Annotated in this window: 45 protein-coding genes and 1 pseudogene (1 of these 46 running past the window's edge); 23 read left to right on the top strand and 23 right to left on the bottom strand. The window is 60.6% G+C overall.

The window, feature by feature from the left end; all coding sequences use genetic code 11:
• Positions 1 to 221: 221 nt before the first annotated feature.
• The 3 genes from eutC to eat are packed head-to-tail and all read right to left on the bottom strand — an operon-like array spanning position 222 to position 3,810.
• Complete coding sequence (gene eutC, locus AFK24_RS17340; RefSeq protein WP_065834365.1) at positions 222 to 1,040, bottom strand: ethanolamine ammonia-lyase subunit EutC; 819 nt, start codon at positions 1,038 to 1,040, stop codon at positions 222 to 224.
• Between the two features lie 9 nt (positions 1,041 to 1,049).
• On the bottom strand, positions 1,050 to 2,441 hold the full coding sequence (locus tag AFK24_RS17335; protein ID WP_065834364.1) for an ethanolamine ammonia-lyase subunit EutB: 1,392 nt from the start codon (positions 2,439 to 2,441) through the stop codon (positions 1,050 to 1,052).
• A 13-nt stretch (positions 2,442 to 2,454) separates the two neighbouring features.
• Complete coding sequence (eat, locus tag AFK24_RS17330) at positions 2,455 to 3,810, bottom strand: ethanolamine permease (protein ID WP_065834363.1); 1,356 nt, start codon at positions 3,808 to 3,810, stop codon at positions 2,455 to 2,457.
• 470 nt (positions 3,811 to 4,280) lie between these two features.
• Here eat and qhpR point away from each other — a divergent pair, with 470 nt between their 5' ends.
• Positions 4,281 to 5,336, top strand: a complete 1,056-nt coding sequence (gene qhpR, locus AFK24_RS17325; protein ID WP_065834362.1) for an AraC-like transcriptional regulator QhpR — start codon at positions 4,281 to 4,283, stop codon at positions 5,334 to 5,336.
• 31 nt (positions 5,337 to 5,367) lie between these two features.
• Here qhpR and AFK24_RS17320 read toward each other — a convergent pair.
• Together AFK24_RS17320 and AFK24_RS17315 are read right to left on the bottom strand one after the other, a co-directional pair.
• Positions 5,368 to 6,639 (bottom strand): annotated as a pseudogene (locus AFK24_RS17320) (methyl-accepting chemotaxis protein); the annotation flags it as partial.
• 580 nt (positions 6,640 to 7,219) lie between these two features.
• The gene (locus AFK24_RS17315; protein ID WP_065834360.1) at positions 7,220 to 8,056 is read right to left on the bottom strand and encodes an IclR family transcriptional regulator; all 837 of its coding nucleotides are present in this window, start codon (positions 8,054 to 8,056) and stop codon (positions 7,220 to 7,222) included.
• A 249-nt stretch (positions 8,057 to 8,305) separates the two neighbouring features.
• Here AFK24_RS17315 and AFK24_RS17305 point away from each other — a divergent pair, with 249 nt between their 5' ends.
• The 11 genes from AFK24_RS17305 to moaA all read left to right on the top strand — a co-directional run bounded on the left by AFK24_RS17305 (position 8,306) and on the right by moaA (position 19,271).
• Positions 8,306 to 9,334, top strand: a complete 1,029-nt coding sequence (locus AFK24_RS17305; RefSeq protein ID WP_065834358.1) for an ABC transporter ATP-binding protein — start codon at positions 8,306 to 8,308, stop codon at positions 9,332 to 9,334.
• Complete coding sequence (locus AFK24_RS17300; RefSeq protein ID WP_065834357.1) at positions 9,331 to 10,203, top strand: ABC transporter permease; 873 nt, start codon at positions 9,331 to 9,333, stop codon at positions 10,201 to 10,203. The genes AFK24_RS17305 and AFK24_RS17300 overlap by 4 nt, the downstream gene beginning before the upstream one ends.
• 3 nt (positions 10,204 to 10,206) lie before the next feature.
• The gene (locus AFK24_RS17295) at positions 10,207 to 11,001 is read left to right on the top strand and encodes an ABC transporter permease (RefSeq protein WP_065834356.1); all 795 of its coding nucleotides are present in this window, start codon (positions 10,207 to 10,209) and stop codon (positions 10,999 to 11,001) included.
• A gap of 24 nt (positions 11,002 to 11,025) precedes the next feature.
• Positions 11,026 to 11,316, top strand: coding sequence for a (2Fe-2S)-binding protein (locus AFK24_RS17290; protein WP_065834355.1), 291 nt, complete (start codon positions 11,026 to 11,028; stop codon positions 11,314 to 11,316).
• A complete protein-coding gene (locus AFK24_RS17285) occupies positions 11,313 to 12,677 on the top strand; it encodes an NAD(P)/FAD-dependent oxidoreductase (RefSeq protein ID WP_065834354.1) in 1,365 nt (454 codons plus the stop codon). Before AFK24_RS17290 ends, AFK24_RS17285 begins: the two co-directional genes overlap by 4 nt.
• Positions 12,674 to 13,855, top strand: a complete 1,182-nt coding sequence (locus tag AFK24_RS17280; RefSeq protein WP_065834353.1) for an NAD(P)/FAD-dependent oxidoreductase — start codon at positions 12,674 to 12,676, stop codon at positions 13,853 to 13,855. Before AFK24_RS17285 ends, AFK24_RS17280 begins: the two co-directional genes overlap by 4 nt.
• Positions 13,852 to 14,904, top strand: coding sequence for an ABC transporter substrate-binding protein (locus AFK24_RS17275; RefSeq protein ID WP_065834352.1), 1,053 nt, complete (start codon positions 13,852 to 13,854; stop codon positions 14,902 to 14,904). Before AFK24_RS17280 ends, AFK24_RS17275 begins: the two co-directional genes overlap by 4 nt.
• A gap of 168 nt (positions 14,905 to 15,072) precedes the next feature.
• On the top strand, positions 15,073 to 16,422 hold the full coding sequence (locus AFK24_RS17270) for a cation:proton antiporter (RefSeq protein ID WP_065834351.1): 1,350 nt from the start codon (positions 15,073 to 15,075) through the stop codon (positions 16,420 to 16,422).
• 191 nt (positions 16,423 to 16,613) lie between these two features.
• Entirely contained in the window at positions 16,614 to 17,045 is a 432-nt protein-coding gene (locus AFK24_RS17265) for a response regulator (RefSeq protein WP_065834350.1), read from the top strand.
• Positions 17,042 to 18,073 carry a sensor histidine kinase gene (locus AFK24_RS17260; protein ID WP_065834349.1) on the top strand — a complete coding sequence of 344 codons (1,032 nt, stop codon included), beginning with the start codon at positions 17,042 to 17,044 and terminating at the stop codon, positions 18,071 to 18,073. Before AFK24_RS17265 ends, AFK24_RS17260 begins: the two co-directional genes overlap by 4 nt.
• 199 nt (positions 18,074 to 18,272) lie before the next feature.
• Positions 18,273 to 19,271, top strand: coding sequence for a GTP 3',8-cyclase MoaA (gene moaA / locus AFK24_RS17255; RefSeq protein WP_065834348.1), 999 nt, complete (start codon positions 18,273 to 18,275; stop codon positions 19,269 to 19,271).
• Between the two features lie 12 nt (positions 19,272 to 19,283).
• Here the strand turns inward: moaA and AFK24_RS17250 are convergent, their stop codons facing one another.
• The 8 genes from AFK24_RS17250 to pedF form a co-directional block, all read right to left on the bottom strand.
• Positions 19,284 to 20,951 carry a PAS domain-containing hybrid sensor histidine kinase/response regulator gene (locus AFK24_RS17250; protein WP_065834347.1) on the bottom strand — a complete coding sequence of 556 codons (1,668 nt, stop codon included), beginning with the start codon at positions 20,949 to 20,951 and terminating at the stop codon, positions 19,284 to 19,286.
• Entirely contained in the window at positions 20,935 to 22,098 is a 1,164-nt protein-coding gene (gene ercA, locus AFK24_RS17245) for an alcohol dehydrogenase-like regulatory protein ErcA (RefSeq protein ID WP_065834346.1), read from the bottom strand. Before ercA ends, AFK24_RS17250 begins: the two co-directional genes overlap by 17 nt.
• A 146-nt stretch (positions 22,099 to 22,244) precedes the next feature.
• Positions 22,245 to 22,316 carry a pyrroloquinoline quinone precursor peptide PqqA gene (pqqA, locus tag AFK24_RS30030; RefSeq protein ID WP_020289857.1) on the bottom strand — a complete coding sequence of 24 codons (72 nt, stop codon included), beginning with the start codon at positions 22,314 to 22,316 and terminating at the stop codon, positions 22,245 to 22,247.
• Between the two features lie 274 nt (positions 22,317 to 22,590).
• Complete coding sequence (locus tag AFK24_RS17240) at positions 22,591 to 24,366, bottom strand: PQQ-dependent methanol/ethanol family dehydrogenase (protein ID WP_065834345.1); 1,776 nt, start codon at positions 24,364 to 24,366, stop codon at positions 22,591 to 22,593.
• A gap of 154 nt (positions 24,367 to 24,520) precedes the next feature.
• Positions 24,521 to 25,474, bottom strand: a complete 954-nt coding sequence (locus AFK24_RS17235; protein WP_065834344.1) for a quinoprotein relay system zinc metallohydrolase 1 — start codon at positions 25,472 to 25,474, stop codon at positions 24,521 to 24,523.
• A gap of 1 nt (position 25,475) precedes the next feature.
• Positions 25,476 to 26,237 carry a quinoprotein dehydrogenase-associated SoxYZ-like carrier gene (locus tag AFK24_RS17230; protein ID WP_065834343.1) on the bottom strand — a complete coding sequence of 254 codons (762 nt, stop codon included), beginning with the start codon at positions 26,235 to 26,237 and terminating at the stop codon, positions 25,476 to 25,478.
• Between the two features lie 69 nt (positions 26,238 to 26,306).
• Positions 26,307 to 27,197, bottom strand: coding sequence for a substrate-binding periplasmic protein (locus AFK24_RS17225; protein ID WP_065834342.1), 891 nt, complete (start codon positions 27,195 to 27,197; stop codon positions 26,307 to 26,309).
• Positions 27,198 to 27,201: 4 nt separating this feature from the next.
• Positions 27,202 to 27,639 carry a cytochrome c-550 PedF gene (pedF, locus tag AFK24_RS17220; RefSeq protein ID WP_139110520.1) on the bottom strand — a complete coding sequence of 146 codons (438 nt, stop codon included), beginning with the start codon at positions 27,637 to 27,639 and terminating at the stop codon, positions 27,202 to 27,204.
• Positions 27,640 to 27,878: 239 nt separating this feature from the next.
• Between pedF and exaA the strand changes: the two genes are divergently transcribed.
• Together exaA and AFK24_RS17210 are read left to right on the top strand one after the other, a co-directional pair.
• On the top strand, positions 27,879 to 29,750 hold the full coding sequence (exaA, locus tag AFK24_RS17215) for a quinoprotein ethanol dehydrogenase (RefSeq protein WP_065834341.1): 1,872 nt from the start codon (positions 27,879 to 27,881) through the stop codon (positions 29,748 to 29,750).
• Between the two features lie 109 nt (positions 29,751 to 29,859).
• Positions 29,860 to 30,504, top strand: a complete 645-nt coding sequence (locus AFK24_RS17210; RefSeq protein WP_065834340.1) for a pentapeptide repeat-containing protein — start codon at positions 29,860 to 29,862, stop codon at positions 30,502 to 30,504.
• Between the two features lie 152 nt (positions 30,505 to 30,656).
• Here the strand turns inward: AFK24_RS17210 and AFK24_RS17205 are convergent, their stop codons facing one another.
• On the bottom strand, positions 30,657 to 31,298 hold the full coding sequence (locus AFK24_RS17205; protein ID WP_065834339.1) for a response regulator transcription factor: 642 nt from the start codon (positions 31,296 to 31,298) through the stop codon (positions 30,657 to 30,659).
• The gene (locus AFK24_RS17200) at positions 31,299 to 32,558 is read right to left on the bottom strand and encodes a HAMP domain-containing sensor histidine kinase (RefSeq protein ID WP_065834338.1); all 1,260 of its coding nucleotides are present in this window, start codon (positions 32,556 to 32,558) and stop codon (positions 31,299 to 31,301) included.
• Between the two features lie 150 nt (positions 32,559 to 32,708).
• On the opposite strand from AFK24_RS17200, the gene AFK24_RS17195 reads away from it, so the two are divergent.
• From AFK24_RS17195 to AFK24_RS17170, 6 genes are all read left to right on the top strand, one after another.
• On the top strand, positions 32,709 to 33,893 hold the full coding sequence (locus tag AFK24_RS17195; protein WP_065834337.1) for an ABC transporter substrate-binding protein: 1,185 nt from the start codon (positions 32,709 to 32,711) through the stop codon (positions 33,891 to 33,893).
• 36 nt (positions 33,894 to 33,929) lie between these two features.
• A complete protein-coding gene (locus AFK24_RS17190; RefSeq protein ID WP_065834336.1) occupies positions 33,930 to 34,904 on the top strand; it encodes a YVTN family beta-propeller repeat protein in 975 nt (324 codons plus the stop codon).
• Positions 34,901 to 35,644: an ABC transporter ATP-binding protein gene (locus tag AFK24_RS17185; protein WP_065834335.1), complete on the top strand. Its 744-nt coding sequence runs from the start codon at positions 34,901 to 34,903 to the stop codon at positions 35,642 to 35,644. The genes AFK24_RS17190 and AFK24_RS17185 overlap by 4 nt, the downstream gene beginning before the upstream one ends.
• Positions 35,641 to 36,432: an ABC transporter permease gene (locus AFK24_RS17180; RefSeq protein ID WP_065834334.1), complete on the top strand. Its 792-nt coding sequence runs from the start codon at positions 35,641 to 35,643 to the stop codon at positions 36,430 to 36,432. Before AFK24_RS17185 ends, AFK24_RS17180 begins: the two co-directional genes overlap by 4 nt.
• A gap of 125 nt (positions 36,433 to 36,557) precedes the next feature.
• A complete protein-coding gene (locus tag AFK24_RS17175; protein ID WP_065834333.1) occupies positions 36,558 to 37,106 on the top strand; it encodes a PQQ-dependent catabolism-associated CXXCW motif protein in 549 nt (182 codons plus the stop codon).
• Positions 37,107 to 37,174: 68 nt separating this feature from the next.
• Positions 37,175 to 37,840 carry a response regulator transcription factor gene (locus tag AFK24_RS17170; protein ID WP_065834332.1) on the top strand — a complete coding sequence of 222 codons (666 nt, stop codon included), beginning with the start codon at positions 37,175 to 37,177 and terminating at the stop codon, positions 37,838 to 37,840.
• Positions 37,841 to 38,002: 162 nt separating this feature from the next.
• Here AFK24_RS17170 and AFK24_RS17165 read toward each other — a convergent pair whose 3' ends face one another.
• Positions 38,003 to 38,332, bottom strand: a complete 330-nt coding sequence (locus AFK24_RS17165; RefSeq protein WP_065834331.1) for a thioredoxin family protein — start codon at positions 38,330 to 38,332, stop codon at positions 38,003 to 38,005.
• 230 nt (positions 38,333 to 38,562) lie between these two features.
• On the opposite strand from AFK24_RS17165, the gene AFK24_RS17160 reads away from it, so the two are divergent.
• Genes AFK24_RS17160 through AFK24_RS17150 form a run of 3 tightly spaced genes read left to right on the top strand, consistent with a single transcriptional unit; the run spans position 38,563 to position 42,809 of the window.
• Entirely contained in the window at positions 38,563 to 39,714 is a 1,152-nt protein-coding gene (locus tag AFK24_RS17160; protein ID WP_065834330.1) for an HlyD family secretion protein, read from the top strand.
• Positions 39,711 to 41,306 (top strand): DHA2 family efflux MFS transporter permease subunit, encoded by a 1,596-nt coding sequence (locus AFK24_RS17155; protein WP_065834329.1) that lies wholly within the window; start codon positions 39,711 to 39,713, stop codon positions 41,304 to 41,306. The genes AFK24_RS17160 and AFK24_RS17155 overlap by 4 nt, the downstream gene beginning before the upstream one ends.
• A gap of 12 nt (positions 41,307 to 41,318) precedes the next feature.
• The gene (locus AFK24_RS17150; RefSeq protein WP_065834328.1) at positions 41,319 to 42,809 is read left to right on the top strand and encodes an efflux transporter outer membrane subunit; all 1,491 of its coding nucleotides are present in this window, start codon (positions 41,319 to 41,321) and stop codon (positions 42,807 to 42,809) included.
• A gap of 210 nt (positions 42,810 to 43,019) precedes the next feature.
• Here the strand turns inward: AFK24_RS17150 and AFK24_RS17145 are convergent, their stop codons facing one another.
• From AFK24_RS17145 to AFK24_RS17115, 7 genes are all read right to left on the bottom strand, one after another.
• Positions 43,020 to 43,841 carry an alpha/beta fold hydrolase gene (locus AFK24_RS17145; RefSeq protein WP_065834327.1) on the bottom strand — a complete coding sequence of 274 codons (822 nt, stop codon included), beginning with the start codon at positions 43,839 to 43,841 and terminating at the stop codon, positions 43,020 to 43,022.
• A 385-nt stretch (positions 43,842 to 44,226) separates the two neighbouring features.
• A complete protein-coding gene (phnP, locus tag AFK24_RS17140; protein WP_065834326.1) occupies positions 44,227 to 44,976 on the bottom strand; it encodes a phosphonate metabolism protein PhnP in 750 nt (249 codons plus the stop codon).
• Entirely contained in the window at positions 44,967 to 45,533 is a 567-nt protein-coding gene (phnN, locus tag AFK24_RS17135) for a phosphonate metabolism protein/1,5-bisphosphokinase (PRPP-forming) PhnN (protein ID WP_065834325.1), read from the bottom strand. The genes phnP and phnN overlap by 10 nt, the downstream gene beginning before the upstream one ends.
• The gene (locus AFK24_RS17130; RefSeq protein WP_065834324.1) at positions 45,533 to 46,678 is read right to left on the bottom strand and encodes an alpha-D-ribose 1-methylphosphonate 5-triphosphate diphosphatase; all 1,146 of its coding nucleotides are present in this window, start codon (positions 46,676 to 46,678) and stop codon (positions 45,533 to 45,535) included. The genes phnN and AFK24_RS17130 overlap by 1 nt, the downstream gene beginning before the upstream one ends.
• Entirely contained in the window at positions 46,672 to 47,388 is a 717-nt protein-coding gene (phnL, locus tag AFK24_RS17125; protein ID WP_065834393.1) for a phosphonate C-P lyase system protein PhnL, read from the bottom strand. The genes AFK24_RS17130 and phnL overlap by 7 nt, the downstream gene beginning before the upstream one ends.
• A gap of 22 nt (positions 47,389 to 47,410) precedes the next feature.
• A complete protein-coding gene (gene phnK / locus AFK24_RS17120; RefSeq protein WP_065834323.1) occupies positions 47,411 to 48,229 on the bottom strand; it encodes a phosphonate C-P lyase system protein PhnK in 819 nt (272 codons plus the stop codon).
• A protein-coding gene (locus AFK24_RS17115; protein WP_065834322.1) for an alpha-D-ribose 1-methylphosphonate 5-phosphate C-P-lyase PhnJ crosses the window boundary here: on the bottom strand, positions 48,226 to 48,365 show its end. It continues 745 nt past the right edge of the window; 140 of the gene's 885 nt are visible here — the last part of the coding sequence; its start codon lies beyond the right edge, outside the window — the gene reads right to left on this strand; its stop codon occupies positions 48,226 to 48,228. Before AFK24_RS17115 ends, phnK begins: the two co-directional genes overlap by 4 nt.

Raw genomic sequence — 48,365 nt, 5'->3', positions numbered from 1 at the left:
CTTCCCGGACAAGTCCGGTCCTGCCGAGCCATACAACCGGTAGGAGGGGACTTGTCCCGAAGGCGCCAGTGCAAGCGCTGAAGACCTTCCTCGGTAGGCCTGCCGCCTTCCCGGACAAGTCCGGTCCTACAAATATCGCGAGTTGCCGGGGCTATGTAGGAGCGAGTGCAGTGTTTGCTGCGCGACAGAGCTGCCTCGGAACGATAGGAATTTCCCTCACCCTATTGCTTGAGAAGGAAATTACCCTTGCCCGCCGGAACATCGGCTTCCAGCGTGTGCACCTGCGCATCGTCCTTGAGGTTGACCCCGGACAACTGCCGCCGCCAGGCTTCACGCATCAGGTACAGCAATTTATGCGCCGCCATCGGGTAGCTCATGCCTTCCAGGCGCACATTGGAGATGCAGTTGCGCGCCGCATCGTTCAAACCCACGCGGGGCGCGAAGGTGAAGTACAGGCCAAGACTGTCCGGCGAACTGAGTCCAGGCCGTTCACCGATCAGAATCACCACCATCCGGGCATTGAGCAGTTCACCGACTTCATCAGCCACGGCAACTCTGCCCTGCTCCACCAGCACCACCGGCGCCAGGCTCCAGCCTTGCTCGGCGGCCAGTTCGTCGATGCGTTCGAGCATTGTCGGGCTGTGCCGATGCACCGCCAAAGCCGACAAGCCGTCAGCTACCACCAAGACAAGATCAAAGCCTTGCGGTTGATCCTGGGCATAGGCACGCAGCTGCCCGGCCGACTCAGCAGACAACCGGCGACCGAGATCAGGCCGTTGCAGGTACTGATTACGATCAGCCGCAGAGCTGTGCAGCGTCAGCACTTCCCGTCCGCGCGACTGCAACGTTTCAGTCAATGCCGCGTGATCGAATGGCAGGTGCACCGCATCCCGCGCCTGAGCATGCGCGAACTGGAAATCCAGCTGTGCCGCAGTGGGCAGGCTGGTGCCCGCGTGACCCAAGGCGATACGCGCTGAAGTCAGCGAACGCAACTGGCTCCAGGCATCGGCCTGGGCAGGTGTTTTCGGGTCAACGCTCATGGTCATCCCTCAATTGAGTTTTGCCAGTGCCTGGCTGAAGAGCGGCGGTATTCCCTGCCCAAGCCGCACGCCGCCGTCATCCTGGCGCAGGATGTTCATGCGGATCAGCCACTCCTCGAACTCCGGCGCAGGCCGCAGCCCGATGGTTTTGCGGGCATAGAGCGCGTCGTGAAACGACGTGGTCTGGTAGTTGAGCATGATGTCGTCGGAACCGGGAATGCCCATGATGAAGTTGATCCCGGCAACGCCCAGCAATGTCAGCAACACGTCCATGTCGTCCTGATCGGCTTCGGCATGGTTGGTGTAACAGATGTCGCAACCCATGGGGACGCCCAGCAGCTTGCCGCAAAAGTGATCTTCCAGCCCGGCACGGATAATCTGTTTGCCGTTGTACAGGTATTCAGGACCGATAAACCCGACCACGGTGTTGACCAGAAACGGATTAAAATGCCGGGCCACGGCGTACGCGCGAGTCTCGCAGGTCTGCTGGTCGACGCCGTGGTGGGCATTGGCCGACAGCGCGCTGCCCTGCCCGGTCTCGAAATACATCAGGTTATTGCCCCGCGTACCCCGGTTCAGACTCAAACCGGCTTCATGGCCTTCACGCAAAATCTCCAGGCTGATACCGAAGCTGCTGTTGGCCGCCTCCGTGCCGGCAATCGACTGGAACACCAGGTCCAGCGGCACGCCCTTTTCAATCGCCGCGATGGACGACGTGACATGAGTCAGCACGCAGGATTGAGTCGGAATCTCATAGTGACGAATCACGCCATCGAGCATCTTCAACAGCTCGCTGATCGCACTGACGCTGTCGGTTGCCGGATTGATGCCGATCATGGCATCGCCGTTGCCATACAGCAGGCCGTCGAGAACGCTGGCGGCAATGCCAGCGGGATCGTCGGTCGGGTGATTGGGCTGCAGACGGGTAGACATCCGTCCGCGCAGCCCCACGGTGTTGCGAAAGCGCGTGACCACGCGGATTTTCTGCGCCACCAGCACGAGATCCTGGACGCGCATGATCTTCGACACGGCGGCGACCATTTCCGGTGTCAGCCCCGGCGCCAAAGCCCGAAGGCTGGTCTCGGTGGCCTCGTCGCCCAGCAGCCAGTCGCGAAAGCTGCCGACGGTCAAATGACTGACCGGCAAGAAGGCTGATGAATCATGACTGTCCATGATCAGCCGGGTGACTTCGTCCTGCTCGTAGGGGATCAGCGCTTCACTGAGGAACCGCTTGAGCGGTACGTCCGCCAGCGCCATCTGCGCTGCCGCTCGCTCAGCATCGCTGGCGGCGGCAATTTCGGCAAGAAAGTCCCCGGAGCGCGCGGGACTGGCCTTGGCCAGCAACTCCCGCAGGCTGTCAAAGCGCCAGGTCATCGCGCCAATGCTGTGGGAGAAGCTCATGCACATCCTTCCTTTATTGACTGGCAAGAGCCGGGACAGCGCCACGGCCACGCACCATTTTGCAGAACACCGCACCGACCAGCATCAAACCGAGGAAGATGCAGCCAATCATCAGATTGAACCAGATCATCGCCACCAGGCACACCACTGCCAGAATCAGGGCAATGGCCGGGACCACGGGATAACCGGGGGCACGGAAGCTGCGCTCAAGATTTGGCTCGCTGCGACGCAGCTTGAACAGGCTCAGCATGCTGACAATGTACATCACGATGGCACCGAACACCGACATGGTGATCATCGCCGCAGTCAGGCTCATGCCTTGCAGATTGACCAGACCGTCGCTGAGAATCGCCGCGATACCCACCACGCCACCGGCGAGAATGGCCCGATGCGGAGTCTGGAAGCGTGACAGTTTAGCCAGCCCGGACGGCAGGAAACCCGCACGCGCCAGGGCAAAGAACTGACGTGAATAGCCCAGAATGATGCCGTGGAAACTTGCGACCAGACCGAACAGGCCGATCCACACCAGCATGTGCATCCAGTTCGAGTTATTGCCGACTACGGCTTTCATCGCCTGAGGCAGCGGATCGTTGATATTCGCCAGCGTGCGCCAGTCGCCGACACCACCGGCAAAGATCATCACGCCAATGGCCAGCGTCACCAAGGTCAGAATCCCTGCGACATAGGCGCGGGGAATGGTCTTTTTCGGATCTTTCGCTTCTTCGGCAGCCATGGCCGCACCTTCGATGGCGAGGAAGAACCAGATGGCAAACGGGATCGCGGCAAACATGCCGCTGATCGCAGGCATACTGAAAGTATCGGAGCCGGCCCAGCCGCCCAGGGCGAAATTACTGAAGCTGAACGCCGGTGCGACCACGCCCATGAACACCAGCAATTCGGCTACGGCCAGCACAGTGACGACCAGTTCGAAGGTCGCGGCAATGCTCACGCCCAGGATATTCAGGGTCATGAATATGAAATACGCGCCGATGGCCGCCCACTTCGGGTCCAGCGACGGGTACTGCACATTCAGGTACGCACCGATGGCCATGGCGATGGCTGGCGGCGCGAAGACGAATTCGATCAGCGTGGCTAATCCGGCAATCGTCCCGCCGGTAACGCCAAATGCGCGCAGGCTATAGGCGAAAGGGCCGCCTGCGTTGGGGATGGCGGTGGTCAGTTCGGTAAAGCTGAAAATGAAGCAGGTGTACATCACCGCCACCATCAGCGTGGTGACAAGAAAACCCAGGGTACCCGCGCTGCCCCAGCCGTAACTCCAGCCGAAGTATTCGCCGGAAATCACCAGGCCGACGGCCAGCCCCCACAGATGCAGGGTGCCCAATGTTGGTTTGAGTTGCGAAGCAGTCATGGTCGTAAACCCCGGAAGCCAGCGACGGTATTGTCTGTCGACGAGAATAGTCACTCTGACAAAGCCAAGGCTTGACCGGGGAGAACGAGATTTGTCCTCTGCGGTCAAGTTTTCCGGCGCATTGCAGGCAATGCCTCAAGCCAGCGCACGAAAACGCGGTTGCGCCTTAAATCGGGTCACGGATTCCGGGGTTTTCAGTGCCACTTCGGTTCCCAAGCTGGCGTTTGGCCTGCGTCGTGGGTGAGTGTTTGGGTAGCAGGCCAATCCGAACGCAATCCAACCGCGGGACCGGATTTTATCCGGGAAGAGGTCGTTGAATTTGACCCATCATTGGTGTCGGTTCCGACGCCTTCGCGAATAAATTCGCTCCCACAGTGGAAATGTGGACGAGCTGACAGCCCTTAACCGGTAACAAGGTATGACAATTGCTTGAATTATTTTCATACACACCATGACGGCCGCTCATCACCATGCTCCAGAACCTGCTTTCACCCGCACCGATAAATGCGCAAAGTGCCAGCAATTGTGGTGTCCTGTCGGCGGCCGCCAATGGTCTGGACGGTTTCATCGTTCAGCATGGCGGTGATCTTGATCGCGTCTTCGGCCATGCGGGAATCAATCCCGAACAACTGCTGCATCCGACCTTGAGCCTGCCGCTGCCCAACTACTGCAAAGTGCTGGAGGAAGCCGCCCGGCAAACCGCTTGTGACAATTTCGGCCTGCGCTATGGCCAGCAGTTCCAACCCCAGGCGCTCGGCCTGCTGGGTTATATCGGCTTGTGCTCGTCCACTCTCGAAGACGCCTTGATCAACTTCGCCAAGGCTTTTCCGTTCCATCAACACAGCACGCTGATCCAGCTGGTGGATCAGGGCGAGTGTTATCGCTTTGACTATCAGATACGCCACGGCGCCATTCATGAACGCCGCCAGGATGCCGAGCTGACCATGGGCATGGCCACCAACCTGGTGCGCCATGTGCTCGGCCCCGATTGGGCACCCAGGGAAGTCGCGTTTGAACATGCGCAGCCCGAGAACTGGCACGAGCACCGTGAAGCGTTCCAGACCCAGGTCCGCTTCGGTCAGGCCTGCAACTCAGTGCTGATTCCCAAGCACGACCTCATTGCCAGGGCGATGCCCGGTGCCGACCCGATCCTGTTGATGCTCATCAAGGATGCCATTCGTCAATTGGGTGAAAGTGGAAATGAGCCCGGCTTGCTCGATCAAGCGCGACAGGCCATCACCGCGGTACTGCATCTGGGCGAACCCGCGCTGGAAGACATCGCGCAGACCCTCGGCCTGTCCGACTGGACGCTGCAACGCCGGTTGCGTGAGCACGGTGTCAATTTCACGCAACTGGTGGATCAGATCCGGCAGCAATCCGCCATGGCCCATTTGAAGCAGCAAAACCTGAGCGTCACCCAACTTGCGACGCTGTTGGGCTACTCCGAAACCAGCGCCTTCTCCCGCGCGTTCAAACGCTGGTTCGGGTTAAGCCCGAGACAGTGGCGCAGCGCGGCGAATGTCTGAGACGGTGGTCCCGGACATCGGCCTCAAGCACTCAAGCACTCAAGCGTGAAATCACATCATTCAGGCCGACCGACAGCCCATGCAAATCATGGCTGGCGGCTTGCGTGCGTTTGACGTTGTCCTGATTGGTACTGGCGATGGCGGTGATTTCCGTCAGATTGCGGGAAATGTCCTCGGCCACTGACGTCTGCTCTTCGGCGGCGGTGGCGATCTGCCGGTTCATGTCACGAATGGCTTCGACGGCCAGGGTAATACGATCCAGAGTCGCACCGGCACTGGTCACCTGCTCGACGCTTTCTTCACTGCGCGCCTGCCCCCCCTGAATCGCCTGCACGGCGTCGATGGCTCCGGTCTGCACGGAATTGATGATCTGATTGATCTCGGCGGTCGATGCAGCGGTGCGCTGCGCCAGGGTTCTGACCTCGTCGGCAACCACTGCAAAACCACGCCCGGCTTCACCGGCACGTGCCGCTTCAATGGCCGCGTTGAGGGCCAGCAGGTTGGTCTGCTCGGCAATACCGCGAATCACTTCGAGGACCTTGCCAATCCGCCCGCTGTCGGTTTCCAGACGATGAATCACGCTGGCCGTGTTGCCGATTTCGTTGCGCATGGACGTAATGGTCGCCATGGTTGCCTTCATCACCTTGCCGCCTTCCTGCGCATGGTGATCGGCTTCGTCTGCGGCCTGGGCCGCTTGCGCCGCATGACGAGCGACTTCCTGTGCAGTGGCCGACATTTCGGTCATGGCGGTTGCCACCTGATCGGTGCGCTCGAACTGCTCGTGAGTGCCTTGGGCCATTAGCGCGGCAATCGAATTCAATTCGCTGCCGGCCGTATCCAGATCCGAAGTGCTGCGCTTGAGTCGAGTAAAGGTATCCGCTAAAAAGTCGCGCAGGATATTGGCCGCGATGGCCAGACGACCCAACTCATCCTGCCGAGTGATCTCAACCCGCTCGGCAAACTTGCCCTCGCTCAACTGCGAGACGTAGTCGATGAGCATACGAATCGGCGTAATCAGGTTGCGATTGACCATCCACAACGTCAGCAATCCCACCAGAATCGCCGATGCCAACATGACCAGCGCACCCAGCAAAATCGTGCGGTCCGCCGTGCTGCTGATCAGCAGTGACTGTTCGCCGCTTTGCTTGCGCAGTTGATCGACCAACTGGCTCATCTGCTCACTGGCCGCACGGTCCACGCCCTTGACCGCAATGTCGCCCGCCACCGGATCGCCACCCGCCGCTACAAAAGCATCACGCCCTTTGCGATAAGCAGCGCCGAGCACCTGATGTTCTTCGCGCAGCTTCTGAACCTGGGCTTTCACCGATTGTTCAGTGCCTTGCAAGGCTGCGAGCTTATTCAAGGCGTCCTGCACCAGACGCTCCTGCTCTTCGAACTGCGCCCAGTACTTATCGCGATCCGCTGGCGCTTTGCCACGCAGCAGCACGTTCTTCCATTCCTGAACCTGGATCTTGAATTGCAGATTGGCTTCATCGACCAGCTGCGAAGCGCGCAGCGGCCCTTCAAGCAAGCCGCGATAGGACTGCACGTTGCTGGAAAGGAAATGAAAACAGGCCAGCGCGATCAGCAGCACTAGAATCAGACTGCCGCCAAGCAGGCCGAGAATCTGCAGCCTCAGGGATTTGGACATAACGAGCACCTCGGGTGGGAGACGGACCCATGCCTGGCATGGACCCAATGATGTCGACTTCCCTGTTCTGCCGTTCCGAGCACACGCCTCGTCACGTAACCTACTCCCGGAGCATCGGCTGGGCTGCGCGGTTCTTGAGGGTCGTTGGTCGGTCAACAGTGCTGTGAAATGCTTGCTGGCGCTGCATTCACGCAAACAACTAAACAGTGGCAGGCTACTCGTTGGGGCGTGTTCAATCCCCCTGCCCAAACACCTGACTCGGCCTGCGCAACGATGGATCAAACGGGTTGATCCGCGCGCTGATCACGGCGGCTTCGCGTTTGAGCAATTCCACGACGGTCATCAAGCGATCCGGGCCGAGGCGGTCGCTGATGGTGGCGACGCTGAGGGCGGCGACCGAGCGGCCTTCGCGGTCGAAGATCGGTACTGCGAGGCCGGCCATGCCTGGCAGCGCACCGGTGTTGCGGGCGGCGTAGCCCAGGCGGCGGACGTTTTCGACTTCCGAACGCAGGAAGACTTCGTCGTACAGGTGGAAATCCTTGAGGCGTGGCAGGTTGTAGCGGATCACTGTGTCGCGTTCTTCTTCCGGCAAATAGGCGAGGATTGCCAGACTGCCCTGCCCCACGCCCAGTGCCACGCGGCCGCCGATATCACCAGTGAAGGTGCGAATCGGATACGGGCCTTCGCTGCGGTCCAGGCAGATGGCATCAAAACCGCTGCGCGCCAGCAGAAACAGCGAATCCCCCAGCGAAGCCGACAACCGCAACAGGCTGGGCCGTACCACATCGCGCAAATTGCCGGTGTTGCCCGCCTTGGCGGCCAACGCAAAAAATTCGATGCTCAGCCGATAGCGCTTGCTGCGCTGATCCTGCTCGACCATGCCTTCATCCATCAGGCTGCGTAGCAGGCGATGGGTAGTGGGCTGTGATAAGCCGACCTGCTGGGCCAATTGGGTAACCCGTTCGCCACCCTCAGCGCAGTCGCCCAGGCAACGCAGCACGGCAAACAGCCGTGAGACAGCGCCTACACCAACATCTTTCGGATTTTCATTCCGCTCAGTGGAACCCATTGAAGTTAATTCCGTAATTTAATTCGCCAAACGAATGAACATGAAAAAAGATGTCATTCAGTGAAATTGCCTCTTTCACGCATCCTAGTCTTCGTCCTACTCTCAGTCCACAGGGCGATTTGAACAAAACCTGGTAGCCGACCCAGATCGAGCACCAACGTCCACTGCAATCGAATGACTTCATTTCGCTTCTGCCCTTTTACCAACCGCGTGCCCCGGTGCGCCTGATAAACAAGGTGGAACGCAGCCATGGCTTTTCTGCAACTCGAAGGTCTTTCCAAGCGCTATGGCGCTATCGACGCCGTCGTCGCTACCCATCTCGCGGTGGAAAAAGGCGAATTCGTTTCCCTGCTCGGCCCTTCCGGCTGCGGCAAGACCACCACCCTGCAAATGATCGCCGGTTTCGTTGAAGTCAGTGACGGACGCATTGTTCTCGACGGCCGTGACATCACCCATGCCAAACCCAGCAGCCGTGGCTTGGGCGTGGTGTTCCAGAGTTATGCGCTGTTTCCGCACATGAGCGTTGCCGATAACGTCGCCTTTGGCCTGCGCATGCGCAAAGTATCCGCCGCAGACATTCAGCGCCGCGTTGCAACGGTGCTGGAGCTGGTGCGCCTGACCCAGCATGCCGCGCGTTACCCTCGGGAATTGTCCGGCGGACAGCGCCAACGGGTCGCGCTGGCCAGAGCGTTGGTCATCGAGCCGCCGGTATTGCTGCTGGACGAGCCACTGTCCAACCTGGACGCCAATCTTCGCGAAGAAATGCAATTCGAGATCCGCCGCATCCAGCGCGAAGTGGGCATCACTACGCTGATGGTGACCCACGATCAGGCCGAAGCCCTGTCGATCAGTGATCGCGTGGTGGTGATGCAGGCCGGGCGCATCACGCAGATCGATGAACCTTACAAACTCTACGAACACCCGCGCACGCGCTTCATTTCCGGGTTTGTCGGCAAGGCCAACATGCTGCCCGGCGATCTCGATGCCGATGGCTGCGCGCAAGTGCGTCACGTAGCCGGTGACGGCGCGCTGACCCTGAGCCTGCGCCCGGAAAAAATCGATCTGGTGCCCGCTGGCAGCGGACGCCTGCAAGGCCGGGTCATCACCCGTTACTTCCTGGGCAGCCAGTGGCTGTATCGCATCGACACCGCCATCGGCGAACTGACCGTGGTACGTCGCAATGACGGCGAAGCCCCTATGGAAGAAGGCACGGCGGTCGGCATGGATTGGCAGGCGGGCTTGTTGCGCGTGCTGGACGCTGACGAGGTGCACCCATGAGCCTGCTCACCGCCATGCGCCAGGGCGGGCGCGGTTATCTGTTATCGGCCCCCGCGCTGGCGCTGTTCATCGGCCTGCTGCTGTTGCCGCTGGCCTTGACCCTGATCCTCTCGTTCAACGTTTTTGACTACGAAGTGGGCGTCAAGAGCGGCACCTACACGCTGGCCAACTACATCAGCGTCCTCACTGACTCGTACTTCTACGAAATTTTCCTGCGCACCTTCTGGATCAGCGCGCTGGTGACGCTGCTCTGCGTGATCATCGGCGTTCCAGAAGCCTACATCCTGAGCCGCATGGGCACGCCGTGGCGCTCGATTTTCCTGATTCTGATTCTTACGCCGCTGTTGATTTCGGTGGTGGTGCGCGCTTTCGGCTGGAGTCTGCTGCTGGGTGCCGACGGCTTGATCAACCAAGGCATTCAAGCCTTGGGCGGGCGGCCGATCAAGATGCTCTACACGCCCTTCGCCGTAATCATTGCGCTGGTCCACGTGATGCTGCCGTTCATGATCATTCCGATCTGGACGTCGTTGCAGAAGCTGGACCCGGCAGCGGAACAGGCGGCGCTGTCGCTGGGCGCATCGCAGGCCAAGGTGATGCGTCTGGTGGTGCTGCCACAGGTGATGCCCGGCGTGTTGTCGGGCACGTTGATTGTGTTCGGGCTGTCCGCCAGCTCCTTCGCGATTCCCGGTCTGCTGGGCGGCAGACGCCTGAAGATGGTCGCGACCGTGGTCTACGATCAATACCTCTCGGAATTGAACTGGCCCATGGGCGCGACCATCGCCGTGGCGCTGTTGTTGGTGAACCTGTTGGTCATGCTGTCCTGGAACCGCATGGTCGAAGGCCGCTATAAAAAAACCCTGGGGGAATGACCCATGTCCAAAAACGGTCCTTTGGCCCTGTCGTTTCACGCCCTGGTGGTGCTGTTCATGCTGGCCCCGCTGGTGGTGGTCTGCCTGGTGGCGTTCACCCCGGAAAACACCTTGAGTCTGCCGACTTCGGGCTTCTCCCTGCGCTGGTTTCGCGCGGTGTTCGAGCGCGCCGACTTTATTGATTCGTTCTACAACAGCCTGATTCTGGCCTTCGTCGCCGCTTCCCTGGCGACGCTGATTGCGGTGCCGGCTGCGCTGGCGATCACCCGTTATCAGTTTCCGGGACGCAACTTTCTCAATGGCTTGTTCCTGTCGCCGATCATCATTCCGCACCTGGTGCTGGGTGTGGCGATGCTGCGCCTGTTTGCGCTGATGGGCGTCAACGGCAGCTTTGCCTGGCTGATGCTGGCGCACGTGGTGATCATCACGCCGTATGTGTTGCGTCTGGTGATCGCTGCTGCCATCGGCATTGATCGCAGCGCCGAGCAGGCGGCCGAGTCTTTGGGCGCGAGCCGTTTCACGCTGTTTCGGCAGATTACCTTACCGATGATTCTGCCGGGTGTCGCCGGGGGTTGGTTGCTGGCGTTCATCAACAGCTTCGATGAGGTCACGTTGTCGATCTTCGTCACTTCGCCGTCAACCCAGACTTTGCCGGTGCGCATGTACGTATACGCCACTGAATCCATCGACCCGATGATGGCCGCCGTCTCGGCGCTGGTCATCGCCCTGACCGCTGCGACCATGATCCTCCTCGACCGGGTATATGGCCTGGATCGGGTGCTGGTCGGCAAACACTAACTGGCGGTCAGGAGCGCAACTCTTATGGCATTGTTCAAACGACTGGCCGAGCAGGATCGCCCGGCCCTGGCCTTCACCCTCGACGGCCAACCGGCCAGCGGGTTGCTGGGCGACACCTTGCTCACCGCCGTGCTGACCAGCGCCGAGCATCTGCGCGGCAGTGATTTCAGCGCCGAGCCTCGCGCCGGGTTTTGCCTGATGGGTGCATGTCAGGATTGCTGGGTGCAACTGGGCGATGGTCGCCGGGTCCGCGCCTGCTCGACGCTGCTGGAAGCCGGGCTGAACGTGAGTCGCGAACCGGGGCGGCAGCTATGAGCCAGGTCCATTCGGCAGTCATCGTTGGCGCAGGCCCAGCCGGTATTCGCGCGGCGCAAACCTTGCTCGCCCATGGCGTGACCCCGTGTCTGGTAGACGAAGGGCTGCGCGGCGGCGGGCAGATTTATCGACGTCAGCCGGAGAATTTTCGTCGCGAGCCGAAAGCGCTGTATGGCTTTGAAGCCAGCAAGGCCGTTGCCGTGCATCAGACCATGGATCAGTTGGCGGCGGTGGTTGATTACCGTCCGCAAACCCTGGTCTGGAACGCTGAAGACAACCGCCTCGACACCCTGCAGAACCGGCACGCCGGGCAGATCGATTATCAAAACCTGATCGTGGCTACCGGCGCCACCGACAGGATTCTGCCGGTACCGGGCTGGACGCTGCCGGGCGTGTACAGCCTGGGCGCGGCGCAAATTGCCTTGAAGTATCAAGGCTGTGCAATTGGCGAGCGCGTGGTATTCGCGGGCAGCGGACCTTTGCTGTATCTGGTGGCTTATCAGTACGCCAAAGCCGGGGCCAAGGTGGTTGCGGTGCTCGACAGCGCGCCGTTTTCTGCCCAATGCCGGGCACTTCCGGCATTGCTCGGCCAACCGCTGACCCTCGCCAAAGGCCTGTATTACCGGGCCTGGCTCACCGCGCACGGTATTGCCGTGCATCAAGGCGCGACGCTGCATCGCATCACAGGAGAAAAACGCGTCAGTGCAGTGCAGTGGCAAGGCAACGCAGCGGTTAAACATCTTGAATGCGACGCCGTAGCCTTTGCTCATGCCCTGCGCAGCGAGACCCAGCTGGCCGATCTGCTGGGCTGCGAATTCCACTGGAGCCCGCTGAATCGCGCCTGGTTGCCAAGCCGGGACAACGCCGGGCGCAGCAGCGTCAAAGGTGTGTATCTGGCGGGCGATGGTGCCGGAATCATGGGTGCCGACGCTGCGGAAATGGCTGGCGAACTGGCCGCCCTGACATTGCTGGCCGACAACGGTTACAACGTTGACGCGATGCGCGCTGCTGCACTGCAAGCAAAACTGGCCGGCATCGAACGCTTCCGGCATGGCCTGGAAACTGCTTTCCCCTTCCCCGTCGACTGGGCCGCTAAAACCCCTGACGAAACCGTCGTCTGCCGTTGCGAAGAAGTCAGCGCCGGTGACATTCGCGCTGTCGTCGAAGAGGGTCATTGGGAGATGAATCGGGTCAAGGCCATGTGCCGGGTCGGCATGGGTCGCTGCCAGGGCCGTATGTGTGGACTGGCCGCAGCGGAAATCGTCGCGCACAGCAGTGGCCGGGAACTGGCCAGTATCGGCCGTCTGCGCGGGCAGGCACCGATAAAACCCCTGCCGTTCGGTGTGGAGACTTCGCAATGAGCAACGTCATCGAAACCGACGCGCTGATTATCGGCGGCGGCATTGTCGGCGCTTCGGCGGCGCTGGCCCTGGCGCTGAGAGGCAAAAACGTCGCCTTGCTGGAGCGGGACTTTTGCGGCTCGCATTCCAGCGGCGTGAATTACGGCGGCGTGCGGCGTCAGGGTCGACCCTTGTCGCAACTGCCGTTGTCGCAACGCGCCCACGCCATCTGGAGCGGGCTGCGCGAGCTGATCGGCATCGACGGCGAATATCAACGCTCCGGCCACCTCAAACTGGCGCGCAGCGACAAGGACATGGACGCTCTGCGCGCCTATGCCGAAGCAAGCCGGGGGTTTGGTCTGGAGCTGCAATTGCTTGATCGCCAACAGCTGCGCGCGCGTTTCCCGTGGGCTGGCGATGTAGCAGTCGGCGCGTCGTTGTGCGCTGACGACGGACACGCCAACCCGCGCTTGGTGTCGCCGGCATTCGCTCGGGCTGCCAAACGCGCCGGGGCGCAGATTCACGAACAGGCCAAAGTTATCGAGGTCAGCCATGACGGCCAGGCGTTTACCGTACAAACCGCGAATGGCCTGACCTTGCGTGCACCGTGGTTGCTCAACTGCGCCGGAGCCTGGGCGGGTACTTTGGCCGCACAGTTTGGCGAACCGGTGCCGATGGTTTCCGGTCACCCGGCGATGCTGGTCACCGAACCGCTGCCGATGTTCATGGATGTCAGCACCGGCGTGGAAGGCGGCGGTATCTACGCCCGTCAGGTCGCCCGAGGCAATTGCGTGCTGGGCGGCGGGCAAGGTTTTGCGCTGGATCCCGCCCGCGCCAAACCGGGCCAGGCTGCGCTGCTGGAAATCCTGCGTAACGCCGTAGAACTTTATCCACCGCTGGCCGGCGCGCAGGCCATCCGCACCTGGAGCGGCACCGAGGGTTACTTGCCGGATCGCGAACCGGTGCTGGGCCCAAGCATTGCCCAGCCGGGTTTGCTGCACGGTTTCGGCTTTGCCGGTTCCGGCTTTCAAATCGGTCCGGCAGCGGGCGAGGCGCTGGCCGAATGGGTCTGCACCGGCCAGTCGACAATCGCCCTGGACGCGTTTTCCATCCAACGATTTCAACAACCTGTTTCAGTTGCTAAACAGCCCATCCCGACTAACGTCATCCCATTGCACAGAGGAAGGTCGCTTCTATGAAGAACGTCAAACGTTTCGCAATCTCCGGCTTGTCGTGCCTGCCGCTCGCGGCCTTGCTGGCCTCGGTCCCGGCCCACGCCGAACCGACGCTGTATCTGGGCATGAACGGCGGCACCATGGAGCGCCTTTACGCAGATCAGGTGCTGCCTGCTTTCGAGAAAGCCAACAAGGTCAAAGTGGTGATCGTGCCCGGCACCTCGTCGGACATCCTCGCCAAGGTCCAGGCCAGCAAAGATAACCCGCAGATGCATGTGATCTTCCTCGACGACGGGATCATGTACCGCGCCATTTCCATGGGCCTGTGCGACAAGCTGCAACCGAGCCCGGGGTTGGCCGATTTGCCTGCCAAAGCGAAGATCAAGGACGAAGCGGCGGCGGTCAGCCTCGGCGTTACCGGCCTGGCTTACAACACCAAAATGTTCGCGGAAAACGGCTGGAGCGCGCCAACTTCGTGGATGGATCTGGCGGACAAGCGCTTCAAGGAAAAGGTCGTGTTCCAGTCGCTGGCGTCGTCCACGTTCGGCCTGCATGGTTTCCTGATGTTCAACCGGATTCAGGGCGGCAGTGAAACCGACGTCGAACCCGGCTTCAAGGCCTGGTCGAAAACCGTTGGCCCTAACGTGCTGGAATACATTGCCAGTTCGGCGAAGATTTCCGAGATGGTGCAAACCGGCGAAGCCGCGCTGTTCCCGCTGACGCCGACTCAAGTGACGGCGCTGAAGATCAAAGGCGTGCCAGTGGAATACGCACCGCCCAAGGAAGGCGGCGTGGTGCTGAACGTGGCTGAATGCGCCATCGCCAAAAATGACCAACCGGAGCTCGCGCAGAAACTCGCGGCTTACCTGCTGACCCCGGAAGCCCAGGCCCCGGCACTGGAATTCGGCGACCAGATCCCATCCAACCCGAAAACCCCGACCAGCGACAAGACCCACGGCCAGGTCGCGGCGATGAACAAGTATCTGGAAACCGCCGTGACCATCGATTGGGATCAGGTCAATCAACTGCGCCCCGAGTGGAACGCGCGCTGGAATCGCAGCGTGGAGCGGTAGTAACTGACCGATCCCTGTACAGAAGATCCGTAGGATCTGGCTTTAGCCGGGAGAACGCCCTCCCGGCTAAAGCCAGTCCTACGGAATTGTTTCAACTATCCGGTCACACGACAGTCACAACGATAACGCTCCCCGGTCGGGGGGCCATGTTGCGAGAGTCGGAGACGGATGAGTTTTATTGTTTGTATGGCCGTTTTGGGCACGCTGCTGATGCTGCTGGCGCTCACCTCCTCCTACCTGCGCTGGTTACCTGTCACGACGTCGGCGGTCTGTCTGGCGTTTGGTTTTGCCATCGGCCCAGTCGGCCTGGATATGCTCGATCTGGACTTTCGCCAGGCTGCCGGCTGGATGGAACGCCTGACGGAAGCTGCCGTGCTGTTTTCCTTGTTCAGTACCGGAATCAAATTGCGGCTGCCATTGAGCGGCAAAGCCTGGCATTCGGCCTATTGGCTGGCGGGGCCGGTGATGCTGGCGACGATAGCCGGCACCAGTCTGGTCGCCCACTATCTCTACGAACTTTCCTGGGGCGTGTCTTTGTTGCTGGGGGCGATGCTGTCACCTACCGATCCGGTGCTGGCCGGGCTGGTGCAAGTCAACAACGCACAGGATCAGGATCGCGTGCGCTTCGGCCTTTCCGGCGAGGCCGGTCTCAACGACGGTACGGCCTTTCCCTTCGTGATCTTTGCCCTGCTGTTTATCAGCCATGGCGGGGTCGACGCCGACTGGCTAGAGCACTGGGCCGTGAAGGATCTCGTCTGGGCAGTGCCGGCGGGCCTGCTGATCGGTTACGGGCTCGGCCGTGGCGTTGGGCATTTGATGATTTACCTGCGCATCAAGAATGCCGACAGCACTACCTCGCCCAACGACTTCCTGGCGCTGGCGTTGATTGCCATCTCTTATGTAGTCGCTGACACAGTGGGCGCGTTCGGCTTCCTTTCGGTATTCGCCGCCGGCTTGGGATTACGTCAGGCGGAAGCCCGCACCACCCAGTCGGAAGTACCTTCCGAACATCTGGCGCAACCGGTGATCGGCCACATGACCGGCGCCATGGAAAAATCCACCGTCGCCGAAGCAGAAGATCTGAGCGAAACACAGCTGGCTGCTGGCGTGATGATGGGCGACATGCTGGCATTTGGCAGTCTTGTCGAGCGCTCCATGGAGGTGCTGCTGATTACTTTGCTGGGTGCTTCCCTGGCCCTGTATTGGGATTGGCGTGCAGTCGGCCTTGGATTGGCACTGTTTTGTATCATCCGTCCCGCTGCCGTCTGGCTGCTGGTCAGCCGCCGCTTGCTCAATCGCCGGCAGAAAGCTTTGGTCGGCTGGTTTGGCATCCGGGGGATCGGCAGCCTGTACTACCTGTGTTTCGCGCTGACCCACGGTTTGCCGGAGGACATTGCCCAATTGAGCGTCAGCCTGACCCTATCCGTCGTGGCGCTGAGCATCCTCCTGCATGGCATCAGCATCCAGCCATTACTTGAACGCTATGAGCGCAGTTCGGCGGTTAACAGTCAGGACTGACTTTGTAACGACTATCATTTAATCCATCCAATCGGATGTATTTTCAAAGCCATATGAACCATTGGGATAGAAGACAGACCAAGTTATTGATAAGCCTGCTTCGAGAAGCGGCGACCCCCGTGTTTGGGGGCCCTGCACCTTGTTCATTCGCTAAAGCGTGCCTTGGCATAGTTAAAAAGTAGACGAGTAAAATGCGTATTCTTCTGGTAGACGACGATCCGGTACTGGCCTTGCTCGCGGCAGCAACGTTGGCGGATGAGCATGAAGTCATCGGACCCGCCTACGACGCGTCGCACGCCTTGCTGTTGGCGGCGCAATACAAGGCTGACGTTGCATTCGTTGATATCAACCTTAATGGGCACGACGAAGGCATTGCCTTGGCTCGCGGTCTTTGGGCCAGGCACGGGGTTGCCTCGCTGTTCGTCAGCGGCCAGGTCGGCGCAGCGCGGGCGCACTCCGATGCAGCAATAGGCCTGCTTCGTAAACCCTATGCCCCGGAAGACCTCAATCAGTGCGCGTTGATCGCCCAGGCCATTCTTGATGGCCACTCATTGGGTACCCTGCATCCACCCGGCTCACTGGAAATTTTCAGCACCGCCTTTCCACGCAGGGCCAGCGGATGAAACAGCTAAATGACGTCCCCATCGACCCGGTACAACTGGGCGAACTCGAATTTCGGGAACTGGCTGACCACGCGCCGGTAATGATCTGGCGCTCACGTCCGGACAAACGCTGTGACTGGTTCAACGAGCGCTGGAAGTCATTCAGCGGCAAGACCCAGGAACAACTGTTCGGCTACGGCTGGGCCGAAGATGTGCACCCCGAAGATATCGAACACTGCCTGTCCATTTATCAAAATGCCTTCGACGCCCGTGACGCCTACACCCTCTCGTACCGCCTGCGCCGTACCGATGGACAGTATCGCTGGCTGCTGGATAACGGAGCGCCGTACTACCGAAACGGTGAATTTGCCGGCTATTTTGGCAGTTGCATCGACATTACCGATCAGCGGGAGATGGAGGAACAGCAACGGGTACTGCTGTCCGAGCTCAATCATCGGGTCAAAAACAACCTGCAATTGATCATCAGCCTGCTGCAAATCTCGAAATTGCGCGCCAAGGGTGAGGAAGCCAAGACCTTGATGCAAACCGCCATTACCCGGATAACCGGCGTCGGTGCGGTTCAGGACGAATTGCATCGCAACAACACCGGGCGCATCGATCTGGCTGACTATCTACCCAAACTGGCGCGCAACATTATTAACGCCCAACGTCGCGGTCCATCGATCCTGCGCGCAGAGACTCAATCAGTACAGGTCTCGCTGCAAATGGCTTCAAACCTGGGGCTGATGCTTAACGAACTGATGGGCAACGCGGTCAAGCATTGCCAGGGCGGCCCCGACAGCCGGATTGGCCTGCATCTTTCACTGCTGGATGACCGTACTGCGCAGATCAGCGTGATCGACGACGGCCAAGGCTTCAGCGCAGAAACCCTCGCCGGGTTTTACGAGCCACCCAACCGGCGAACCGTCAGCCTGATCGATGCCCTTTCACAGCGCTGCAAAGCCAGGATCGTACGCGACAACCTGAGGCCCGAGGAAGGCAGCGGCGCTCGGGTGCAACTGGTGTTTGCGGTAGATAATCTGCCGTGAGCGTCGTCTGGACTGCCCCGCAAACCCTGCCTCATCGACTCAATCAATGACCCTATTGGAACAAGCGATTGGACTGCGACAATCGGACTCAGTTAGCGTGCTGGTCAATTCGACAGTGAACTCCAGGTAATACAACAGGGCGCGCGGTCTTTGTCCGTCTGGATTACTATGTGTCGAGACAGAGTATTGAGAAGGTGAAATGTCAGACCGAATCCTCGTGGACAGCTTTGCACGCAAGGTAGATTACCTGCGGATGTCCGTGACAGACCGTTGCGACTTCCGTTGCGTGTATTGCATGGCCGAAGAGATGACGTTTTTGCCCCGGCAACAGATCCTGTCCCTGGAAGAAATCCACCAGGTGGCGGAACGTTTTGTCGCTCTGGGTACGAAAAAAATTCGCCTGACCGGTGGCGAGCCGCTGGTACGCTCGGGCATCGTCGGCCTGTGCAAGAACATCGCCGCCCTGCCCGGTCTGCGCGAACTGTGCATGACCACCAACGGCTCGCAGCTGGAAAAACTCGCCCAGCCGCTGTTCGATGCCGGCTTGTCACGCCTGAACATCAGTCTCGACAGCCTGGACCCGGCACGTTTTCGCGAACTGACCCGTACCGGCGACTTGAGCAAGGTCATTGCGGGCATCGATGCCGCCAATGCGGTCGGTTTCGTCCATACCAAGCTCAATTGCGTGGTGATGCAGGGTCGTAACGATCACGAAATCAACGATCTGGTGGCGTTCGCCATCGAACGCAATCTGGACATCACGTTCATTGAAGAAATGCCGCTGGGCGTAATCAGCGAGCACAGTCGCGCCGAGTCGTTTTTCTCCAGCGACCAGGTCCGGGAAAAGATTGCCGAACGCTACACCTTGATACATTCCACCGAATCCACCCAAGGCCCGTCCCGTTATTGGCGCCTGGCCGAGGCTCCGGATATTCGGGTCGGTTTCATCTCCCCGCACAGCCACAATTTCTGCGCCACCTGCAACCGGGTGCGCCTGACTGTCGAGGGTCGACTGCTGCTGTGCCTGGGCAACGAGCATTCGGCTGACCTCAAGTCAGTGTTGCGCGCGCATCCAGGCAAGCCGGAGAAGCTGGAAAAAGCCATCATCGATGCCATGCAGCTCAAGCCCTGGAGCCACACGTTCACGCTTGATGACAATGTGCAGGTCGTGCGCTTCATGAACATGACCGGCGGCTGACAGCCCGCTCATTCAACCCAGCAGTTGACTCAATACCGCCCGCAACTTGCCGGGCTTGACCGGTTTGTTGAGCAGTGGCGCCCCCAGCTTCTGCAACGAACGCCGACACTGATCGCTTCTGTCGGCGGTAATCATTACGGCGGGTATCTCCTGCCCAAAATATTCCCGCAGGCCTTTGACTACCTCGCAGCCGATCACCCCGTGATCAAGGTTGAAATCCGCAAGAATCAGCTCCGGCGCCCGACCTTCGAGCACGCGGTAAGCGCTGGCCTCATCACTGGCCGTCAGCACTTCGCAGCCCCATTGGCCAAGCAAGGCGGCCATGCTCTCCAGAATGCTCAATTCGTTGTCCAGCACCAGCAAACGCCGGCCCGGTAGCGGGTTGCCCGTCCCCGATTGTTGCTGCACTACGACACTGACCGGCACCGGTATTTCCTCGGACAGCGGCACATCGATGCTGAAACGCGAGCCCACGCCCGGCCGGGATTTGACCTGCACGCGATAGCCGAGAATCTTCGCGATCCGCTCGACAATCGCCAACCCGAGGCCCACGCCTTTGCGGTCGGCGGCGCGGCCCACATCCAGCTGATTGAATTCGAGGAAGATCGATTCCAGCCGATCGTCGGCGATGCCGCGCCCGGTATCCCAGACTTCCAGACGCAGAGAGTCGCCGCGCCGCCGGGCGCCCAGCAGGATGCCGCCCGAGTTTGTGTAGCGACAGGCATTGCTGAGGAAATTGCGCAGGATTCGGGTCAGCAGGCGCAGATCGGTGTACACCGCGAAATCGCCGATGTGCGCGCGAAAACTCAAGCCTGAGGCTTGCGCCACCGATTGAAATTCCGAAGCCAGCGGCGCCAGCAATTCATCCAGCCGATACAACTCCACGTCCGGTTTGACTGCCGCCTGATCCAGCTTGGAGATGTCCAGCAGATCGGTGAGCAGGTCTTCGGCGCCTTCCAGTGCCTGATGGGTGCGTTCCACCAGAATATGTTCAGCCTCCGGCAAGTCCCGTTCGCGCAAGGTGGAGATCAACAACCGCGCAGCATTCAGGGGTTGCAGCAGGTCATGACTGGCGGCGGCCAGGTACTTGTCCTTGCTGCGATTGGCGGCCTGCGCTGCGTCCCGAGCCACCAACAACTCGTCGGTGCGGGCGGCAACCCGCTGCTCCAGTTCGTCGTTGAGTTGTTGCAGACGCTGCTGCGCCAGCTTGCGCTCGGTGATGTCGGCGACGAAGCCTTCGAAAATACCGTCTTCATCGGGCTTGAGCAGCAGGTTCATCAACACGTCGAGCCAGCTGCCATCCTTACGGCGCAGCCGGGTCTCGTAGCCCAGCAAGCTGCCTTCGCGTTGCAGGACGTGACCGATGGCGTCCGTTTCAGCCTGCCCACCGATAAACAGGCTGTCGGCCAGATCAGCCAGGGAAAACAGCACCTGCTGCGGATCGTCATAGCCGAGCATTCGCGCCAGTGCCGGGTTGGCGGCTAGCAAACCCTGTTGCAGGCTGGCCTGGAAAATCCCGTGAACGGCATGCTCAAACAACCATTTGTAGCGGTTACGTTCTTTTTCCAGCTCTTCGAGGCGAACGGTCAGCTCGGGATAGTGGCTTTTTCGCGTCGAATGGTTGCCCAGTCCGAGCAACGCGGTAAGCGCGCTCTGCCGCTCGTCAGAGGGCTTCGCCATACACCACCTCAACGTCGCGCTGACTGGACGCGCGCGGGTTGGTGAGAATGCACGGGTCATCCATGGCGTGCTGCGACAGGAATGGAATATCCGACATTCTGACCCCGTGCCGTCCCAGGGTTTCGTGGAAGCCGACCGCATGTTTAAGGGCGATCAAGTGTTCGACCAGGCGCTGGGAAATCATCTTGTGGGTCAGCCCACGGCAATCGATGCCCAGGGTCTCGGCAATCAATTTGAAACGGTCGGGCGCAGAGCTGTAGTTGAAGGCCACCACGTGCTCCACCAGCACTGCGTTGCACAAGCCATGAGGCAGATCGAGGAAACCGCCGAGGCTGTGGGACATGGCATGCACCGCGCCAAGGATCGCATTGGAAAACGCCAGCCCGGCCTGCATGCTGCCGAGCATGATTTTCTCGCGCAGGGCAATGTCGGTGGGATTGGCGATCATCTGCACCAGATTGCCGTCGATCAGGCGCATGGCCTCCAGCGCATGAGGATCGGTGAGCGGGCCGTGGCCCGTGGAAACGAAGGCTTCAATGGCATGCACCAGCGCGTCAATGCCGGTACAGGCAGCCAGGAACGGATCCATGCTCAGCGTGGTTTCCGGGTCGATCAATGACACGTCCGGCACCACGGCCTTGCTGACGATGGAAAATTTCATGCGCTCTTGCTGATTGGAGATGATCACGAATTGCGAGACATCGGCGGACGTCCCGGCCGTGGTCGGAATCAGGATCAACGGCGGGCTCGGCACACGAATGGTGTCCACGCCTTCGAATTCAAGGATATTGCGCCCATGTGCCACAACAATGCCTATGCCCTTGCCGCAATCCATCGGGCTGCCACCGCCCACTGCAACGATCACATCGCAGTGATGCTCGCGGTACAGCTCGGCGCCGCGCATGACTTCTTCGACCCGAGGATTGGGCGAGACGTCGCTGTACAGGAAGTGGTCGATATTCAGGGCTTGCAGGCTGGCCTGGACATCGGCCACCCAACCGGCGGCTATCACGCCAGGGTCGCTGACCAGCAGGACCTTGCGCGCACCGAAGGTTTTCGCATAGTTGCCGACGCTGTGACGACTGCCGGCACCAAAGATGATTTCAGGAGAAACGAATTTGCGCAGCTGGCTGAGGTTCTGGCTCATATAAAGCCTTTTTTTGTTGTTATTAGAAGATGAACGCCAGCCTAGTGTATTTGTTACTGAATGCAATACGACCTTTTAATGATCCGCCCGGACAGCAAAAGGCCCCGGCCATCGCGAAGGATGGACCGAGGCCGGGACAGCCTGGCTTAGCGGCTGGCGAAATACATGGTGACTTCAAAGCCGATACGCAGATCGGTAAACGCGGGTTTTTTCCACATGGGTCAATCCTCTTGTTGTGCCGGGAAACTCCGGTTGTTCAATTAGTGCATGGGTGCTGCGCGGTTGAAATAGTACTTTGGGCCTGAAAGTTCCATAGATGACGCGGATTCTGTTGGAGCGTGGCTTGCCCGCGAATCGGATTTTCAGTCGACTCAATCTAGCGCCTGGTACGAAGCTTTCGCGGGCAAGCCTCGCTCCAACGGGCGTGGGACTTTCAGTATCAGGTAAGCCGCTTCGCGAGCAAGCTCGCTCCCACCCCCGCAGCTTTAGCCATCAGCGCTTGGCAACCAGCGCCTTCGGCAGCTTGAAGGTCCAGAGCATGCCGCCCTGATTGAAATCCTTGACCCGCTTGGCCACTTCGCCGCCCCACAGCGGTACCGCGCCACCCCAGCCGGACAAGACCGAAACGTATTGCTCGCCGTCCATTTCCCAAGTCACAGGCGAGCCGAGTACGCCGGAGCCGGTCTGGAATTCCCAGACTTTCTCGCCCGTCTTGGCATTGAATGCCTGCAGGAAACCTTCGGGCGTCCCGGTGAAAACCAGATTGCCCTTGGTGGTCATCACCCCGCCCCAGAGCGGCGCGTAGTTCTTGTGCCGCCAGACTTCCTTGCCGGTTTTCGGGTCGATGGCACGCAGGACGCCGATGTAATCTTCGTTGAGCGGTTTGATGGTGAAGCCCGCACCCAGGAACGCCGCGCCTTTCTTGTAGGCGATGCCTTCGTTCCAGATGTCCATGCCCCATTCATTGCCCGGCACGTAGAACAAACCGGTGTCAGGGCTGTAAGCCATCGGCATCCAGTTCTTGGCGCCGAGGAATGCCGGAGCGACGAATGACGAGGTGCCTTTGGCTTCGCCATCTGGAGCACCAGGACGACTGGCGTCGATGTAGATCGGCCGACCGTCCTTGTCCAGGCCGCTGGCCCAGGTGATCTTGTCAGCAAACGGGAAGCCGCGAATGAACTTGCCGTCCTTGCGGTTCAGCACATAAAAGAAGCCGTTGCGGTCCGCAGTGGCGGCGGCCTGAACGGTTTTGCCGTCCTGCTCGTAATCGAAGGAGATCAGCTCGTTGACACCGTCATAATCCCAGCCGTCGTGGGGTGTGCTCTGGAAGTGCCATTTGATGGTGCCGTCATCGGGATTCAACGACAGACGCGAAGACGAATACAGGTTGTCGCCGGGCCGCATGTGGGAGTTCCACGGCGACGGGTTGCCGGTGCCGATCAGGATCTGATTGTTGCTGGGGTCGAAATAGCCGCCCAGCCAAGGCGCCGCGCCGCCAGTTTTCCAGAGATCGCCCGGCCAGGTCTTGTTGGCCTCGCCGCCGGAAATACCGTTCTCGATGGCCTTGCCATCCTTGTAGGTGTAACCCATGTTGCCTTCGACCGTCGGCCGCGACCACAGCAGCGTGCCGTTCTTCGGATCATAAGCCTCGACCTTACCGACCACCCCGAACTCACCACCCGCCACACCAGTAATCAGCTTGCCGTTGACGATCATTGGCGCGGCGCTGATGGAGTAGCCGGCCTTGTGATCGGCGACCTGTTTGCTCCACACCACCTTGCCGGTGTCTTTGTTGAGGGCCACCAGCTTGGCATCGAGCGTGCCGAAGTAGACCAGATCGCCATACAGCGCCACGCCGCGATTGATCACGTCGCAGCAAGGACGAATGTCATCAGGCAGACGCGCGTCGTATTGCCAGAGCTTCTTGCCGGTGCGCGCATCCACGGCGAAAACCCGGGAATACGAGCCGGTCAGGTACATCACGCCGTCCTTGATCAACGGTTGCGCCTGCTGACCACGCTGTTTTTCACCGCCGAAGGAAAACGCCCATACCGGCCGCAGGTCCTTGACGTTTTCGGTGTTGAGGATATCCAGCGGGCTGTAGCGCTGGCCAAGTACGCCCAGGCCATTGGTGACGATCTGCTCGGGATTCTTCGGATCCTGAAGGATTTCTTCGTCGGTCACCGCTGCCAGGGCTGTGCCTGACAGCAACATGGCACTCATGAGCAGGCTCAAGGCGAAAGATGGGCGACGTGCGGGTTGGGTCATGACGGCTGCCTCTGCGTTCTTGTTGTTCTGGATGTTTGTTCTGGGTGCTTCGGGAAAATTTCCCGACCTGTCACAGATTCTTCTAGGCCAGGCGCATCGGAACAATTAGCCGCAGTATCGAAATGTCTAGTTCCTTGGTAGTGCCCTGCTGGCTTCAGCGCGCATCGACACGAGTCATCTGTGCTTGCTCATAACGCGGATACAGATGACTGACGCTGCGAATCAGCTCGTAGCGGGTCAGGCTGATCGCCGCAAAACGCTCCGGGATCGGGCTGCGAATCACTTCAGCCATGTCGCTGCCATTGGCGGCAGCCGTGCGCAGCAGGTTGTCGAGCCAGCCAAGGTAATCGCGCATCTGCATGAACGGCGCATCGTCGCTGGCCACCGGACCATGCCCCGCCACCAGCTGTTTCCAGGGCAACGCCTGCAGTTGCTCAAGGTCCGCCAGCCAGACGTCCAGCCCTGGCGTGTTCGGTGTGGTCAAGGCCCGTTGGTAAAACACGATGTCGCCGGCGAACAGCACGCCGGTCAGCTCGTCGAAGATCGCCAGATCAGCCCCGGTGTGGCCCTTGAGGGCGATCAGACGCAGTGGATGTCCGCCCAGGTTCAAGGTGCCGGTATTCACCGCCTGATTGGGCAGCAGCACTTCAGTGCCACGCATCCAGTCACCGACCAGGCGGTACATGTTCTCCGCGAGCACATCGCCGTGCTGCCGCAGCAGCGCGGTGGTTGCGGCAAGCGCGCCGATGGGCACATCCGCAAAAGCCTGGTTGCCCAGCACATGGTCAGGATGGTGGTGAGTCAGCAGCACCTGAATCACCGGTTTGTCGGTGGTGGCCGCTATCGCCTTGCGCATCGCCTCGCCGTAGCGTCGGGACGGGCCGGTATCGATCACCACAACGCCGCTGTGGGTGACGATGAACGCGGTATTGACGATATTGCCGCCATTGGCCTTGGCGAAGTTATCGGTGCTGCCTTCGAGCACATAGGTATTTTCAGCGATCTGGCGGGGTTTCAGGCTGTAATCCAGCTCGGCCTGAGCGAGTGGGCTGAGCAATATCCAGATCAGCACTGCCGCGCACAGCGGCCACTTCCGGGCATCACTCATCTCAAGGCACCGCCGCGCTGAATTCATTGCCGCTGGTATCGCGCAGCACTAAACGGGTGGTGCCGGAACCTCGCACATCAAAGCCCAGCATCGGATTTTCGCTGACTGCCGGAAACAGTTCCAGGCTCGCCATGAGCTGGTCGCTGGCGTCGCGCAGTTCGGCGTGATTGAGGTAGAACTCGGGGATGCCGCTGACCATGCCGTTATCCATGGGATGGGAAATCTGCAAGCGCAGACGGCTGAAGTCCTGGCGCGGATAGCGTCCGCCCAGCACTTCGCCGATGTGTTCTTCCCAGCCCGCCTGGGTACGCACCACGCTGGGCGCAGTGCAGCCGCCGCCCGCCGCCTGAATCGTCGTCGAACCGATATGCCAGACCCCGTCGCGGGTCAACACGGCGGCGCGCAACGGGGTGGCCTGTTCGATGCGAATGCGGATCGCCAGCCAGGGCATGACCTGCTCGCCGGGCTGGAAGTCGACAATCTGCGGCAACGGATTGAGTTCGGCCCAGGCCAGAATTCGCAGCACCTGGCCTTGATAAGCCCGGGCATCAATTTCGATGGGCACCTGTCGCGCGTCTTCGGCGAACGGTGGCGCGCGCAGGATGACCTTCTCGTCGAAGACATAAGGCGCGTCCGTGAGCAGTTTTTGCTGGAAGAACGCCCACATGACCGAAACCACCGGGTCTTTGCCGGGATTGGGTGGGACGGCGAGGGCCAAGGTCGGAGCGAGCACTAGCAGCAGAGCAGCGACGCGGGTGAACATTTCATATCCCTCAACAGCAATAACGCCTTCGCGGGCAAGCCTCGCTCCAACGGGTTATCCCGCTGCAACCTACTGAAACATCTCCGGCACGTCATATCGCATGCCATAGGCGGCGTAGATCTTTTGCACCTCGCCGTTGCGGATCATGATTTCCAGCTGTTCTTCCAGGGCGTAGGACAACTGGCGATTGCTCTCGTGGACCGCCATGCCGATTTCCCAGACCTGACGGCCCATGTTCGGATAAGCGTTTTCCGCCAGGATCAGCTGCGGGTCACTGGCCTGATGCAGCTGCCAGTCGATTTCACCGCGCATGGCCATTACCGCGTCCACCTCGCCCCCTTTCATACCGACAAATGCCTGCTGCACGCTGGGGTAGTGATGGGTGCTGGCGGCGAACTGGCCGTTGAAGATCGACGTCAGGTAGAACGACGGCACGCTGTCGATTTCCACACCGATGGGATGCGCTTCGAACACCGCGACGCTGGGTACCGCGTCCAGGCGGCGATGGTCGTAGGCGACCTGCCAACGCTCGGTCTGATAGGGCCCGAACATCACCACATGATCATTGTCCAGCTCACCGAATTCATTGCGGCGCTGGGCGTAATCCCGGTCATAGGGAACGCGCATCATGACGTCGGCCAACTGCTGGTCGCGCAACTGGCTGCCGCGCCAGATCAAGTCCCGCAAGTCATCGTCAAGTTTTTCGCCGGGAGGCGCCCACATCAATTCCAGGCTGACGCCCAGCGCTTTGGCCAATGCCGTGGCCAGGTCGATGTCCACGCCGCGTGGCTGGCCGTCGACTTTGAAGCTGTAGGGCGCGAAGTCCTGGTAGACCGCGACTTTCAATACCCCGGAATCAATGATCGTGTCGTAATTGCGTACCTGCGCGTTGGCGACCGGCCCCAGCAGGATCAGCAAACACCACAGTATTGCGCTTGATAGCACCGCGAGCAGACGCATGCGGTCACTCCTCGACGTGAACGCTGTCCAGATAGGTGCGTACCGCCCAGAGCGCTTCCTGGCTCAGGTAATCGGCCATTTTCGGCATGTAGACACGGCCGTCGCGCACTGCGCCATTGCGCACTCGCTCAACGAACCATTCGTCACCCACGACGCCAACGTCCAACAAACGCAGGTCGGGAGCGATGCCGCCGGATTTGGCTTCCAGGCCATGGCAGGCCGCACAGTTCTGGTTATAGGCTGACGAGCCGATTTCCAGCGCACGGGCGTGATCCTTGGAATCACGATAGGGATTTTCGGTACGCCATTCGGCGCCCAGCGGCTCAAGACCTTCAGTGGCCACCGCCTGCGGCACCACATTGCCATGCGCCAGCGCCAGACCGCTCGCAGCCAACAGACTGATCAGGGTTGCAGTGAGCACGGTAGTTGAGATTCTTATCATTGTTATGTCCTCAAGATTGCACGCAAAAAGCCACGCAGACATCTTAAGAACCCTGTCACCCACATCGAATGCTGCTTTGGTGGCCGCGCCCTCCTCCCTTGGTAGTAGAGCTTGGGAGGCGGGCCCAAATCAGGGGCGGTTCGGGAACTCTTCCCGGCAACAGCGGGAGTTTTTCCGTATCGCGCCCCGCTTCGCGCCGCCAACCTGTGCAGGTCCAAACCTTCAATGGAACCTGCCCCATGACAATAACAAGATCGTCACCTGCCGCTTTGTCGCCACTGGCTCTGGCCCTGTTGCTGGGCGGCCTGTCGCTTGCGAGCCTTGCCAGCGCCGCCGATGCCGACAAGGTCAGCTGGGAAGACATCGCCAACGACCATCTCAGTACGCAAAACGTTCTGCAATACGGCATGGGCACCAACGCCCAACGCTGGAGCCCGCTGGCGCAGGTCAACGACAAAAATGTCTTCAAACTCACCCCGGCCTGGTCGTACTCCTTTGGCGATGAGAAACAGCGCGGTCAGGAGTCCCAGGCCATCGTCAGCAACGGCGTGATTTACGTCACCGGCTCCTATTCCCGGGTATTCGCCCTGGAGGCCAAGACCGGCAAACGTCTGTGGACTTACAACCATCGCCTGCCGGACGACATCCGCCCGTGCTGCGACGTGGTCAACCGTGGCGCCGCGATTTACGGCGACAAGATTTTCTTCGGCACCCTGGATGCGCGAGTCATCGCGCTGGACAAGAACACCGGCAAAGTGGTCTGGAACAAAAAATTCGGCGATCACAGCAGCGGCTACACCATGACCGGTGCGCCAACGCTGATCAAGGATAAGGTCAGCGGCAAGGTGCTGTTGATTCACGGCAGTTCAGGTGACGAGTTCGGCGTGGTGGGCCGTCTGTTCGCCCGGGATCCGGAGACCGGCGAAGAAGTCTGGATGCGGCCTTTTGTCGAAGGGCACATGGGCCGCCTGAACGGCAAGGACAGCACGCCGACCGGCGACATCAAGGCGCCATCATGGCCGGATGACAAGACCACCGAAACCGGCAAGGTCGAAGCCTGGAGCCACGGCGGCGGCGCACCCTGGCAGAGTGCGAGCTTCGATGCCGAGAGCAACACCCTCATCGTTGGCGCCGGCAACCCCGGCCCCTGGAACACCTGGGCACGCACCGCCAAGGACGGTAACCCTCACGATTACGACAGCCTCTACACCTCGGGTCAGGTGGGTGTCGACCCGAGCACCGGCGAGGTGAAGTGGTTTTACCAACATACGCCGAACGATGCCTGGGATTTTTCCGGCAACAACGAACTGGTGCTGTTCGACTACAAGGGTCAGGACGGCAAGACCGTCAAAGCCACCGGCCACGCCGACCGTAACGGCTTCTTCTACGTAGTAGACCGCAACAACGGCAAACTGCAGAACGCCTTCCCGTTCGTCGACAACATCAGCTGGGCCAGCCATATCGACCTGAAAACCGGCCGCCCGGTGGAAAACGAAGGCAAGCGTCCCGCCAAGCCATTGCCAGGCGAAACCAAGGGCAAACCGGTGGAGGTTTCACCGCCGTTCCTGGGTGGCAAGAATTGGAACCCCATGGCCTACAGTCAGGACACCGGCCTGTTCTACATTCCCGCCAACCAGTGGAAAGAAGACTACTGGACCGAAGAAGTGAACTACAAAAAGGGCTCGGCCTATCTGGGCATGGGCTTCCGCATCAAGCGGATGTATGAGGACCACGTCGGCACCCTGCGCGCCATGGACCCCACCAGCGGCAAGGTGGTCTGGGAGCACAAGGAACGCTTGCCGCTCTGGGCCGGTGTGCTGGCGACCAAAGGCAATCTGGTGTTCACCGGGACCGGCGATGGCTTCTTCAAGGCCTTTAACGCTAAAACCGGGGAAGAGCTGTGGAGCTTCCAGACGGGTAGCGGCATTGTTTCCCCGCCCATCACCTGGGATCAGGACGGCGAGCAGTTCATTGGCGTGACGGTGGGTTACGGCGGCGCGGTACCGTTGTGGGGCGGCGACATGGCCGAACTGACCAAACCGGTGGCGCAAGGCGGATCGTTCTGGGTGTTCAAGATTCCGAGCTGGGACAGCAAGACAGCGGCCAAATAAACCGATCTCTGTAGGAGCCAACTTGTTGGCGAGGCTGCGTGTCAGCTACGCCGCTTCGCGAGCAAGCTCGCTCCCACGAATCGCATTAATCCTGCCCTGGAAAACCATCATGAACTACTTGCCCCTCATTCTGTTTTTCGCCCTGCCCTGCGCCCTGGCCACCGACGACGGTGAGCCGTTGGTGATCAACGGCTGCACTATCGCCGAAGCCAGCCAATGCCCGAATGCCGACCTGCGCGGCGCGGATCTGAGCAATCAGGACTTGCGCAAGATGAATCTGGCGGGCGCCGACCTGCGCGATGCCAATCTACGCCATGCCCGTCTGGATCTGGCCAATCTGGAAAAAGCCCGCCTGCAGAACGCCACGCTGACCCGCGCCAGCCTGCAACAGACCAACCTGCGTCTGGCCGACCTTGGCGGCGCGCAACTGCAAGCGGTGCAAGGCTGGGGCTTGTTCGCCCAGGGTGCGCAATTCGAAGGCGCCAACCTCAGCGCTGCCTATCTGCAATTCGCCCGTTTGTCCGGGGCGAAACTGCACAACGTCAACTTGCAGGCAGCGGATCTGGAGATGACCTTTCTCAACAAGGCCGACCTGCAGGGCGCGGACCTGCGCGATGCGAACCTTCAGGAGACCAAGTTCGGCGCGAGCAACCTGGCCAACGCCAACCTCACCGGTGCGCGGCACCCGTATGCCAATTTCCAGGACAGCAATATGCAAGGGTGCGTGGCGTGTCCAGGGGGTTGGGATGATTGAGGGATCGCAGATGAACCGTGGGAGCGGGGCTTGCTCGCGAATCGGCCGTAGGAGCGAGGCGTGCTGTAGGACCGGCTTTAGCCGGGAGGGCAATTGACGCCCTCGCGACTAAAGTCGCTCCTACGAAGACAGCCTCGGCCCAGACACATCCCTCACATAACTACCCGCATCACCCCGGTATCAATTGCCAGGTGCACCAGTTCCGCATGGGAACTGACCTGCAACTTGTTCTTGAGCAATGTCAGGTAATTGGAAACGGTCTTGGCGCTGATGCACAGGCGTTCGGCAATCACCCGCGAGGGCGTGCCTTTGGCGAGCATCAGGAAAATCTCCAGCTCACGCTGGGTCATGCTTTGCAGACGCGGATCGGCGCAATCCTGCTGCTGAGGATTGCAGGCCAGTTGCGTGGCCAGCGGTTGCTCGATGTAAGCGTGCCCGGCAAGGATTCGGCGCACCGCCTCGATCAGCACGTCGGGGGCCGAGCTTTTAGTCAGATAACCCGAAGCCCCGGCGTCCAGTGCCTGGCGCACCAGCGGCAGTTCGTCATGCATGCTGAAAAATAACACCCGCAGTTGCGGCAGGCGTTGTCGCAAGCGCCGGGTAGTTTCCAGACCGCTGATGCCCGGCAGGCCGAAATCCATGATCACCAGTTGCGGAATTTCTTCCTGCACACTCACCAGAGCTTCTTCACCGGTCGCCGCTTCGCGCACCTGCACCAGCGGCAACATCGCCCGCAGCAGACTGGCGTAGCCCTGCCGCACCACGGCGTGGTCGTCGACAATCAGAATATGCATTCAAGCCTCCAGGGGAATGTTCAGCGCCAGCGTCCAGCCGGCACCCGGTTGTGTCTCGATATGCAGTTCACCGCGCAGGCAGCGGGCGCGCTCGCGCATTGAATACAGGCCCACGCCGGGCCGCTGCGGTGGCATCGCGCCGCAGCCGTTGTCGCGAATTTCCATGACCAGTCGAGCGCTGAGCCGTCGCAGGCTGACCCGCACCTGACTGGCGTTGGCATGCCGCACCACATTGGTCAGCGCTTCTTGCAGCAGCCGGTACAGATGCGTTCTCGCAGCGGGGGTCAACTCGGGGAGTTGCGGGTCGACGAGCAGTACGCATTCAATTCCGTGAGCGCTACGCCAGTGCTCGGCCAGCAAGGTCATGGCCTCGGGCAGTGGCAGGTGCTGCAGCACCACAGGGTACAAATCCCGGATCAACGCCCGAAAGCCAAGCTGCAATTGCTCGCAATTGGCCTCCAGCCCCAGAGCGGTACTGCGCACCACATCTGACTGATCGGCCACCATGCGCAGCAGACAGGCCTGGGCGCGAATCCCGGCAAGGTATTGGCCAAGGTCATCATGCAGGGTCTGGGCGAGTCGCGTGCGCTCTTGATCCTGCACCGCGAGCAGCGCCTGGGTCAGGCGTCTGTTGTCCGCTTCGGTATGTTCCAGGGTGGCGGTCATGCGGTTGAAATGCCCGGCCAATTGTTGCGCCTCGGTATTGCCGTGCAGGGGCAGGCGCACGTGCAGTTCCCCCCGAGAAACCTGCTGCAAGGCTTTAAGCAAGTTATCGAGCACATGCATGCCGCGACATACGGCCCAGCGAATCGTCGACAGACTCACCACCAGCGCCAGGCCACACAGCAACAGCAATTGCTGCAATGAATCCCAGACTTCATCGATTTCATCACTGGGGTCGACGCCAAGCTGCACCCGCCGGCCATCACTGAGGTTGAGAACCCGCACTGCGTGGGTCTCGGCGGGGAACAGCCAGCGAGCAATCAAGGCATCCGCGCCGCTTTGCGTAATCACGTGTGGCGGCTCATCGGCGGCGAGCCAGATGACGCGCACATGGCGCAGGTGCTCACTCAGGCGCGGCTGGAGTGCGGCGGGCTGCTGTTCGGCGGTGTCACTCAGGTATTGCACCACGGCCTGGGCGGCGATCAGCTCGCGGTCGACATCGGCCACGGCCTGATGCAACAGCAGCCACAAGCAGGCCGCCGTGACCAGCGAGAAGAAACCGATCACCCAAAGGTTGATGCGCCAGAGTGCGGACATGACCTTGCCTTCTTATTATTGATATCCGCATGCTAAATCCCGGCAACAGCAGTCCGGCTACTACCTTGGTACTGGCAGACTGGTACTTTCTGCATATTTCCCCGCCCTCGCGGCGTTCCTATGCTGGCGCTACCCGTAACGGAGTGCCTCATGCGCCAGCTTTCCAGACCCGCCCTGCACTGCCTGCTTGCCCTTGCGGCGGCGGTCTTGTGGACAAGCCCAAGCTCGGCCGCCGATGAAACCCTGCAAGTGCGCATCGGTTATCTGGCCTTCGTGCCCGACCCCGGCCCGCTGTTATCGAATGTCATTCCTGAACCGGTGGATGCCGGATTGCGCGGCGCCGAACTGGCGATCATCGACAGCAACAGCACCGGGCGTTTCCTCAAGCACAGCTACAGCCTGGAAACCGCCAGCGCCGACAGTGCGCAGGCATTGCTGGAAAAAGCTCGCACGCTGCACGAGCAAGGTTTGCGGCTGTTTGTCGTCAACGCGCCGGTAGAAACCCTGCGCCAGCTCAGCGCTGCGTTGCCGGACAGTCTGCTGTTCAATGCCGGCAGCGCCGACGACAGCCTGCGCAGCAGCGCATGTTTGAGCAACGTGCTGCACACCTTGCCCAGCCGGGCGATGTTGACCGATGCGCTGGCGCAATTTCTCGCAGTTCGGCGCTGGAATCGCTGGCTGCTAATTGTCGGCCAGACGCCGGACGACCAGGCGTATGCGGCGGCCGTGCGCCGCGCCGCCAAGCGCTTCGGGCACACCATCGTCGCCGAAAAAAACTGGAGTTTTGACAACGACCAGCGCCGCAGCGCCCAGGCCGACATGCCGCTGTTCACCCAGACCGCCGAATACGACGTGGTGCTGGTGGCGGACGAACGTGGCGACTTTGGCGAATACGTGCCCTACCAGACCTGGTTTCCGCGCCCAGTCGCCGGCACCCAAGGCCTGACCTCGACGGGTTGGCACAAGACCGTGGAAACCTATGGCGCGGCGCAATTGCAGAAACGCTTCGAAGCCCTGGCCGGACGCTGGATGAATGACCGGGACTTTGCCGCCTGGATGGCCGTGCGCAGCATCGCCAGCGCGGTCAGCAAACTGCGCGGCACCGATCCACTGGAAATCCGCCGCCTGGAATTGAGCGACCAGTTGCCGCTGGACGGTTTCAAGGGCCGCAAACTCAGCTATCGCGCCTGGAATGGCCAGTTGCGCCAGCCAATTCCCATCGTCCAGCCCCGCGCCCTGGTCAGCACTTCGCCCCAGGACGGCTTTCTGCACCCGGTCACCGAACTCGACAGCCTGGGCTATGACAAGCCCGAAGTGAGCTGCACCTTCAACTGACGTTTTGCCGACAATTCCAACAATAAGGAACACGCCATGCGCCGCACCCTGATCGCCACTGCCTTGATGGCCGCCGCCCTTTCAACCCTCGCGGGGCAAAGCCTGGCGGCCACCGCCTGGGTGTCCAACGAAAAGGACAACAGCCTGAGCCTGATCGACATGGACAGCCTGAAAGTCACGCAAACCATTGCCGTCGGCATGCGTCCACGGGGTTTGCTGCTGTCCCATGACAACAAGCTGCTGTACATCTGCGCCAGCGACTCGGACCGGGTGCAAGTGATGGACGTGGCCACCCACAAAATCATCAAGGAGCTGCCTTCCGGCAAAGACCCGGAACAGTTCGCCCTGCACCCCAACAACCGCTGGCTGTATGTTTCCAACGAAGACGACTCGCTGGTGACGGTGATCGATACGGAGAACTCCAAGGTCCTGGCGCAGATCGATGTCGGCGTCGAACCCGAAGGCATGGCGGTCAGCCCCGACGGCAAGTGGGCGGTCAATACCAGCGAAACCACCAACATGCTGCACTGGATCGACACCAGCACTCAGACCCTGGCCGACAACACCCTGGTGGATCAACGGCCACGCTTCGTCGAGTTCAATCAGGACGGTTCGCAACTCTGGGCATCGGCGGAAATCGGCGGCACGGTGAGTGTGATCGACGTCGCCACCCGCAAGATCATCAAGACCCTGAACTTCAAGATCAAAGGTGTTCACCCGGACAAGGTGCAGCCGGTGGGCATCAAGATCGCCGCCAACGGCAAATACGCCTTCGTGGCCCTTGGCCCGGCCAACCATGTGGCGGTGATCGACGCCAAGACCCTGGAAATCGTCGATTACCTGCTCGTCGGTCGGCGGGTCTGGCAGATGGCGTTTACCCCGGATCAAAGCCAGTTGCTGACCACTAACGGCGTGAGTGGCGATGTGTCGGTGATCGACGTCGCCAGTCTCAAGGTAACCAAGTCGATCAAGGTCGGCCGTTACCCTTGGGGCGTGGTCGTGACCCCATGAGCGCACTGGAAGTCGACGACCTGAGCTTCGCCTACGGTCCTCGGGAAGCCTTGCGCCAGATCAGTTTCAGCCTCGCTCCGGGCCGCTTTGGTGCGTTGCTCGGCCCCAATGGCGCGGGTAAATCAACCCTGATCGCCCTGCTGACCCGGCTGTATGACCTGCAACGCGGCGAAATTCGCGTGGGCGGCTGTTCCCTGCGCCAGACGCCACGTCCGGCGTTGCGGCAATTGGGCGTGGTGTTTCAACAAAGTACGCTGGACCTGGATTTGAGCGTCGAGCAAAACCTGCGTTATCACGCCGCGCTGCACGGTATGCCGCGCCGCCACGCTATCGTTCGCGTCGCTGAGGAATTGGCCCGCCAGGGATTGACCGAGCGCAAGGCCGAACGGGTCCGCGCGCTCAATGGCGGGCATCGGCGCCGGGTGGAAATCGCTCGCGCCTTGCTGCATGAGCCACGCCTGTTGCTGCTCGACGAAGCCAGCGTCGGCCTTGATCCGGCCAGCCGTCTGGCGCTCAACCAGCACGTGCGCAGCCTGTGCCGCGAACAAGGCATCAGCGTGCTTTGGACCACGCATTTACTGGACGAAGTGCAGCCCGACGATGACTTGCTGATTCTGCATCAAGGACGCCTGGTGGCCTCGGGCAACGCCGGAGCCGTCAGCGCCGAACATGGTGGTGAACTGGGCACCGCGTTCGCACAACTGACTGTCACTTCCAGTACTGGAGCCACCGGACGATGAATGCTTATTGGCAATGTTTCAGCGGAATCGTCCTGCGTGAATGGCTGCGTTTCATTCTGCAACGCACGCGATTCCTCAGCGCCCTGGTGCGGCCATTGCTCTGGCTATTGGTGTTCGCGGCAGGTTTTCGCGCGGCATTGGGCATCGCCATCATCGAGCCCTACGACACTTACATCCCTTACGAGGTGTACATCATTCCGGGCCTGGCCTGCATGATTCTGCTGTTCAACGGCATGCAAGGCTCGTTGTCCATGGTCTACGACCGGGAAATGGGCAGCATGCGCGTATTACTCACCAGCCCGCTGCCACGCACGTTTTTGCTGGTGAGCAAGCTACTGGCCACGTCATTGATTTCGCTGCTGCAGGTGTATGCCTTTCTGGCGATTGCCTGGGTTTACGGCGTGCAACCCCCCGCATGGGGTTTGCTGGCGGCGCTACCAGCCTTGTTGTTGGTGGCGTTGATGCTCAGCGCGTTGGGTCTGTTGCTGTCGAATGCGATCCGCCAACTGGAAAACTTCGCCGGGGTGATGAATTTCGTGATCTTCCCGATGTTTTTCCTGTCGTCGGCGCTTTATCCACTGTGGAAGATGCAGGAGGCCAGCCAATGGCTGTATTGGCTGTGCGCGATCAACCCGTTCAGCCATGCGGTGGAGCTGGTGCGCTTCGCGCTTTATGAGCGTTTCAACCCACTGGCAGCGGCAGTTTGCCTGGGCTTGACGATCATTTTCACGGTGCTCGCCATCATCACTTTCAATCCCCAGCACGCCGCCGTCCGCAAGCCAGGGTAAAATCCGCAGGTCGCTCAGCGCAGCGTTTCTACTACTTTAGTACCGGTTTTGCTTTCTATCGTCGCATTCCCAAAGCGGCGGTTGTGCCTTGTAATGCAGGTCATAACAAGAAAGGAATAGCCGCCATGCTGCGTGCTTTGCGCTCAACCCTGCTAATGATGGTGCTTGCCACGACCATGCCCGCCCTCGCCCTGGCTGAAACCCCGCTGTTTTCCGCCGATGGCTTTCGCATTGCGTTGTATCGCAGCCCGACGCCCGTTCAGGTCGAGGGCGCGAGGATCATTGACACCGTGCAACTTCAGGCGCTTCTGGAACAACCGGCCAAACCAGTGCTGATCGATGTGTATCGCCGACAATGGCTGCAAGGTCGCTTCATCGAAGACGAACCTCATGCGAATCTGCCAGGCAGTCTGTGGCTGGCCAACACCGGCGACGGCGAACTGACGGCGCAATGGCAGGCTTATTTCGCCGACCATCTGCAACTGGCCAGCGCAGGTCACCGGGATTTGCCGATGGTGTTTTACTGCCGCGCCGATTGCTGGCTGAGCTGGAATGCGGTGAAACGCGCAGCGGCGCTGGGCTACAGTGATCTGTATTGGTATCGCGACGGTCTCGACGCCTGGCAGGCTGCCGGTTTGCCCGTCAAACCCGCGCAACCGGTGCCGCTGCCCTGACGCAAGCGCAACGAACCCGAAGCAACCATCAGAACAACAAGATATTCCATAAAAACAAGGTGAATGGCATGTACAAAATTCTAATAGCCGACGATCACCCGTTGTTTCGCGAAGCCATCCATAACGTCATCACTGACGGCTTCCCCGGCACTGAAGTCATGGAAACCGAGGATCTGGAAAGCGCCCTGGCCTTGACTCAGGAACATGACGATCTTGACCTGATCCTGCTGGACTTGAACATGCCCGGCATGCATGGCTTGAATGGCCTGATAAACCTGCGCAACGAAGCGCCGACCATCCCGGTGGTCATCGTTTCTGCCGAGCAGGACAAACAGATCGTCCTGCAGGCCATCACCTATGGCGCAGTGGGTTTCATCACCAAATCGTCGCCACGGCTGCAAATGACCCAAGCCATCGAGCAGATCCTCAACGGCAACGTTTATCTGCCTTCGGACATCATCCGCAGTCAGAAACCCGCCACCCGCCGACATAACAGCGAAACCCGAAGCTTCCCACCGGAACTGCTGCAAGCCCTGACCCGCAAGCAACTGCTGGTGCTGGAACGCATGACCAAGGGCGAGTCGAACAAACAGATCGCCTACACCCTGGAAATCGCCGAAACCACGGTCAAGGCCCATGTCTCTGCGATCCTGCGCAAGCTTAATGTGCACAACAGGGTGCAAGCCATTCTCAGTGCCGGAGACATTGATTTCGCGGCGTACCTGCGGCGCTGAGCCTTCCGGGCATCAAAGCATCACAAGGGCGCAAAGCCAATGCTGGTTAAAGCCGCCTGGCCCGCCTTGCCACTGATTTTACAAAGCCGGTGGCCGTCTTCGTATGCTCCTTGAGTAGCGTTCAATGGCTTCCTTGGGATGAAGCCTTGGTCAGCTTGCTCCTCAGCCCTGCCTCACCATCCCTTCGCACGCCTCTTCGATATCACTGGTTTGGGTGGGCCGAACCAGACGGCTCAACTCCTGACCGTCGCGCATGAATATCAGTGTCGGCCATAACTTGACACGAAACGAACGCCCTAGCGGTCGCCCGCTGCCGTCCTCGATTTTCAAATGCCGCACGTTGGGGTAATCGCGCAAGACCGTGCTGATCAGCGGCTGCGCCGCTTTGCAGTAACCGCACCAATCGGTGCCGAACTCGATCAGCGTCGGACCCTGCAAGGCGTCTACCTCGGCGCGCGTCGGTGCGGTGGTGGCGTAAAGCTGGCTGCTCATGGAATGTCTCCGATAGTGGGAATGCTCTGCTGTCGGTGGTCAATGTGACATGTGAACGACGCCATGGGCAGAGGGTTCCTTACTCGTGTTCAGACTCATCTGCGCATTTCTACCCTTGCGTGATCGGAAATATGGACTTACATTACGACCATAATATTACGACCGTAATCCATAAAATTCCGTCGCGGGCCAAGGCCGCGACGCACATCGGACTCCCACAGGTAACGTTGATGAACAGTTCACTTCAGGCCGATGTAACGGCCAACACCGCCGTCCCATCGCGCAACAAGTCGCCCTTGCTCAAACGCCTGTTGTTGCTGCTGGTGATCGTTGCCGCATTGGTAGTCGCGGTGGTATTTGGCCTGCACTGGTGGACGGTCGGTCGCTTCATTGAATCCACCGACGATGCGTATATCGGTGGCGACGTTACCGTGATTGGCCCCAAGGTGCCGGGCTATATCACCGAGTTGAAAGTCGTCGACAACCAGTTCGTCCACGCCGGTGACTTGCTGGTAAAGATCGACGACCGTGATTACCAGGCCGCGCTGCACAAAGCCGAAGGCGCAGTTGCCGCTCAGCAGGCGCTGCTGGCCAATCTGGATGCCACCGAAGAACTGCAACACGCCGTGATCGGTCAGGCCAAGGCTGGCATCGATGCCGCCAACGCCGAAACCGTGCGCTCTCGGGACGATCATGCGCGCTACAAAGAATTGGTAAGCCGCTCCGCCGTATCGGTAGAAAGCGCCCAGCGTGCTGACGCGACGTTCAAGACTGCACAAGCCAACGGCGCCAAGGCCCAGGCTTCGCTGCTCGCTACGCAGCGGCAACTCAATGTGATTGCCAGCCAGAAACAGCAGGCCCGCGCCGCCTTGATGCAAGCCGTGGCCGAGCGTGAGATGGCGCAGCTCAACGTGGCCTACACCGAATTACGTGCGCCGGTGGATGGCGTTATCGGCAACCGTCGGGCGCGAGTCGGCGCCTACGCAGCGGCTGGAAGCCAGCTGCTTTCCGTGGTACCCGCCAGCGGCTTGTGGGTCGACGCCAACTTCAAGGAAGACCAATTGGCGCACATGCTGCCCGGCCAACCGGTGACTATTCACGCCGACGTGCTGCCGGGTCGCGAGTTTCACGGGCATCTGGACAGCCTGGCCCCGGCGACCGGTGCACAATTCAGCGTACTACCACCGGAAAACGCCACCGGCAACTTCACCAAGATCGTGCAACGAGTGCCAGTTCGGGTCTTGCTGGATCAGAACGACAGCACGCTGGGCAGTCTGCGCCCGGGTCTTTCGGTTACCGCGCAAGTCGACACCAACGCCAAGGTCAGCATTCAGACTCCATCCGCACCGGTTGCTGCGGCTAATGTGAGCCGTGCGCCATGAGCACGGTCAGCGCTGCTGCTTCTGCGCAGCCTTTCGACGCGGCATCGATGCCCACCGCGCAAAAGGTTTTCGCCTTCGCCACCATGTGCGTGGGCATGTTCATTGCCCTGCTCGACATTCAGATTGTCTCGGCTTCGCTACGCGATATCGGCGGCGGGTTGTCGGCCGGCGCAGATGAAACCGCCTGGGTGCAGACCAGCTATCTGATCGCCGAAATCGTCGTCATCCCACTGTCCGGCTGGTTGTCCCGAGTGATGTCGACCCGCTGGCTGTTCTGCGCTTCGGCGGTGGGTTTCACCCTCGCCAGCCTGTTGTGCGGCCTGGCCTGGAATATCCAGAGCATGATCGCCTTTCGTGCCCTGCAAGGTTTTCTCGGCGGCTCGATGATCCCGATGGTATTTACGTCGGCGTTCATGTTCTTCACTGGCAAACAGAAAGTCATCGCCGCTTCGACCATCGGCGCCATCGCGTCCCTGGCGCCGACGCTGGGCCCGGTGATTGGCGGCTGGATCACTGATGTTTCGTCCTGGCACTGGCTGTTTTACATCAACCTGCTGCCGGGCATTTTTGTCGCGGTCGCCGTGCCGATGCTGGTGCGTATCGACAAACCCGACCTGTCCCTGCTCAAGGGCGCCGATTACGCGAGCATGCTGTTCATGGCGGTGTTCCTCGGCTGCCTGGAATACACGCTGGAGGAAGGACCGCGCTGGAACTGGTTCAGCGACAGCACGATTGTCGCGACGGCGTGGATTTCCGGGATCGCGGCGCTGGCATTCGTCAGCCGCACCTTGATCGTGGCCAACCCCATCGTCGATTTGCGCGCCTTGAAAGATCGCAATTTCGCCTTGGGTTGCTTCTTCTCGTTCGTGACCGGCATCGGCCTGTTCGCGACGATTTACCTGACACCGCTGTTTCTGGGTCGGGTGCGTGGCTACAGCGCGCTGGATATCGGCCTTGCGGTGTTCTCCACCGGCGTGTTTCAGGTGATGTCGATCCCGCTGTATGCGTTTCTCGCCAATCGGGTCGATCTGCGCTGGATTCTCATGGCCGGGCTCGCGTTGTTCGCCGTGTCGATGTGGGACTTCTCACCAATCACCCACGACTGGGGCGGCAAGGAATTGCTGTTGCCCCAGGCCTTGCGTGGCATTGCCCAACAATTGGCCGTGCCACCAGCGGTGACGCTTACCTTGGGCGGGCTGGCCATGGCGCGCCTCAAGCAGGCGTCGGGGTTGTTCAACCTGATGCGTAACCTCGGTGGCGCGATTGGCATCGCCGCCTGCGCAACGATTCTCAACGACCGCACCAATCTGCATTTCACGCGCATGGCCGAACACCTGAACAGCAGCAATGAAGCCATGAACCAATGGCTGAGCCAGGTGAGCGGCAATCTGGCCAGCCTTGGCCAGTCCGGCAACGACGGCATGACCGCCGCGCTGCATCAACTGTGGCTGCTGACGCTGCGCGAAGCCCAGACCCAAACCTATGCCGATGCGTTCCTGGCGATCATGGTCTGTTTCATCATCGCCACCGCCATGGTGCCGTTGATGCGCAAAATCGTTCCGCCCGCTGCGCCTTCTGCCGACGCTCACTGAGAAAACCACACCATGAAAACCGTGAATAGCACCCACAGATTGACCTTGAGCCTGCTGATGGGGGCGTTGGCCGGCTGCGCAGTGGACCCGGAATACCAGACGCCCGCGCCCATCGTCAGTGGCCCGTTCAGCCAGCAGACGTTGCTCGACCAGCGGATTGGCGAGACGCCCGCGCCGTCGCTGGACACCTGGTGGAACGGTTTCGCCGACCCGCAACTGACCCGGATCATCGAGCGTGTGCTGAAGCAGAATCTCGATCTGCAGGCCTCCATGGCGCGGGTCGAACAAGCCCAGGCCGCCGCCCGTGAAGCGGGAGCCGAACGTTTGCCCGAGGGCAATCTCGACGCCCGCGCCGTGCGTCAGCGCCAGTCCCAGGAAAGCGCGCTGGGCAAGATCGGCAGCACCTTTCCCGGCTACGAACGCAATCAGACGATTGAAACCATCGGTGCTGGCGCCAGCTGGGAGGTCGACCTGGCCGGGGGCCTGAAGCGCGGCGAACAAGCCGCCAGCGCCGAAGCCCAGGCAGCCGAGGCCAATCACACCGGCGTGCGAATTTCCGTGGCTGCCGAGGCTGCCGACGCCTACTTTCGGGTGCGCGGCGCGCAGCAACGCATCGCCTTGGCGGAAGACCAGGTACAGACCGAAGCGGCCTTGCTGGCGCTGGTGAATGATCGTTTCGGCAGCGGCTTGTCGACTCATCGCGAACAGGCCCAGGCTCAGGCGCTGGTCTTGCAGGCCCGCGCCACCTTGCCGCCATTACGCACCGAACTGGCGTTGCAGCTCAACCGGCTCGATGTGCTGATGGGCGCGCAACCCGGCACCTACGCCAACGAGTTGCTGACCCGCTCGCAAAGCTACAAGGTGCCGACCATCACCAACACCGACGGGCCTGCCAGCCTGCTGCGCCGGCGTCCCGACGTGATGGCGGCCGAACGCCGCCTGGCTGCATCCAGCGCACGCATCGGCGCGGCCATTGCCGAGTATTACCCGAAGGTCTCGCTGGCCGGATTGCTGGGGTTTGAAAGTCTGCACAGTGGTTCATTGATTGGCGCTTCGGCATTTCAGCCACAGGCCATTGTCGGTCTGCACTGGCGGCTGTTCGATTTCGGTCGGGTAGACGCTGAAGTCGCCCAGGCCAAAGGCGCCAACGCTGAGGCTCTGGCGCAATACCGCCAGTCGATGCTGCGCGCCACCGAGGATGTGGAAAACGCCATCGTGACCCTGACCGAACTGGAATCCCAGCACAAAGAAGTGGAACAGGAAGTCGCCGCCCACAAAGTCGCCCGCGACGCCGCACAGGATGCCTATAAAGGCGGGGCGATCAGTTTGGTGGAAGTGCTGGATGAAGATCGGCTGCTGCTGACCTCGCGGGATCAATTGGCGCAACTGCACGCCAATGACGCCCGGGCGGCGGTGGCCACATTCCGTGCGTTGGGCGGTGGCTGGCCGCAGACTGCCAGCCGCCGTGGTGGACACGGTGGGAGCGAGCTTGCTCGCGAATAGGTTCAGTATTTCAGCCGGAACCCTGCTGACCGTTCTGGTTGGCGGGGCTTTTGGTTGTGTGGGGGCGTGACTCAAATAAATGAATACCTGTAGGAGGGGACTTGTCCCCGAATGCAATTGCCCATGCGACGAGAGAATCCGAACATTTGGCGTCGCCTGAGCTGACGTATTCGGGGACAAGTCCCCTCCTACCGGATTTCCATTTGATGCTTACCCTTTGATAAACGCCAGCAACACCTGGTTGACCTCATCGGCCAAGGTCGTGCACAGGCCGTGGGGTGCGCCGGGGATGATTTTCAGGGTCGAGCCCTTGACCAACTCGGCGCTGCGCAGCGCCGAGGCCTTGATCGGCACGATCTGGTCGTCGTCGCCATGCAGAATCAGCGTCGGAATGTCGATTTTCTGCAGGTCTTCGGTGAAGTCGGTTTCCGAGAAGGCCTTGATGCAGTCCAGCTCGCCTTTGATCGAACCAAGCATGCCCATGAACCAGAACGCGTCGATGGTGCCCTGCTCCACTTTTGCACCGTCGCGGTTGAAGCCGAAGAACGGCACGGCCAGGTCCTTGAAGAACTGCGAGCGGTTGCCGAGTGTGCCAGCGCGAATACCGTCGAACACATCAATCGGCAAGCCTTCCGGATTCGCCTCGGTCTTGAGCATCAACGGCGGCACAGCGCCGATCAGCACAGCCTTGGCAACCCGTGAAGTGCCATGGCGCCCAAGGTAACGCGCCACTTCACCACCGCCGGTGGAGTGACCGATCATGATCGCGTCTTTCAAATCCAGTGCTTCGAACAGCTCCGCCAGGTCGTCAGCGTAGGTGTTCATCTCGTTGCCTTCCCACGACTGACCCGAACGGCCATGACCGCGACGGTCGTGAGCAATCACGCGATAACCCTGTGCACCCAGGAAAACCATCTGCGCATCCCACGCATCGGCATCCAGCGGCCAGCCATGAGAGAACACGATGGGCTGGCCGGTGCCCCAATCCTTGTAAAAAATCTCGGTGCCATCTTTGACTTTCAACAGGCTCATTGGATATTCCTCAGGTGATGAAGCGATGGGAGATGCGAAGACGTGAGGAAAGAGACTAGACGCGAATGAGGCGCAGGCATTGAACATATGTGCGGTATTTGATGGGTGGTTGCCGCCCGCTTTCGCAGGAACGAAATTGTTCGCGAGAGTGTATTACCGAGTTCGCAGAACCTGCGCCTCGCCAATAAGTTCGCTCTCATCAAACAACGCACAACCATTGAGGTGAAATGTTCGTTGGAGCGAGGCTTGCCCGCGAATCAGACGCCTCGGAGACCCAGTTCTACCAAGTCATCGTTCTTCGCGGGCAAGCCTCGCTCCAACAGGGCTAGTGTTTGCTGCGCGACAGCGCGGCGTCTGGACGACGAGGGATCTCCTACGGCGTGAGTCAGATAGCCATTCCATCCCGCCCCACAGCGACACCCTCCGGCAACTCGCTTTCATGCTCGATCAACCACGCATCCAGCGTATGCCCGACATGGGTCAGCACCGCCTTGGCAGGTTGCAGACGGTCGATGATATCCAGGGCCAGGTTCAGGTCGTTGTGGTTACGTGGGGTCTGCGGCTGCGGCGGCATGGAGCAGTCGAGGATCAACGCATCCAGCGATTCACGTTGCAGATAAGCGAAGGTCGCTTCGGGCAGGCCGACGGTGTCGGTGAGGTACGCGACGCGTCGTCCTTCCCCTTGCAGCAGGTAACCGAGCGTCGGTTTGGAATGCAGCAGCGGTAACGCCGTCACGCTCAAGGCACCGAGCTGACGGGCTTCAAACTCAATGAAAGGCTGGCTGAAATCCAGAATGCCCGGATGTTTGTACAGATCAGACAAACCTTCCGGGTCCACCGGGCCGTGCACCGGAATGACCAGTCCCTGGCCCCAGCGCAGATGCAGCAAACCCTGCGAGTGATCGGCGTGGTAATGGGTTTGCAGAATGCCGTTCAGGCTGCGCGGCGGGAATCGCTCGGTGAGGTCGGTCAGACCGCTGTCGACCAACCAGCGCTGATCGCCGCATTCGATCAGTGCGCTGCACGGCAGCCGCCGAAAGCGCTGGTCGGTATGCGCCAGTCCACAGGCCGCGCATTGGCAGCCGTAAACCGGCACTTGCCGGGCGTCACCGGTGCCCAGTAAGGTCAGGCGCATGCGTGCTCGCGGGCGATGCGCTGGATCAACTGTTCGACGCTGTGTTCAAGCGCGCCAGAGTTATCCAGGACAAAAACCCCTGGAGCCGACGCTTGCACGGCACCGGCGAATTCCGCGTTGCGCTGCAACCGCGCTTCGATTTCAGCCACCGATTCCCTGCCCCGCGCCAGCAACCGCTGACGCAAAGCCTGTTCGCTGACGGTCAGCAGCACCACCAGCAAATTGGGATAACGTTGTCGCGCCTGAGGCAGATAGCCCCGCGAACCGTTGATCAGCACGTCGGAGCCTTGCGCCAGCCATTCGTCGATCTCTTTGGGAATACCGTAATGCAAGCCGTTGGCCTGCCAGCTCAAGGCGAATTCGCCCTGCGCCTGCATCGCCGTAAATTGCTCGACACTCACCGCTTGCGCCGCCTCGCCGACGGCTTCCGCCGAACGGGTGATGACCCGGCGCACGATTCGACAGCCGCGCCTTGCCAGCTCATCGCGTGCCGCGTCCAGCAGGCTGTCCTTGCCCGAACCGGACGGTCCGATGAGATAGATCAACCTGCCAACCATCAATACACCCTCTTGCCTTGCCGCCACACGTGTTGAATCACCGGCAGCGCGTCCTGAGTCCGGACATGAACCAGGTCAGCGCGCAACCCGATACGAATTTCGCCCCGATCATCCAGCCCCGCCGCAATCGCCGGCGCTCGACTGACCATATTCACCGCCTGAGGCAGCGAGCAATTTGGCACCTGATCGGCCAGCGCGAACGCGGCCTGCAACAGGCTGGCCGGATAGTAGTCGCTGGAGAGAATATCCAGTAGCCCTACTTTGGCCAGACCCGCCGCCGCGACGTTGCCCGAGTGCGAACCGCCGCGCACCACATTCGGCGCGCCCATCAGCACACTCATGCCCAACCGCCGACAGCCCTCGGCCGCTTCCAGCGTAGTGGGAAACTCGGCGATGGTCATCCCGTAACGGGCCGACTCCTCGACATGGGCCAACGTGGCGTCGTCGTGACTGGCCACCGACAAGCCCCGCGCCAGGCAATCTTCGACGATGGCACGCCGATAGCTGTCGCTGTATTTCCGGGAGTTGGCGACCTGTTCGACGATGAATTCGTCCATCTGCGCCGTGCTCAGGTGGTACTTACCCATGTAGTACTCGCGGTACTTGGACTCCAGAGCGAACTGGCGCTGGCCCGGCGAATGGTCCATCACCGACACCAACTGGACCAGCGGCTGCTCCACCAGATCGCGGAACACGCTCAAGGTATCCGGATGGCAGACTTCACAGCGCAAGTGCAAACGGTGCTCGGCGCGGGTCAGCCCGGCCGCGTTGGCTGCAGCAATGGCTTCGAGCATCGCGGGCAGTTGCTGCATGCGCTTGCCCTTGGGGTTCACGTCGCCAATGGACAGCGCGTCAAACACGGTGGTGATGCCGGACGAGATGATTTGCGCGTCGTGACTGAGCACCGCCGATGCCGACGGCCAGTCCACGCCGGGGCGCGGCGACAGATGTTTTTCGAGGTTGTCGGTATGCAGCTCCACCAGGCCCGGCAGCAAATAGTCGCCGTGCAGGTCTTGCGCCTGGGGCAGCCTGCTGCGCCCTTCGCTGACCTCGGCAATCAGGCCGTTGCGCAACACCACGGTGCCAAGAAATACCTGTTCGGCGCCGACTACCTGGGCGTTGGTCAGAATCTGTTCAGTCAGCATTGCAGCAACTCCTTGGCGGTGAGTTCCAGTGGGGTCATGTTCAAATGGCGGTCAGCGACGGCTTCGCGAGCGGTACGGTCGTGGAAGATACCGATCAGCGCGGCTCCGGCCTGCTTGGCTTCGTTGATCAGTTCCAGCACCACCTGGCCGTTGGTGTCATCCAGCGAAGCCGTCGGTTCGTCCAGCAGCATCACTGGCCAGGGCACCATGAAACCCCGGGCGATATTGATCCGTTGCTGCTCGCCGCCGGAGAACGTTCCCGGTGCCAGTTGCCACAAACGCTGCGGAATGTTCAAGCGCGTCAGCAGCAGTTCGGCACGGGCCTTGGCCTCGACTTTGTTCCAGCCTCGGGCCAGCGCCGGTTCCATCACCACGTCGAGGGCGCAGACCCTTGGAATCACGCGCAGAAACTGGCTGACATAACCCAGGGTTTGCCGCCGTACCGCCAGCACTTGCCGCGGTTCGGCACCCACCAGTTCCAGCGGCTGCCCTTCATGCTGCACCCGAATGCTGCCGCCTGCCGGAAGATAATTGCCGTACAACGTGCGCAACAAGGTGCTCTTGCCCGCACCGGAATGCCCGTTGAGAACCAGGCATTCGCCGCCACGCACCGAAAAATTCAGGCCGCGCAGCACGTTGAGCACCACGCCGTTTTGTTGATGCAGGGTGAAAGTCTTCGAGAGGTCGCGGACCTCGATCAGGGTATTCATCAGGCTCATCCCAAAAGTCGCTTCACGGTTGCAGCACCGAAGACACCAGCAGCTGCGAATATGGATGCTGCGGGTCGTCGAGAATCTGGTCGGTCAGGCCGGTTTCGACGATCCGTGAAGCACGCATCACGATCAGCCGATCCGCCAGCAACCGCGCCACCGCCAGGTCGTGGGTGACAATCACCACCGCCAGATCCAGCTCACGCACCAGCCCGCGCAGCAGGTCGAGCAGCCGCGCCTGTACCGACACATCGAGCCCGCCCGTGGGTTCATCCATGAAAATCAGACGCGGGCTGGACACCAGATTGCGCGCGATCTGCAAGCGCTGCTGCATGCCGCCGGAAAACGTCCGTGGCAAATCGTCGATGCGCAGCGGGTCGATTTCCACCTGTGTCAGCCAGTCGATCCCGGCCCCGCGCAGTTGCTGATAATTGCGCATGCCCTGGGCCATCAGGCGCTCGCCGATATTGGCCCCGGCCGAAACGCCCATGCGCAGACCATCCCGGGGATTCTGCTCGACGAAGCCCCACTCGGTGCGCAGCAAGGTGCGGCGTTCGGCTTCGCTGGCGCTGTACAGGTCCAGCACATGGCCGTCCTTGCGCCGATAGTCGATACCGCCACGATCCGGTGGGCAACGTCCGCTGAGCAGCGACAACAACGTGGATTTACCGGAACCGGACTCGCCGACGATGCCCAGCACTTCACCGGGATACAGCTCGAAATTGACGTCCTGACAGCCCTTCTCCGGGCCATAGAGTCGCGTCAGGCCGCGAACCTTGAGCAGCGGCGATGCAGCGTCAGGGTTTGCCTGAAAGATCGGTGCGGCTTGTGCGCTGTTCATTGGCCGGTCTCCTGCTGCAAAACGCGCTGGGCGCAGTAATCGGTGTCGGAACAGACAAAACTTTGCGTGCCCGCGTCGTCGAGGATCAGCTCATCAAGGTAAGAGTCATGACTGCCGCAAATCGCGCAGTTGTGCT

Source organism: Pseudomonas syringae (genome assembly GCF_001698815.1).
GTDB classification, from domain to species: domain Bacteria; phylum Pseudomonadota; class Gammaproteobacteria; order Pseudomonadales; family Pseudomonadaceae; genus Aquipseudomonas; species Aquipseudomonas syringae_A.
The sequence above is the reverse complement of the archived record's forward strand: the minus strand, read 5'-3'. Positions and strand labels throughout refer to the sequence as shown.

Excerpts from the sequence above, each read along its gene's own strand:
- moaA (WP_065834348.1), top strand. The coding sequence starts at position 18,273 with ATGTCAGACCGAATCCTCGTGGACAGCTTTGCACGCAAGGTAGATTAC.
- pedF (WP_139110520.1), bottom strand. The coding sequence starts at position 27,639 with ATGATAAGAATCTCAACTACCGTGCTCACTGCAACCCTGATCAGTCTG.
- phnK (WP_065834323.1), bottom strand. The coding sequence starts at position 48,229 with ATGAACAGCGCACAAGCCGCACCGATCTTTCAGGCAAACCCTGACGCT.
- qhpR (WP_065834362.1), top strand. The coding sequence starts at position 4,281 with ATGCTCCAGAACCTGCTTTCACCCGCACCGATAAATGCGCAAAGTGCC.
- AFK24_RS17185 (WP_065834335.1), top strand. The coding sequence starts at position 34,901 with ATGAGCGCACTGGAAGTCGACGACCTGAGCTTCGCCTACGGTCCTCGG.
- phnP (WP_065834326.1), bottom strand. The coding sequence starts at position 44,976 with ATGCGCCTGACCTTACTGGGCACCGGTGACGCCCGGCAAGTGCCGGTT.
- AFK24_RS17295 (WP_065834356.1), top strand. The coding sequence starts at position 10,207 with ATGTCCAAAAACGGTCCTTTGGCCCTGTCGTTTCACGCCCTGGTGGTG.
- AFK24_RS17270 (WP_065834351.1), top strand. The coding sequence starts at position 15,073 with ATGAGTTTTATTGTTTGTATGGCCGTTTTGGGCACGCTGCTGATGCTG.
- AFK24_RS17275 (WP_065834352.1), top strand. The coding sequence starts at position 13,852 with ATGAAGAACGTCAAACGTTTCGCAATCTCCGGCTTGTCGTGCCTGCCG.
- AFK24_RS17155 (WP_065834329.1), top strand. The coding sequence starts at position 39,711 with ATGAGCACGGTCAGCGCTGCTGCTTCTGCGCAGCCTTTCGACGCGGCA.
- AFK24_RS17225 (WP_065834342.1), bottom strand. The coding sequence starts at position 27,197 with ATGCGTCTGCTCGCGGTGCTATCAAGCGCAATACTGTGGTGTTTGCTG.
- AFK24_RS17180 (WP_065834334.1), top strand. The coding sequence starts at position 35,641 with ATGAATGCTTATTGGCAATGTTTCAGCGGAATCGTCCTGCGTGAATGG.
- AFK24_RS17265 (WP_065834350.1), top strand. The coding sequence starts at position 16,614 with ATGCGTATTCTTCTGGTAGACGACGATCCGGTACTGGCCTTGCTCGCG.
- phnL (WP_065834393.1), bottom strand. The coding sequence starts at position 47,388 with ATGAATACCCTGATCGAGGTCCGCGACCTCTCGAAGACTTTCACCCTG.
- AFK24_RS17260 (WP_065834349.1), top strand. The coding sequence starts at position 17,042 with ATGAAACAGCTAAATGACGTCCCCATCGACCCGGTACAACTGGGCGAA.
- AFK24_RS17315 (WP_065834360.1), bottom strand. The coding sequence starts at position 8,056 with ATGGGTTCCACTGAGCGGAATGAAAATCCGAAAGATGTTGGTGTAGGC.
- AFK24_RS17165 (WP_065834331.1), bottom strand. The coding sequence starts at position 38,332 with ATGAGCAGCCAGCTTTACGCCACCACCGCACCGACGCGCGCCGAGGTA.
- AFK24_RS17195 (WP_065834337.1), top strand. The coding sequence starts at position 32,709 with ATGCGCCAGCTTTCCAGACCCGCCCTGCACTGCCTGCTTGCCCTTGCG.
- AFK24_RS17170 (WP_065834332.1), top strand. The coding sequence starts at position 37,175 with ATGTACAAAATTCTAATAGCCGACGATCACCCGTTGTTTCGCGAAGCC.
- AFK24_RS17335 (WP_065834364.1), bottom strand. The coding sequence starts at position 2,441 with ATGAGCTTCTCCCACAGCATTGGCGCGATGACCTGGCGCTTTGACAGC.
- eat (WP_065834363.1), bottom strand. The coding sequence starts at position 3,810 with ATGACTGCTTCGCAACTCAAACCAACATTGGGCACCCTGCATCTGTGG.
- AFK24_RS17190 (WP_065834336.1), top strand. The coding sequence starts at position 33,930 with ATGCGCCGCACCCTGATCGCCACTGCCTTGATGGCCGCCGCCCTTTCA.
- AFK24_RS17290 (WP_065834355.1), top strand. The coding sequence starts at position 11,026 with ATGGCATTGTTCAAACGACTGGCCGAGCAGGATCGCCCGGCCCTGGCC.
- AFK24_RS17240 (WP_065834345.1), bottom strand. The coding sequence starts at position 24,366 with ATGACCCAACCCGCACGTCGCCCATCTTTCGCCTTGAGCCTGCTCATG.
- AFK24_RS17250 (WP_065834347.1), bottom strand. The coding sequence starts at position 20,951 with ATGGCGAAGCCCTCTGACGAGCGGCAGAGCGCGCTTACCGCGTTGCTC.
- AFK24_RS17130 (WP_065834324.1), bottom strand. The coding sequence starts at position 46,678 with ATGCTGACTGAACAGATTCTGACCAACGCCCAGGTAGTCGGCGCCGAA.
- phnN (WP_065834325.1), bottom strand. The coding sequence starts at position 45,533 with ATGGTTGGCAGGTTGATCTATCTCATCGGACCGTCCGGTTCGGGCAAG.
- AFK24_RS17205 (WP_065834339.1), bottom strand. The coding sequence starts at position 31,298 with ATGCATATTCTGATTGTCGACGACCACGCCGTGGTGCGGCAGGGCTAC.
- AFK24_RS17150 (WP_065834328.1), top strand. The coding sequence starts at position 41,319 with ATGAAAACCGTGAATAGCACCCACAGATTGACCTTGAGCCTGCTGATG.
- AFK24_RS17210 (WP_065834340.1), top strand. The coding sequence starts at position 29,860 with ATGAACTACTTGCCCCTCATTCTGTTTTTCGCCCTGCCCTGCGCCCTG.
- AFK24_RS17285 (WP_065834354.1), top strand. The coding sequence starts at position 11,313 with ATGAGCCAGGTCCATTCGGCAGTCATCGTTGGCGCAGGCCCAGCCGGT.
- eutC (WP_065834365.1), bottom strand. The coding sequence starts at position 1,040 with ATGAGCGTTGACCCGAAAACACCTGCCCAGGCCGATGCCTGGAGCCAG.
- ercA (WP_065834346.1), bottom strand. The coding sequence starts at position 22,098 with ATGAGCCAGAACCTCAGCCAGCTGCGCAAATTCGTTTCTCCTGAAATC.
- AFK24_RS17200 (WP_065834338.1), bottom strand. The coding sequence starts at position 32,558 with ATGTCCGCACTCTGGCGCATCAACCTTTGGGTGATCGGTTTCTTCTCG.
- AFK24_RS17305 (WP_065834358.1), top strand. The coding sequence starts at position 8,306 with ATGGCTTTTCTGCAACTCGAAGGTCTTTCCAAGCGCTATGGCGCTATC.
- AFK24_RS17280 (WP_065834353.1), top strand. The coding sequence starts at position 12,674 with ATGAGCAACGTCATCGAAACCGACGCGCTGATTATCGGCGGCGGCATT.
- AFK24_RS17235 (WP_065834344.1), bottom strand. The coding sequence starts at position 25,474 with ATGAGTGATGCCCGGAAGTGGCCGCTGTGCGCGGCAGTGCTGATCTGG.
- AFK24_RS17160 (WP_065834330.1), top strand. The coding sequence starts at position 38,563 with ATGAACAGTTCACTTCAGGCCGATGTAACGGCCAACACCGCCGTCCCA.
- AFK24_RS17300 (WP_065834357.1), top strand. The coding sequence starts at position 9,331 with ATGAGCCTGCTCACCGCCATGCGCCAGGGCGGGCGCGGTTATCTGTTA.
- AFK24_RS17230 (WP_065834343.1), bottom strand. The coding sequence starts at position 26,237 with ATGTTCACCCGCGTCGCTGCTCTGCTGCTAGTGCTCGCTCCGACCTTG.
- AFK24_RS17145 (WP_065834327.1), bottom strand. The coding sequence starts at position 43,841 with ATGAGCCTGTTGAAAGTCAAAGATGGCACCGAGATTTTTTACAAGGAT.
- AFK24_RS17175 (WP_065834333.1), top strand. The coding sequence starts at position 36,558 with ATGCTGCGTGCTTTGCGCTCAACCCTGCTAATGATGGTGCTTGCCACG.
- exaA (WP_065834341.1), top strand. The coding sequence starts at position 27,879 with ATGACAATAACAAGATCGTCACCTGCCGCTTTGTCGCCACTGGCTCTG.